This is a genomic window from Shewanella kaireitica (genome assembly GCF_023284045.1).
GTDB lineage: Bacteria > Pseudomonadota > Gammaproteobacteria > Enterobacterales > Shewanellaceae > Shewanella > Shewanella kaireitica.
Genome location: NZ_JAKIKQ010000003.1, coordinates 403701 through 461371, shown reverse-complemented (window position 1 = coordinate 461371; position 57671 = coordinate 403701). Strand labels below are relative to the sequence as shown.

The following is a 57671-nucleotide window of genomic DNA, read 5'->3' as shown; positions in this document are numbered from 1 at the left end:
CTTAGCAAATGAGCAGTACGAGTTGACACTCAACCGCTGTGAAAAACTCGACCAATCTCAGGTAGATTGCAATATTGATGTGGAGTTAGCCCAAGAGGGGATTCGATTTAAAAAAGATGAGAAGTTGACTCGTCTTTGACTCTCTAATCATGACTTCTATTGAAACGATGTTAGTGTCATTTCTGCGATCTATAAGAGGAAATGCGACTTATTTACTTCGCCCTTCATAAAGCCTCACCTATAATTACTCTACCTCTCCTTAGAACCTTGATATTGCGTGCAAAAACATACTTTATTATTTAACATTTGTGGCTTAATGCTTTTTTGGCATGCTGCAGCTGCCAGCGAAACAGAGTTTAAGCCAAGTCACTGGGGGCAGTTTACCTTTGAAAATGATGCTTTCGGCGTAATTGAGCCTACTGATGATGGTTACAGTAATGGTGTGGGGTATGCGTGGGGTGACTCTGCTGTTCAGGGGTTTGACGATATTGATATGCCAGCTTGGATCCGTGCTGCGAGTGGTTGGAGTTATATCAATCAGGGCCGTAACGGGCAGTACAGCATTAGTTATGCCATCTTACAGGGCATGTTTACTCCGTCAGATCTAGATACCTATCAGTTGCTTACTGATGATAGGCCTTATGCTGGAGTGTTGTTGTGGCAAGCTAAATTACGCCAGTATGATGACAATGTCGCTACAAGCCTTGCACTTAATTTAGGGGTCGTTGGTCCAGCCTCATTAGCTCAACAAACTCAAAGTATGATTCACGCGGTTATTGATGCTAGAGATCCTCAAGGTTGGGATAACCAACTTGAGAATGAAGCTGTGTTTCGCATTGAGTCAGAATACTTACATCGCTTTGGTCACTTAGCGCTGACAGATAATGTGGCAACAGATGTGAGTTTTTACAGTCAAGCTGGACTGGGAAATTTACGCACTGATGCTGGCTTCGGTTTAACATTTAGGATCGGCAGTGGCCTTGATGAAACCTACGCCAGTATTAATCCAACCGCATCGCATAGTGCTAATCCCTATGCTTATATGTCTGATAAAGGTTTTAACTGGATGTTGTTTTTTTCAGCTTATGGTGGCTATGTGCTAAATGATATTACGCTTGATGGTAATACTTTCAAAGATAGCCACTCTGTTGAATTGATCAATGAGCAAGGTCAATTGAGTATGGGGTTTGCCATGCGGTGGGGGAGTTGGGGGATCTTATTTTCAACGCTGCGCGGTAGCGACCATTTCGAAGGACAAATATCTGACACCAATTATGGCGCCGCAAGCATAAGTTATCATTATTAAGATCTAGGCATATTACCTATTGGTTGACTGTAACACCCAGGCTAATACAGCGTAAACACTAATGGCAAGTTAATAGGCTATGTAGTCTGGTAGCTAGTCTATTGCATGGGATAATCTGCTATTATGCCCCTCTAAATTTTACTCAAATGTCCTAAAGTATGTCCACTGAACGTGATTTAGCGCCGAAACAACGGCGCAGTTTAGATACTCAGAAAAATCTATTGAAAGCATTGCACATCTGTTTAGCTGATAAATTCTTCGAACATATTAGTATTAAAGATATCGCTGATACCGCTGGAGTTTCAGTGGGTACCTTCTATCGTCGCTTTAAGGATAAAGAATCACTATTGCCATTGTTGTATCAGGATTTTGGTCATGATTTGATGGTGTGGGTTAGCACAATGGAAGCTGAAGAGTACCAAAGCTTACATGATGCTTTGGTGCAAATGGCTAACGCGACTTATGTTTTTTTATTAGAAAAGGAGAGTGTATTTCGCACATTGCATTTAAATTCGAGGCTTCATTCTGAAATATTAGCGTCAGATAAAGTGGTGAATAGAGATGTCGTTTATCAAAAACTATCGGCGATTTTATTGCGTTTTGACAAGGAGATCAGCGCAGTCGATAAATCGCAAGCAAGCGACATCTGTGTCTATATGATGATAAATACCTTGCTGGACAAAGTACTTTACCCTGGGTTAACACCAGCTACTGCTTGCAGTTTAACTGCTGCCGAGTTTACCAAAGAGTTGCCAGAAGTACTATTTGCTTATTTAGCAAAGTCATAATGTTAACGCCATTTAGAATGCAGCGCTCAATCTACGCCAACTGACTTGCAATAAAGGGAGCAGTGTCTTTGTATGGAACCAAGTAAAGCAAAACAAGTTGCACTTATTGCCTTGTGGTTTAACTGCTAGCACGCTGTAGCAATTAACATAGCTTGTACTACTTCATGGTATTTATATCAATGGAAGTGCATCCGCAGTGCTGCTTGCAGTAAAGCCTGAACTAGTCCTTTATTTAATTGTTAATCCTCATCAGTAGAGGTGACATCATTAGCCATTATGGTCACCTTATAATATTGATTACGTCCGTTTTCCTTCGCTTGATAAAGTGCCTTATCAGCCATCTCTGTAATCTGTTTACCTGTCACAAAGCTGCTACCTTGATAAGAGTGGTTGGGCATAGGTAGAACTTGGCACACACCAAAGCTGACGGTGATATAGTCGCTGACTTCTGAGCTTGGGTGAGGTAAAGCTCTATGCTGTAACGACTGTAATATTTCCGACAATTTACGCTCTAACGGGGCAAATGGAATATCACTGTAGAGCATTATGAACTCCTCTCCACCAAAGCGTGCGCACATATCTTCAGCTCGCTTAAAGTGTTGTTCTAACATCTTAGCGACCTCTTTTAATGCTTCATCCCCCGCTAAATGCCCTAAGGTATCATTGTATTTTTTAAAGTAATCGATATCGCCCAAGATGAGCGTAAAACCGATATTTTGTCGCTTTAACAATTGAATTTGTGTTTCTAGGTGTAGTTCAAAAGCACGGCGGTTGGCTATTTGCGTTAACTCATCGACATAAACTTGGTGGCTAAGCAGAGTATTTTGCCGCTGTACTGTGCCCATTAGAGCGTTAAAATGAAACGATATTTTTCTAAGTTCAGTAATGATGTAGTTCTTAGGCAGCTCTTTATATTTTTGTTTTTTGTCCATCGCTTTGATATTTCGGGCAAGACGTTGAACTGGGCGAATAATAAATCCTGCGAGTAAAAGGTAAACAGTAATTAAGAGCACTATCATGGCGAAGACTAAGCTAATCATGCCAACTCCCCAAATCGATGGCGCTTGGCTATTGGTATGATATAGCGTCAATTTCAGTATTGCCTCTCCTTTAGTGTTACGAATGACTCTTTGGGAAAAGGGTAATATTTGAGTCAGTTTTACTTCTGCATCCCAATCTTTAAGGCCTTTAGCTTCTTGTTGACTATTGATGGGCGTCATTACAACTGGTGTTGCTGTAAATTGTGAGATCTCATCAATCAGTTTTTGGTTAATCAAGCGTATGAATACTAGAAAGCCATTAGAGGGTAAACTTTTATCTGATAATAATATTGGGGTTGAGCTATACAGTGCTGGGCCTGACTGAGTTGATACCACTCCTGTTTTAGCTAAAACTTTTTTGCCATTATAAGGAGTATCGACGAGTACTCTATTTTCAGGAAATGTACCAAACTGGTGGAAGTTAAAGGTTAAATCATGTTTGTTTTTGTGGTGGAAGCCTTTTGAATATAATAATTCTGCTTGGCTATTTAAGATAAAAACGCCGTCAATCTCTAAACGGATAAATGTATCATTTAAAAAGTTTTCAACCAGATAACGCAAACTATGCTTAGAGGTCGGTTGTTGTACATATTCAAAGGTTTCATCCCAAACCGCATAGTCATAATTAAGGGTTACCATAGGTTTATTGATCCGCTTAATAGCAAAAATCATGCTGTTAAGCTCTCTTTCTGAAAGCTTTAACATAGTCGCTTCAAGTTGTGGTATTTGAATAAAAAAGCGATAGCTGAAAATCACCGCTGTGAATAATATTACGATGATGGTAAATACTCTAATTTGTAGTTGATTAAAGCTCAAGGTTCTCAATGTCAATTAGGCGCCTTTAAGAACAGCACATTGAGTGCTATAGGATGATGTCAATATGAGTTAATTGTAGCAGTGGCTGGATAATTCGCTTTGTTACAGGCTGGAAAGGCTGGTTGATTGCAATATTGCCAATCTTGGCGCCTGCTTGTTTCGTACAATCCCGCTTTTAGGTAGTGACAAAACCCAAGCGATTCATTTAAACCTGGAAGGATTACAGCAGCACTACAGCTTAGTTTGTTGCAAAATTTAGAGGCTATTGCTACAGCGGCTAAAGTAAAGATAGCAAGTGGCTTCGATAGGTTTTATCGGTACTCAGGTCTTTTCCTTCGATGACTAAGTGCTCTTTCTCGACATATTCTACTTTGGCTAAATTAATTACGCTTGAGCGGTGGAATAGTACAAAGTCTCGGGAGGGCAACATGTAAGAAATTCGGTCAGACCTGAATAGTATAGAGTCGCAATAGGCTACTGCTGAGTTGATTTTGGTCTCTATCACTCGCTGAAAAATGTACTGACAGGTAGTCGTTTTGAGACCGGATGTGGTTGATTTGTGGGCTGTTAATCCTGCGGCGCAATTGACCTTCCTAGACGAAAATATATTTTTGGGGCGTGTCCTGAGTCGTAAGTTGTTGCGTTCTATGGCGCTATATGACTTTATTAATAGCCTTGAGAAAACGCCCTAACATTACAGGCTTTAATAGATACCCTAAGACATCCAAGGCAAATTCCTCGGCTGTATACTGTTCGTGCACAGTGACAAGGAAGGATGCCATAGGATGGGTTAAGATTTTGAGTCAGCTCTACGCCACGTAAGCCCGGCATATCAACATCGACAATAATGAGAACGACCAAATTGTTTTGAATAAAACTGACTGCGAGTAAAAGGGTCGGAGAATGAGGCATTAACTTTAATTTCACTTGTTTGGCTACAGTATTTTTTGAGTAGTTCAAGGGAGTATGTTCATCGTCTATCAGTACAGTTTTTAGTGACCACTACAATGTTACTTGGGATGAGGGATATATTAAGTAATGGAAATCGTATTAGATGACTATATTCCATTGAGCAAAGTATGAAATCTGCTCCGATTAATCAAAACACTGATCATAGTGTTATTTTCTGAGTTGTTTTGTTGCTAAGTCGTCACTTAGTAACAGAGCGATTCTATCAAAGAACCCAGTCTTAAAGTCACTAAGCCTCCATTCACTATCTTAATTGTAGTGCAGCCTACAAACTATCTACATTAATTTTCATCGAGGTAATGTATATGAGTTTAGTGAGTATGCCATTTGTTGAAACGGGGGTAGACACAGGGCTACATATAGCTGCGACTGTCGTTATGGTTGGGGTTATTGCCATGTTAGCCATAGGTTTTTGGAAGGTTCATGAAATTCCCATTGATAAAGCGCACCGTAGTGAACACCAGCAAATTGGTTTGATAACTGTGCTCACCTGGATCGGCTTTGTTTGGCACTGGGTATGGATCTTGGCGGTAATTATAGCATTTGTTGATGGCGAACAAGCCTTGCGTAAAGTCAGGGATATCTGGTTTGAAAATCAAGCCGACAATAGCTAAAGGGGAAGGTTATGATTGAAGGTTTAGCAGTTTGGGCACTACTTATTTATATATTGCGATTGGTAGGAATGCCTTGGAATAAGTTCACAAAGTCATTTTCTTATGCAGGTGGAACCCTATGGTTGCTTTTTGTTTGGGTTGGTTTACTTAACTATACCCCTATGGATATGTCTGGCGGCTCCCTTGTGCAATCACCGCATATACAATTAAGACCTGCATCTACGCAGATTAAAGGGAATATAAAATCATTATTCGTAAAGCCTAATGAAAGGGTTAAAAAAGGGCAATTAATATATGAACTTGATGATAAACCCTATCAAATATCGGTTAATCAAGCACAAATTGATGTGAATACTCAAAAAGTTGAGATTTCAACTTCACAAAGAGAATTATTGGTAACGAATGAAAGATTAGCGTTGGTTAAGCTCGACATGCGAATTATTCAATCTGAATATGTCGCTGCTGTCGATGATCTTGCATGGAAAGAGAAGACATTAGAGCGCTATAAGAAGCAAAACGCTAAAGTGCCGGATACAGTGACAAGAAGCCTGCTAGATGAACAGGTAAATATAATTACAAAGGCTATTTCTCAAGTGGAAAGACTCAATAGTGAGTCACGGAAAAATATGGCCTCTCAGGTTCAGGCTGAACTTGAAATTGATAAGTCCGAGCTGAAAGTTGAGAAGCAGCTTGCGGAATTAGCTCGCGCAAAAGAGGTGCTAGCACAAGCAAAATGGAACCTTGAAAATACTAAGGTTTATGCACCAGCAAATGGCTATGTGACAAACTTTATTTTACGAGAAGGACAGTACGTAGGCGCCGCACCTCGGCTGCATATGTATACCGATGAGAAGTATGTACTAATGAGAGTTAATCATCAGGCAATTAGAAATGTAAAAGTTGGACAAAGTGCTGAGTTTGCTAGTGCCGTTTATCCCGGGAAAGTATTTAATGCTGTTGTAGAAGGCATAATTGAAGCAACGGGGGAAGCTCAGGGCTCGCTTATTGCTAAAGAGGATGGAGTGCGACAGACAACGATTAAGAACATGACAAATAAACATCACTTTGTACGCTTAAAAATTGATGAAATACAGGGGAGAGATCTACCTGTAGGTGCAGCAGGCTTAGCTTGGGTTGCTGCAGAGAAGCCTATTACATTTCTAAACTTTTTAGATGTTATAAGAGGCGTGATAATTCGTATGAAGGCACAGATATTTTTCTTTTATTCAATGTAGTTATACAGACTGTGTAAATAATCTAACACTCAATTTTTGGTGTTGGGTTATTAAATTTTTTATAGCAACAAATAAATGGTCACCTTTCCCTTTGGAGTTATGATGGATGTTCAATTAATTGAGGTGAAAGATTTTGTTTCTTTTACCTTAGCAATAATCGCCCTTTTTATTGGTAAGTTCTACACTACCCGTTTTGAACTGTTGAGAAAGTACTCGATACCAGAGCCTGTTGTTGGGGGATTTTCAGTTGCAGCAATAGTCGGCGTTTTGTATTACCTCTTCGATATTCAAATAATGTTTAATCTTGATGTTAAAGATATTTTATTATTGTACTTCTTTGCTGGTATAGGTTTAAAAGCAGACTTTATTACTTTAATCCGGGGTGGTAAACCGCTGCTTATTTTAGTTAGCTTATCCACTGTGTTTATCTTCTTACAAAACTTCATGGGTGTAAGTATCGCTAGTTTATTTGGACTCGATCCAAAAGCTGGGCTTATGTCGGGTTCTATATCACTGATTGGTGGTGTTGGAACTGCAATGGCCTGGACGCCTACATTTGTTGAGGAGTTAGGAATTTTAAATGCCAGCGAGTTAGGTATAGCTTCAAATACAATCGGATTAATCGCAGCATGTGTGATAGGAGGGCCTATCGCAGCGTATCTAATGAAGCGTCATGCTTTGAAATCTAATGAAGAGCAAGAGTTGGATATTGGGGCTAGCCATGGTGCCGTCGCAGGTCAGCTTCAGCTTAACTACTTTGGAGTATTAAGGGCTTGGCTATGGCTTAATATTTCTCTTGTGCTGGGCTACTTCATCGATATGTCATTAGCTGAAGCTGGAATGAAACTTCCTATGTTTGTCTCGTGCTTATTAGCCGGAATTCTCATAGGTAATAGTGGGAAAGCTATTTTATCAAGAAGGAAAAAGGCAGATCTTAGCTATATGGAAGAAGCAAAAAGTGGCTTGTCACTGATTCAGGATATTTGCTTAGGAATGTTTCTAACTATGGCGTTAATGAGCCTTAAAATATGGGAACTTGAAGGAAGCTTGGCTTATATATCGGTGGTGATGATTCTGCAAGTTGCACTGTCTGTAGTATTTACTCTTTTTGTTGTATTTAGATTAATGGGTAAAGATTATGAGGCGGCTGTTATCTGTTCAGGTTTTGGTGGCGTGACATTGGGTTCAACAGCGACTGCGATTGTTAATATGACCGCAGTAACACAACAGTACGGTGCCGCACATAGAGCATTTATCATAGTGCCTTTAGTGTGTGGTTTTTTTATTGATATCATTAATGCAATGGTTATTAACCTGTTCACCTTCTTTTAATCTATGACAACTATTAAAGAGAGGGGCTAATAGGAATCATGAAATAGTGGATTTATTATGTATTAAATTGTGCAAATATTGATAGAAGCTGTCCATTCAATTTATACAATCGCTAGAGTTATATATATTGTTTGCTTTATTGATATTGGCTAAATAGAAAGGGGGGCACATGATAAGTCCTATTGGTATGGGGGGGATATCCCCCCTGTTGTTTTTTCTTTTTTTTGCAACATCTACCTATGCTGAAAATTTATTTTCAGATATAGAACTGGAGGGGTTGGAGTACCAGTTTGAAATTGATGAAATAACTGAAGGTTCAAATATTATTGTTGGTGGTTATTTTGATCCTCCTACCAATTACTCTAATTGTAATAGTAAATTTAAAGTATGTCATGAATATATAGATAAGGTCATTAGCCTCAGTGAAACTAAAGCAACAAAGTTGATCATTGGGCTTGAGTGGGGCAACTCGTTTAGCGGAGATGTGCTCCTTGCAGGAGTTGGTAGCGAATACATTGCGATAAGGAATGATGATATGATGTTTGATAGCTACACATCTCATTATGCAATGCTACTAGCTGACGGTAATGGCTCATCTGGTGTAATGCTAGCTGGAAGTTATGAATGGTTTAATGAGCAGGCTAGCTATGGTGACATTTATCACATGCAGGCAGCTTCACTGAAGCACAGCTCTTCCCTGACGATCGAGTATGGATATAAACAATTTATTTCATCGAGTTTTAGCCTAAGTTTACGAGGGTATAGCAAGTTTATTATGAGAGAACACTCTATAGTCTCAAATTTAGGTGCTATAAATAGCCATAAAATAAATGAGGTAGGTAATGCAAATTTGCATGGGGTCGGTTTTCAAATGGAGTACTTGCTAACGCCTCATTGGGATATCTTCGTTAGCATTGCAAAAGATTATAATTCAAATTATTCATTTCAGGAGACGACGGCAGCATTTCGTTTTGTTTACTTACACTGATTTTGTTCAACACTAATCAATGCCCTAGTGTTTATTTTATTTTAAATAATCCATCCTCATCAGTTTGAAAGGGGGGAATATTTAAATGCTAAAAATAGTCATTCCGTTAAATTCATTAACATCCTCTAAGTATTGCTTGGGTGTTAAATTATGTGCCTTTTTAAATGCTTTAGTAAAACTCTGTGGATTGTTAAAACCTAATTCAATTCCGACTTGTTCAATTAGAACCCCCTTTACTAGCATTTGGGGGGCAAGGTTATATAGCAGTTGGAATTTTACTAACTCACTGAAGCTATACTGGTGTTTTTGCAAGCGCCTTTGTAGCGCTAAGGGAGACATCATTAGCAGGTCTGCGATGAACTCTAGCTTTGGGTAACCAAATGCTCTTGAATAGTTAATGAGCTCATAAACACAGCGAGAAAAATCATTTTTATCAGGTATGTCAATATAGTTAAGTACGTCAACTTTATCGATTCGAATCTTACCTTTATATGCATTGTTGGCGGTACTGTACTTCTCTAATGCACTTGCCGGAAACCATACTTCTGTTTTTGCTTGGTTCCATAAAATATCACAGCCAAAAATACGCTCTAGTTCGCCAACCTTTCCAATACGAGACCCTGGGAGGTGTATTGTTATAGGCGAGTAATCTTTGCTCATATACTCTCTTAAAAGGTGCACAAATACCCAAGCAGCTACTATACCGTCATTTAACCGCTCTTGTGAGACTGCGAGCTTGGTCTGATAGCTCCATTTAACAATATTTCCGCTACGTACAGTGGTGACTTTCGTGCCGGACTGTAATGATTTAAATAAGGTGTTAAACCTAATTAGTGCAACAAACAGCACTGGTGAGGAGCAGACAACTGAACATAAAGGAGAGAAATTGTTCAGTTGTATTTTTGAGCAACCTTTAGCGATAAATAACTCATCATTAATCTGCTCTTCAATGATACCAAAGTACCGAGTCATTTCAGTTAAAGGCATTAAGCGCATATGGTCGTTTAGTAAACTCTGAGGCAAATTTACTTTATCAATGCAATTTCCATAATAGTCATCCATGGCTTTAAGGAAAAGCCAAAAAACCCCAACCCGTCCAAATGCTACTGATTCTTGGTCATTTTGCATCTTATCTCCTTTCGACATTCACTTAAGCACAGCCACAAATAGATTATTGCATGACATGCGACTTTATTCACTACCTGAGCACTTAGGAAATTAAAGCTTGTGAACTGAAGTTTAAGCATATTAAAAAAATAGCCTGCAAAAAATTCTAATTTAGTCAGTATAAAAGGAGTGATAGCTACTATATGGGAGTGGATATTGATAGCTTCTTTCCAACAAATTGTTAGGCAATTAGTACTGTATATACTTGCTGTTATTCGATGCTAAGAACTGAGATGTACGGTATGGAGGACAGCTTACAATGAAGCACTTATTCATTTTTATTTTATTGGGATTGTGTTCAGCCTGTTCGGCGACTGTGAGTGAAAGTCCCTGTGATGATACTGCGTTAGATTGCCCTACAGTTGAAGCTGATAAATCAGGCAATATCAATCAGCTATACAAAGAGCGCACTTGGCAGCGCATGAGCAAGTTGGAAAGAAAAGTGATTCAGAATGGCATAGATGCCGATATACCTATTCAGGCCGCACAAATAAAAGTATTTGGCCCTTCTGAAGACGATGCCGTTCGATCGTTAGCAACTAAGATTTGGATTATAGAAAATGCTCAACATACTATAGATGCAACATATTACATATTTAAAGATGACCTAGTCGGCTATGCCATGCTAGGTGCGATGTGTAATGCCGTAAAGCGTGGTGTTGATGTCCGCTTAATGGTCGATTCAGTGGGATCGTTTAATAGGACACATAAAGAACTTAAAGGATTAATAGCCTGCTCAGCTGAAGCTGGTTTCATGCAAGATGAACAAGGAAACCTAACCAATAAAAGAGCCCGAGTACAGGTGGTTATTATTAACTCATTATCTAAACTTTTTGTTCGTAAAAATAGACGTTCACATGACAAGTTATTAATAGTTGATGGCCAATTTCCGAATCTAAGTTGGGTGATGACGGGGGGGCGAAATATCTCACTTGATTATTATGGGCTTAATGAAGATGGAACTGCAAACTCTAATACATTTAAAGATTTGGAAGTGTTACTAAAGTCATCTTCCAATGAGGTGACATCTGTTAGTCATCTAGCTGAAAAATATTACAATTTACTGTTTCTTCACGATGGGAATAAACAACTACAGCAATGGTTACCTAGAGATAGTCAAAAACTTAAAGCCCAAGACTCTTTATTGCAGTTAAAAGCCATGAACCTATTTAATCAGCAGTATACTGATATTGAAAATCAGCTTGAGCAAGGATTTTTTGCTGCTGAGGTAAAGCTAGCTCATGAACTTAATAACTTACTTGCTAATGGGGTAGTATATCGTCGTCAAGAGATCCTCAATCAAAATCCTAATTCGATAGTGTCAATGCTAGAAGAGATCACAATTGAAAACCCGGGGGCTAAGCATATCAAGGTTATTTCGCCTTATGCTTTTCTAGCCGAGTTTAACTCATCGAGCAGTGAGGAGTATTTTGATGGGCGACTGGCCATTGATAAATGGTTGAGTGAAGATCCTGAACGGACAATAGAAGTTATCTCAAATTCAGTGCTAACCAGTGATAACTTTTTTGCACAATCAATCATCGATATAGATTCAGTGCCCAGAGCACTTTTACCACCAGAAATGATCGAAGATTGGCAAGGGAGAGAGTTAAGTGATGAGTTTGAACTTGCCGATGTGATACAAAAATACAGCATAAACCCAAGAGTTAGGTTTTATCAACTTGGCAAAATAGACAGCGCGACATTAGGTGGAGACAAGCACTATGGAAAATTGCACGCAAAAGCTGTGATAGTTGATAATGTTGGTTTTGTTGGCACCAGTAATCTAGATTATCGCTCAAGGTTATTTAACAATGAAGTTGGATATTTTTATCAAAGTGAGGAGGTATCGACTGCTTTATTGGACACTTTTAATCAATTAAAAGCTGACTCATACTTATGGGGCAGCCAAGAATGGTTCGATATGAGAAAACTGCTTTCTACTCTTGATACAACAAAAACGAGTACAGCTAAAAAGCAGAGAAAAACTTATCACAGGCTTAATTGGACGGGGTTAAAGTGGCAGATGTAGGCTCCCAAAGCCAAAGCCAAAGCCAAAGCCAAAGCCAAAGTTTAGTTTAGATACTTAAGAATTATGGAGGCTACCTATCTGTAATGACTCTCAAACTGACATGAACTGTCCAATTACTAATATATCTAGCCAGATTCCTTAAACTAAACAAAATCGAGCAGTCGTCATTACGATTGTTTTTGTTTAAACACAAAGCGCTACACCAATCTCATTGGTATATCGACATTACATTATTACTTTAGCAGTTAGTCTGCTTACTCGAACACTAGGTGTTGAAATGAAATCAATTTTATTAACTGCTGCCTTATCCCTTTTTTTAGCTGGTTGCAATACTGTCCCCGACCATAATAGTGCCCCAGAATCACTGGCCTATGAGTTAAAGCCCATGGGAGTCAGTAATATTCGCTCTTGGGGTAACCAAGCTGAATTTAGTTATGACTATTTAGAAACGTTGCAAGATAACTACCTTGCAAGACATGAGAAACCTACCAAATTGCAGGTTTTGGCGCTTTCAGGCGGTGGAGCTAATGGTGCTTTTGGGGCTGGTATATTAACCGCCTGGACGAAGACTGGGACTCGACCAGAATTCGATATGGTAACTGGTGTTAGCACGGGTGCAATTTTAGCAATCTTCGCTTTTATTGGCTCGGACTATGATGAGCATGTTGTTGATTTTTATACTAATTATGGTTATGAAGACCTATTTAAAGCCAAGGGTTTACTTACTTCACTACGTAGCATGGCGATATTAAACATCAGTCCCTATGAAACCTTAGTCAGAGAAACAATTACCCCTCAATTGCTAAGTAAGGTAGCAGAAGGGTTTCATCATAGTCGTTTACTGTTAATTGGCACTACTCACCTTGAAAGCCAACGTTTATCTATCTGGAATATGGGTGCGATAGCGGCTCAGAATACACCGCAGTCTGAAAAGCTGTTTGAAGATATCATTCTTGCTTCTACAGCCATACCTGGCGCAATGCCCGCAGTGCAGATCGATATGGAATATGGGAATGAAACTTATCAGGAGCTTCATGTTGATGGAGGAGTTGCTAGGCAAGTCTTTTTCTTACCTGACACCCTATCAGCGCACTCATTCAAAGAGGGGGTGCTGGCTCAAGAGAGAAGTCTGTATGTGATCCGTAACGGTGAGTTTCTCCCTCAGTGGCAGGAGGTCACTCCTTCCTTAGTCGAAGTGTCATCTCGCTCTTTAAATACTATTATCAAATACCAAGGCCGCAGTGACGTGATGCGAATTTTTGGTCAAGCCAACCAGGCTAATATCGAATTTAATTTTGCGCACATAGGAAATGATTTCACTGACATCAATAAGTCTCAAGAACAGTTCAACCCTGAGCATATGAAAAAGCTATTCAATTATGGCCATTTAAAAATGATCGAAGGTGATCTTTGGCTAAAGCGCCCACCAGAGTTCGACAGTCTCATACTAAAAGTAACTGCAAAGAAAAAGTAACTTCAAATTTATCCAAATCAAACAATTGAGAAACAGATATGCAATACCCCAAAGCTCGCGAAGTTTTTAAAGGTGCGTTACAGATACTATGTAGCGATGGCAGTTTCAGTAGCCGCCTAGAAAGAGTTATCACTGTGATATCCGAAATATCCCCCTACGCGGATCTACCTGATTCGGTACTTGTGGATTTTAGTCAGCTAAAGGCGAGCCTGAATCAAGTGACTAACTTTGGTGTTACTCCAGTTTCAAGGTTTCAGCCCAACCGTATGGAGCAGCTGATAATTATTGAAAAGATAATCAGCATTTATAAACTATTGGTAGAGGCAACACACGATGATGCTTTAAAGGAACTCATCAAGCAGTTGGAAAGCAGATACTTAGTCTTATCAGATGAGAAAATATTGGAGCTAGTCAATGATTAACCTAAATTATGTTGCACTGAAAAAAGTCGAGTAAGGAGCTAACTAGCATATTCAGAATGTAAATATAACAAACAAGGACTATTAATTTTCCACCGGAACGTATAAAACAGCGAATAACCCTGCAATAGGGTTATTAGGCTGCCTTCAATTATTTCCAACACTATTATTAGCTTCTCTAAATGTGGATTTGGCTCAGTCATAAACATACAATCCTTAGCTCACAAGGAAGTTGAAATGAGAGTGTTCATTGTCATCTTTTTATCAATCGTCACTCTACCTGCTTACAGTGAACAGTCAGGGTTTTAAATTTCACTGGGTGATTTCTACCCCTCTACCGATTCGGGCTTTCAAGTTCACTCCACTGAAAATGACTCCACATTCGACTTAGATTTTGAGCGAAATCTTGAATTGAGTGAAAATTCAGTGCTGCCATATATCGAGCTCCAGTAATGGTTTAATCCACGGCATGCTATTTTTTAGACTGGCGAAGCCTACATCGAAATGGCACGAGAGATAAGGTAAGGCAGCCATTTATATTCGATTTTGGTTCTGGTTACCAGTTAGTCAGATTGGGGAGCCGAGTAGAAACTAGCTTGGATATTGATATCTCCCGTATCGGTTACAGCTATAACTTTTAAAGGGGCGATACGTGGCAGTTAGGTGCAACTTTTGGTCTGCACATAACCCAACTTAAATTTAAACTCGATGGGGATGTCAAAGCATGTATCGACAGGACGTGTAAGACAAGCCTTGAACAGCCCATGGTTATCTTATGAACAGTGTGACAGCTCCATTACCTGATCTAGGCTTATCCTTTAAATATAAGCTAGGGAGTGGGTGGAGGTTTAAGACTTTTGCACAGTACTTTTTAATTGAAATCAACGATGCAAGAGGGGGCTTGGTAGATCTAAATGCTGGATTTATTTACAATTTCACCGATAGTTTTTCCACTTATTTAAGTTATAAATACTACAAACTTAAGGTAGACATCGATAATAGTGAAAATGATTGGAATATTCGCTATGCCATTCAAGGGCCTGCGATAGAGTTAACTTACGCTTTTTAGCATAGTGAATACAGCTAACTATCATAAATAGGGGAGGAGTGACTGGCTAAATAACCAAGTAGGTAGAAGGTAAGCTTGATTGGCCCCCTCCCCCTACTATACCTAGAAAAAGTAGGAGGTATGAGCTGTGCTCAAGAGTGGTCGCTTAGCCTTTTAGCCTAAACGCTGATGACTTACTTCACCTAAAAACGTCTGCTAATACCACCTGTAAATTGCTGTCTACCATCATAGGTGCCAGTCCACTCGAAAAATGCTGACCACCTCTGATTGAAGTTTAAATTTGCACCGATGAGTGGCTCCCAAATATCATCACTACGCTGTGAAATCTGATAATCAATTCTATCATCTGTTCCTGGAATGGGTTGGCTACCTGTTATACGTACTTCATTATCCATGTAACTTACCCCAACATATACAGCTAAGCTATTACCCGCAGAGTATGAAAATACTTTGCCTATTCTAGGTGATACAGTGACAACATTGCCATCAATACTGCGATCATCCATTTTCACTTTTGTAAATGACACAGGAACAGATATAAAGTAGCTGTCCCAACCAGCAGCAAGCACAGTTCCCAAGGTGTAGCTCATACCTGACATGTTGACGTTGACATCAAATATCTCGGATTCTACCCCTTGATATCTATTGCAGCGAGAGCGATCAGTACCTCTAGCATTGGAGCAATCGATACCTAATTGATTGAGTAGTTTGTTACCATCAAGGCCGAAGTTTACATTAGCTTCACCTTCAATACGCCCTACGGAAGCAAACACATTCATAAAAGGAAATAGCCAAGCATCTAGTTTTATCTGAGGGGTAATGGACTCATTATTGTTATTTTCAAACTCTACAAACTCAATTGGCACATACTCACCCTCTTTATTGATGACAGAGAGGTCGTATAACTCCATATTTTGCTTAGTACTCGCATAGATAAAACTCAGTCCAATTGGCAATGGAAGGTCGTGCCCAAGCTCAATAACTCTTTGTCCAAAAAATGGAAGCGCTCTATCCCAATGTTTTACTGGGGTCACACTATTTGTCGAGCTTTCTTTCATTGAAACTGAGGTATTGGAAAGCCCTGTATCTGTTAATGTTAGGTTTTTCTCTATATCAACAAAGCTTGCAGTAAGCGACGCTTGTCCGCCTTTTCTATTAAGTGTGTAAGTTGATACAGACTCGCCATTAGCATTAACGTTATAGGAAGAAAGGTCGCCATCGGTAAAATTCCATTGAGTAGAAACTGTGGCGCTATTTATCCCTTTACGAAATACTTCCAGACTTGACTCATCTTCAAAGATCGACACAATTTTGTACTCAGAGTGCCCAAGACCAATGCCGATATCTTCCCGACGTAGGTTTATATATGTAACACTTTCAGCTTCATTATCGTAGATCGCACCTATGCCAGTCGCCTTTCCAAGCAGCGGTATTTTAGTACTGTGTATGTCAGCAACCATATAGCCATAAGCTTCATTTATCTCGGATTCTAGTTCAGGATTTTGCTCTATAAACTGGTTAATAGTAGCTTTAGTCGTAGTATTAATTGATACTCTCAGGTTCTCTTTTTGCTCAGCATCAAGTGCTATTGAGCTACTGCAACCCGCGGTGGTCGCTGCAATGGAGAGTAATGCCATTAAAGGCAGGGCCTTTCGACCCGATAAAGTTGTAATGATAGACATAGTGTGACCTTTAAATAGTCGTTCTTTATAGCGGCACAGCCGAACTATATAATTTTTGGAAGTAGCGTTAATTCAGCTAACAGCACTTCATTTTTGATATGGCTAATTTAGAACGATTTAAAGGACGGGGTGCAGAAACGGAGCAATGGCATAGTTAACACTGCTTTTTAGGATATAAATGTTCCAAAGAAAATAGGTTAGGTTTGTTCAGAACGACGTTGACCACAGCTAAAAGTGAATAGTTAGCTCTATGCTAAAAAGAGAGGGACTCTGCTTACTTTATGGGAGAACGAAGTAGGATTTTTTTCAGGATAATACAAAAAAGTTGGGACGCTATGTTTTATAGGTGTCTTAGGCTTTATGACCTGAAAAAGCCACCTGAACCCATAAATTATAGTGAGTGATGCTTGGTGGTTTTTCTTATGAGCCTGTATATCACTTGGTTTGGAGTCTTGCTGCTAGCTCAGTAAAGTAAGTTGTTTTTAGGCTTGCTAGCTTTGCGTTCGAGGCCATATACGGCATGGTCGTATAGTCTGCCATTCAAGTTATCTGCTTTGGTGATTATCCGCTCAAGCTTGAAGCCCAAGCGTTCGGCAACACTACGACTGGCGATATTCTCTGTTGCGGCCATTATCTCAACGCGTTCTAAGCGTAAATCTGTAAATGCCAATTCAATTAACCTATTGACTGCTTGAGTCACAATCCCTTTTCCTTGCTGGTGACTACTTAACCAATAGCCTATTTCCGCTTTTTTCTGTGAGTGGTTGATTGTATTTAGACTAACATTTCCCACTAGTTCACCATTAAAAATCATGGCACAAACTAATGATTTATTGTCGGCATACTCATGCAGTACTTTGGTAATGAATTGGGTAAAGAACGTCTCACTATTAGCATGAGGGGGCCAAGCGAGCCACCGAGATAAATAATCACGCTCTTCAGTGACGATAGCGTAATATTTTGAACTGAATGAGTGCTCCACTAAAGCCAGTTTTAGCTGTGCTGTTACTTCCAATGTAAACATAGTTCTCTTACTTTTTCTGCTACTTAGCGCTGTAAGTTAGCACTAACCGCAGAGTTAAAATATATAAATACAGGTATGTAAACTAAATTAAGGTTTATATGGAGCTGATGGAGCGTGATTTATGTCTGTTACTAGGCGTAATGCTTGATGAATATGAGATACTGGCAAATGGCTCAAAAGACAAAGCCAACGCTAGTAAGCGTTGGCTTTTGGATTGCTGCTAAGATAAGCTTAAGCCATTCTCTGGCTTGGCTTCCAACGAAGTAGCTGAGTGGGTAACTTCACACCTTGTGAGGTTAAACTATTTACGCGATTAAGGTACGCTGCGCCATACATAAGATGCTTAGCCACATCGACGGCGTTACGCTCTTGATAGTTATCTAAGTAACTGCCTTTCGCCCACTGGTTAAAGGCGCCTAAAGCAGGACCTGCCCAAATTTGGTAATCCATTTCACGGCCTGTTTCCCCGGAGTTTGACCAGCGGCTAGAAAGCCCTAGATACCAGCGGAAAATCAGTGCCATTTTACGCTTAGGGTTATCTGCCGCACGTTCAATTTGCTTAGGATCGCGCTCATTAAAGTGCGCCACGGTTCCAGCCCAAATATCATCAAGGGTCGAACGGAAGACTTGTTTTTCAAGTTTTTCACGCTCATCAGCTGGAATCGCTTCTATTGAGTCATAACGAGTGTAGAGCTCGTACAGTTTGTTGGCGCGCATTGGGAACAAGGTGCCACGTTTAACCACTTGCAGCTTCACGCCCATTTCGAACATATCTGCAGCAGGAGCCATGGTCACATCGGCCATCTCAGTGGTCGATAGTAGTTTACGAGTGTGTTCACTCGCACCCGCTTCAACACAAGCCTGGTTGACAGAACCCGTTACGATATAGGCTGCGCCCATATTAAAGGTTGCTAGCGCCGCATCAGGCGTTCCGACACCGCCACCACAACCAACACGAATAGGTGTTGGGTATTGATATTTAGTTTGGATCTCTTCTTTTAATGCCAAGATGGTTGGCAAAAGTGTCACTAACGGACGATTGTCGGTATGGCCGCCTGAATCTGCTTCTGCAGTGATATCGTCCGCCATAGGAACTAGCTGCGCCAGTTCCATTTGTTCTGGCGTGATAGAGCCTTCATCTACAAGCTTTTGCAGCATCTTTGCTGGCGCTGGCATCATGAATTTTTCAGCGACTTCGGTGCGGCTCACTTTAGCAATAACCTTGTTAGCGACAACGATATTACCTTGAGCATCACGGCTCAAACCTGCGGCACGGTAATAAACAATTTGCGGCGTTAAGCCTAAAAATGCTGATGCTTCTACGGTGCGAACCTTATGCTTCAGAAATAGCTCGACACTGCCGCGCTCTAACGCTGGCTCGCTTGGACTATGGATAAGGTTAAACATGTACGGACCGTTTGGCAGCGCGGCTTGAATACGGTTAATTGCCTTTTCTACGCGGCTTGGGATAAGTCCTGCTGCGCCAAATGAGCACAAAATACCAGCCTGGCCGAGCGCAATCACTAACTCTTCAGAAGAGATACCATTTGCCATAGCGCCTGCGTAGTAAGCGTATTTTACCCCGTGAACGCGGCGGAAATTGCTATCGCCCAGACTTTCGGTACCTAGCGCGGGTGTGAAAGCAGCAACAGGTAGACTATTGCTGTTAGCGGCTTGCTCTGCGACAAGCTCTGCGCTTTGCGCGATGCCAACGCCCTTTTCATTATGGTTTACCACATAGCAGCCACGGCTGAAGTCTTTTAGCTGCTGCTCCATCACGGCAACATCAAAGCTGATGTTGGTGTCGGTGACCAGCCAAGGCCACGGAGATAGCATTTCATTGGTTGTAGTAGGATTCATTATATTTAAGACCCTTAATCATTTGTTTTGAGCCAGCGGCTCTTAGCTATTCTTTTCTTTAAATAAATTATTAAATCGAGTTAGGACGCAGATACTTTTGCTCAATTTCTAGGAAAAAGCGCGCAGCCTATGCTAATAGGTGAGCACTTTTGACACAGAAATTGAGTAAAATAGCCAGTCACTCACTCAGATTTAAACAGATTCTTCGATAGAAATGGCAATATCAAACACTTCGTATATGCGCAGCCCATCTTTACTTAGGCTTGCATTACCAGAGATCACTTTTTTGCCATTTTCATCTTTAACTGAGGTGATACTGACATCCATAGACATCTGCTTGTTCAATGGATTGATCTGGCCACGATACTTCCACTTTATGTTCGAGAGTATTTGACCAAACTTAGGATTTTTAAATCCTGCGCCTAAATCCTTGCTAATCGCATAAGCTTGCATGGTTTCAATAATGGCTTCAACACCTAATGAACCCGGCATTACTGGATCTTGATGGAAATGGAACTGGAAGAACCAATCACTAGGGTCAATAGTTCGCTCAGCGTAAAGGTAACCCAAGCCTTCGGTGCCACCATTATCAACAATTTCAACGTTGTCGATAAAGTTAAGCTGACCACCCGCTAGGCGGTAATGTGGTTTACTCGCTGGGGCATTGAAATGACGGCCGTTCTTGTCGAGCAAGTTGACTTTAGTGTCGGCGGCAATCCCCTTGGCGACGTGCCAAGGCTGAGTCACTTTACCGTTATCAAGTCCTAGCTGGTCTTTAAGCGCGTCACCTTTAAAGTAACCAAACACTGCGCTGCCGCGGTAGAAAGGTTCACCATCGGTGCTGAGCTCGAAGCTAAAGCTCTGAATGATGTTGGTGCCTGCCATCACTGTTGATAGCAAACGTGAATCATTGCGAATTGTCTTACCGCGCAAATCGACTTCACGTAGTAGCTCACCGCTTCCATCTAAATTACGGAAAAACAGCTCAAGACCTGGGAAGCCAAGGGTCGTGCCCATATAGCCCGAGATAAAGCCATTTGGCTGCAGTGAAATTTCCATCAATATTGAGTAGGGCATTACCGCTTGATGGCTGTTCTTATCAAAATACCAAGCATCTGTTGGCACTTCATATTCAGCGATACATGACGATGGCTTTTTAAAGTCGCCACGCTTACCGTTCACTTCGATAACACGGGTGGTCACTTGCAGATCGCCACACGGAGTACGTGGTGGGATCATGCCGCGATAGATAGAGAACTCAGGGCCGAAGCAGTTTTCAATGTTACCGGTAGCGAATTCAAACATATGATACGGCGTAAATGGCACTGTATCGGGTACACGGTTTGGATAGTCCGGTGTAACTGGCGCTTCAACGTGTGAAATTGGGATCACACCTTTATTAGGCGCTTTAGTCAGGTCGGGAATTTGCGCCATCAATGGAGCGTTAACCGATGCGGCTTGGTATTCCTTATGCGCTTCGCGAGTAGCTGTTGACTTTGCGTTAGCAGTGCTTGAGGTCAGAAGAGGGTAGCGAGTACACTCATCTTCCTCTTTGATCATCACGCCTAAGTTTTGGAAATCCACCACGGCTTTGCCGTTAAGTAAGATATCAATATTCGCTTTGGCATAAGGCTGTGGATTAAAGCCAATTTCGGTCACTTCCATGCGGTAAGTCAATACACCAGATTGTGGCAATACTTGACCACGACAACGAACTTGCTGTGAGGCATTTTCTAGTGGCTGGAAACGACCATTTTTAGTTTGGGTGTGCATACCAAGGTGCAACATATAGAATTGCAGTAACTGACCACAACCTTCGGCCATTAATGAGCCAGCCATCACCTGATCACCTTGGAAGTGACAAGGGAAATACCAATGGTTAGCCTCAAGTTGCTTATGACCTTCAATTAAACCTAAGCCCCATGTACCGCCACTGCGCTCAACTTTACTCACCTGCTCAATCATCAAGAACTTCTCTGATGCGAAGCAAAGTGATGGTTGAGCATTGCCTTTATGGCTCACGCCAAAGCAACCTTCGATATCAGCAGTTAGCAGCTTGTGGATTTCTGGGTAGCTAAAGCTGGTTTTAGGGCAATCAAGTAGCGGATTAAAGGTTTTCTTCACTGCTAAGCTGCGGGCTTTAATTTCGTCTTCGGTGCGAATAACCCCTTTACCGTCGGCCAGTTCTTCATCAGTGAAGAAGCCTGCACAACCACCGTCCATTTTAAGGATCATGGTGTCGCCAACAAAACACTCGTAAGAGAAGAAGAACAACAAAGTTTCTCCGTTACGGGCATAGTTGTTGATCTTAATATCGTAACGCAGGGTGTCACCACCGCGAGGCAGATCGCCCAAGAAGGTGAGGGTACAATCTAGTAGACGATAAACTCGTTCACCTTTGTTTTCAAAGTCGATACCTAAGTAGCTGATCAACATCAAGTCACATTGGCCTGATTCTACAGCAACTGCCCACGGGATCTGACCATCAACCAAATATGGCGCATCAACTGGGATGTCGTATTCTGTGGTCATTGAACAAGGCTTAAACTCGTTCATAGTCGCATCAAGTTTCGTAACGCGAGATACCAACAGGTAGTCAGTGGTTGGTAGGCGAACGCGGCGTGAGTAGCTATCGATTATTGCGTAATCGCTGCCAAATACATTAGCAATGTCGCCCTCAGCGTATTCGACTAAATCAGCATAGTTCCAGATGCAAGGCTTCAGTGCTGGCGTTGGCGCGATATAAGGTGGCACGTTGGCGTGATCGGGAGCGATAACATTAACTGGCGCTGCAATAGGTGCGACTTGAGCAACGGCTACTGGAGCAGCTGTAGTGACAGTTTGTGGTGCTACAGTTTGGCCTGTTGCTTGAGCAAGTTGTTGTTTTAGCAGTGCATCGGCAACTTGCATACCTGCAGAGCGGCTCTTAAGAAATGCATGATGTGCTTGCTGGGCGAGCTGCTGATTTTGTTGGAATGCAGCTAAGTCACCTGTAGATACATCAATTGCAGTGCTTACAACTGGGTTTGCTTGTGTCGGTTTAACTTGAGTCGTCATAGATGAAGTGCCTAATGTTTGAGTCGCAACTGCTGCCGTGTCTATTTCGGTAGCATTTACAGCACTCATAGGTAAGGTTGAAAGCTGAGCTGTCTGTTGCGCTCTAACTACCATAGGTTTGTTTGGTTGCTGGGGCAGAGTGGATACTGCACCATTAGCGAGTTTGTGCTTAATTGCAGCCAAGCTCGCTAGCGGAGTGTCGTTGATATGTTGATAGATATCGCGACCGCCTAAAGTAACTTGCTTTACTAGCTGATGTTTTGCGTCAGATTTAAGCCCATTGGCTAGGCGCACAGCTAATGCTTGCTGCTCGCCTTGGCTTTGACTAATCAATAATTGAGAAGCTTGGTTTTCACTTATATTGGTGATCAGCGCATTGTTACTTGCTGCCGAGTTGCGAGATGCACTCAATAATCCATGAAGTAAACTTGCCATTCCTGCAGCGGCAAAACAGTGGCCGATACGATCATCGGCGCTAGTCGCGACCGCATTTACAAAACGACTACTCAGTGAATCGTCCGTGGTTACGCTGCCTGGTGCGATATTGGTTTCAACAACATTGATGCTGCTACTGTTAGTTGCGGTTTGTGTCAGTAGTTTATCGGTCACGTGCGCCAATTGCTGCGCATGGCCAAATGCCAATGCATCAATTTGCCCATATGCTCGACCTGATGTGCTTTCATCTTTGACTAACACGACAGCACCAGCGCCTTCACCAACGTTCCAGTTAGCTTGCGCAGTAGCATTACCCGTTGGGGTCATGGCGACTGGGGCGATGTTGTTCTTTAAGATAACTTGTTCAAAGCTGCCTGATAAATCGACTGCTGCAATCACGACTGCATCAAGGTTGTCTTCGGCAATAAGGTTTTGGGCGACATCAATACAACGACTTACCGATTGCTCTGCCGCTGAAATGGTAAAGGCTGGGCCATTAAAATCCCACAGAGATGACACGCGAGATGCCATAATGTTGCCAATAAAGCTGGTGTATTGATTGAGCTTGGCAGCGTCTAGTACGCTGTCCATGGCGATAGCTTCAAGTGCTTGGTATTCATCATCACTTAGGTTAACGCCTAATGCGGCTAAGCTTTGTTGCAGCTGAGTATGCAAGTTTACTCGGCCGCGGAACTGATGCAGCTCAAGCTCTGTTTCCATCGCCACTAACACAGCCACCTTTTGGCCCGCTTGCAGCTTAGCATCACGAATCGCTTCATCGGTGACACGCATCAACATTAGCTGCTGTGAAATCAAGCGATCGTCTTCGTTTGGTGGCAGTTTAAAGCGTAAGAAATCTAGCTCAAAGTTATCAACGTAAGCCCCTTTCGGCGCAGCGTTAAGACCAAACTGTGCCAGTAACTCAGGGTGTTTCTCTAAACCTTTCCAGCGCTTTTCTGGTAGCTCAATAAATGCATCACTGTTATTAGCAATAGCACTGTCGAGCTGGTTAATGGTGCTCAAAGGTCCAAAATGCGAACTGAGGCCTACTATTTTCAATGGTGCAGGTGTTGCTGCCGTGACCACTGAACTTTGGGCTTGGCTCGGTGCCGATTTTTGCGAATAAGACTCAAGTAGTAGGTGAGCGTTACAGCCACCAAAGCCAAATACAGAAACGCCAGCGTGACGAGTTTTTACACCAAAATGATTATTAGAGGGTTTATCAGGCCAACCTTGCACTAAGTTTGGCATGGTCGCTTGACCAAATAACTGATTTGGTGACGAAATTGCATCGCTGATATTAATACTTGGCGGCAGTAATCCCTCTTTCATGGCAAAGATCATCTTCATGATCCCTGGCATGCCAGCGGCGGTGAGCAGGTGGCCTAAGTTTGATTTGGCTGAGCCGATAAGTGGGGCAGTGCTACCAGCTAACTTATCCTCAAAAAAGGTTTCCATTGAGGTGAGTTCAATTTTGTCACCCAGTGGCGTGCCAGTTGCGTGACACTCAATCACTTCAATATCTTTAGGCTCGATATCACTAGCGGCATAAGCACGCTCAAAAGCTTTGACCTGACCTTTAGGGTTTGGACTTAATACAAATTGGCCTTTGCCATCATTGGATAACCCTACTCCGCTGACAACTGCGTAGATTCTGTCGTTATCGCGCTCAGCATCTTCAAGGCGCTTAAGTACTAATACTCCCGCTCCTTCACCAGCAAATAAGCCTTTACTGTCACCATCAAAAGGAACTGATACACCATGATCTGGGTAAGCATGGAAGATAGAGAATCCCATATTGATAAAAAATGGATCTGCGCCAGACACGGCGCCTGCAAGCATCACATCGGCTTTGCCTGTGCTTAAGTAATCGCAGGCAAGTTTGAGTGAGTAAACTGAGCTTGCACAAGCTGCATCGAGACTTAACTGAGCACTGCCAAGTCCGAGCGCATCGGCAACCACTTTAGAGGTGTTGTGGGCTATGGCGCCATTAGCCGTATCTAGGCTGGACTCGTTAGTCGCCCGCGGGCTCGCTGCATTAGTGGCGCTTAACTTGAAGTTTTGGCTGCCAAGCTTATCTTGCAATGCTTTTTCTACTGCACTGTGATAAATAGGCAAGAACAGGTCGTTGGAGCGCTCAGTGGGAAAAGATAGCGCGCCCATAATAACGCCAGTACGACTAAGCAACTCATCATTATCGAGGGCTATGCCCGCATCAGCTAAGGCTTTACGACTGGTATCGAGCGCCCATAGAAAGCTGTTGTCTAAACTCTCAAGACTATTTGCTGCCAGCTTATAGCCTGATGGATCAAAGCTGAAGTTTTCAATGTAACCGCCTTTATCGCAATAAAAACGGTCAGACTCACCCTGTATCCCCTGATAATCGGCGCTATTGGCTCCGAGTTTTTTATCGGTCAAGGTGCTACGAGAATCTCGTTTATCGAGTAAGTTTTGCCAAAATTGCTGTGGGCTTTTAGCATCTGGGTACAACGTAGCTAAACCGACAATGGCAATCTTGCTCTGTTTAGAGCTAGTATTTCTGTCTGAAGAAGACATTAGACTTCCCCTTGTAATGTTAGGTTTGACTGTTGTTCACTCTCAACCTTTTTCGCGCTAGTGGCTAAATGAGCCAGTGCTATTTCACGATGTAATCCATCGATAAGTGGAGTGACTGACAGTGGAACTCGATGACTAATGAGCTGGCCTAATGCCTTGAGCAGAGTGGTGATATCGTCACCGCCTTTGGCATTTGTTGGCACAGTACAACATGGAAAGTCTGAAGACTTACTGCCACATTGACGGTCTTGCTTGGCAATTTTGTCGATAAGGGTGCAGTTTTGCCTATCTGCACCTAGCTCGACAAATAATGTCGCGCCTTGCTTTTGAGCGTTATGGATAAGCGCAGTAAAGTCTAAGGTGTTGCAGAAGGTGTCGGCAATGGAACGCGCAATAACTTGACTGTCTAGGCCTGCGGTTGCGCTTGATACCGTGCTGTCACCAGAGGCGGCACTGATAAACTTGATATCAGTAGGCAGTGATTCGAGTAGCGGCTGTATGTAAAACTGCTCTACATTGCTATGTTCTTCCATTGCGGGAGCTGTGTGCATTGCAGTGACTCTATTGGCAGCAATGCCGCGTTTCTTCATTCGTGCTAGTAATTCGCGGCACTGGATTTCACAACCTGCAATCACACAGGTATCGCCTTGAACTATGGCAAGGTAAGCGCGTGGAAACTCAGGCAGGAGTGCTTCAATGGTTTTTGCATCTGTGCGGACCACAAAGCTGTTCCAGACGATATCAGGGCTGGTGTTATCAAGCTGCCAAGCTTGACGAACCGCCGTTAGCTTGCCCGAAATCGCACTGGTAAACAGTGGGTCCGTCTTAGTCTTTTCAATTAAGGCGTGTGGATCGCTCCATACACCAAGACTGGCCCACATTGATGCTTCGCCCATGGAGTACCCGAGCGCGAAACGTGGGGTGACATTAAATGCTTTAACCAGCAACTGAGTCAGCAAGTAGCTGCTACCCACACCTGCAATAGCTAGATCGCCAAGGGGCATAGCTGGCGCAACTTTTGAGTCTAAATGGTAGATACTGTCTGCTTGAAACATCGACTTTAAATCACCTTCTCGCTCAAGCTTGGCATAGAGAGAAGGAAAGTACTGGTACAACTGGCTGAACATATCGCTATAGACTGTGCCCACTCCAGGGTAGACAAACGCTAAACCATTTTTCTCGACGCTGCCTAGAGCGTTAGCGGTAAAGTAGCTCCCTGCTGGGGTACGGTACTGACCTTGTTCACTGATTATCTTAGGCAGAGCGTCGACCATGGCTTTAAGCTCTTGTAACATGGCTTCAACTGAGCTTGCCTGCAGGGTAATAGCGTATTTATTGATTACTGCTTTATCACTATGCTGCTTTTCATAAGCGATAAGGTTGTCGCGCATCAGCGTCAGTATTGAGCTAGGTGCCGCAGCCTGCTTACTCTCGAGTTTAGAGCTGAGTCTCGCAAGTTCATTAAGCAATCCTGCTTCACTATTAGCACTGACAATAAACTGCAATCGCTTGTTACCGATAATCGACTTTGCTGCGATAAAGCCTGTACCTTGAGAAACGATGAAGCTGATACAGCTTGCAGTACTTTCTACTGTATTAGTTAGATTTATAGCCATCACTCGTGCTTGATGGTGCTCGGTAAACCAGTAGTGACTCGCAGCTTGTTTAGCGCTAATTGAGCTCGCGTCTCTATGATGTGTCCGAGAGGCGAGATCTTTGATTAGCTCACAGACGGCATCAAACTGTTGCGTGCTATTAAGCTGTGGCAAATCAAAACGTTTACTGACACTGTCAGGCTGACGCTTGGCTTGGAACAATGCATTTTTCATGCATGAGTCTGCAAGCACTGTTGACGCCGACTGAGTGATTGAACTTATCTGCATCGCCGCAAGCTGCGCATGAGGGTGAATTCTATTTTGCGCAGCTTTAAGTGCATGCATCATTAATAGCGAACTGGTCGCTGTGTGGATTTGCACTATTTTGCCATGCTCTATCGCATCGATAGTGGCGGTTAAATTTGCTTCAAAGTCGTCGACTTGAACAGAGACAAGCTCTGATGTTTGCAATAACTTTGAGCTATGTAACTCAGGGAGTAGCACAGAAATAAGCTCTGATGTTTGCTCAACATTTCCGCTTAAGTCTAGCGGTGCAGGCAGCACCAAGAGTGCGATGCGCAGTGGCATCTCACTCTTGATAACCTGATCGCTTGAGCTAGTAGCACTGGCAGTCAAATTGCCCATTATTGCTGCTCTCCAGTGCTCAAGGCTTTCTGTTTGTCACTCACGGCGGCTTCATTTAAGAAAGCACTATTGAGGTTCTTACTGATAGTGACTTTCGCCGCTTTCATCATTGCACTCAATTCACCATTTTCATGGTAAAGCGCAACGTTAGCCTCAAGTGAGCGAGCACTTGTCTTAACCACCTCTAGCGCGAGTACAGCCTTATCACCAAATGCTAGCGGCTTGTTCGAGATAAACTCACCGATAGTTGATGGCAAGCTCGCCGCGCCGTACTTAAGCCTTGCCCATACCAGCATCGCTTGCAGTAGCAAGTCTTCTGCAAATGGTTGACTACCACCAAGATGTTGGCTTGCAACAAATTGACCGCAGTCAGTATCACTTACCTGTGGTAATTGGCACTGAGCGATGAGACCCGCATCATCAAACTTGAACACCTGCTGTATGCCTTGCAAACGAGGCCCGTGGAACAGGGTACCGTCGCTATAGAGTTCTGCCGCTGTTGTCACCGCTTTACCAAGGCTGTTGAACTTCTTTGACGGTGCATTATCTGCATTGTCATTACGAGCTAAAGTCGCCTTGTACTGCGGACGGCCATGACTGCTGATTAATGCAGTCATTTGATCGTTGCCGCTCGGCGTTAATTCAAGCGTCATCTCCTGCGCATCACTGCTGTTAAATATGATCCCTTTGAGTAATTTATAGTCGATAACTTTAACTTGAGCGCCAAGCATTTCACTCGCCGCCTCACGCATCCACTGAATCGCACATACCGTCGGTAGCACTGGATTACCGCTAATACGGTGGTCTTGAATAAAGACCAGCGCATTAGGGTTTAACACTCTAGTTAGAGATGCTGGTGCTAGCGGGCGTGATGCGTTTTGCACCTCACCCGCATTAAGCTTTTTTACAGATGCTGCCTCTTGAGCGTCAGTTCCACCTTGCATTGATGTACCAATAAGCAGTTGTGCGCCCGTTTCGCTTAATAGCTGAGTGGCAAAAAGTTCTGCTCCTGCTTTAAGTGGAATAACGTAGACACCGCGCTCAGTAAACATCTTCTTCAGTGCATCGGTAACCATACCACCATCCCAAGGACCCCAGTTAAAGCTCATGACTTTAGCTTGTGGGTGACGGGCAGTGAACTGCAACGCCGCTTTGTTAAGGATGTCGTTAGACATGGCGTAATCGCTCTGCCCGGTATTACCGTAAAAACCTGCTGCCGAGGAGAACATTGCAAGTAGCTTAACTTTACTCGGCTCAAGTGCGGCAAGTAGCGCTTTCAGTCCATTGACTTTAGTGCCGTAAACCCGGGTAAGCTCTTCAAGTGTTTTGTCTTGAATATGCTTATCAGCCAGCACGCCTGCGCCGTGGATAAGACCGGTTATCTCATTTGAGCGGCCGTTTAACGCTGCTGTAATTGCAGCGGTATTGGTCACATCCATGCTGACATACTCGGCACTTGCGCCCACTTCGCTAAACGCTGCAAGAGCAGTGTTTATCTCGATAGAGCTTTTCACTGTCCAGACTAATGCTTCTATCTGCTTAGGTGTTGGCTTGCTGCCTGTAGAGACAATATGTGCAATAGCAGCGGGCTTAAGCTCGCTGATCTGTTTAGCTGCAGCCCAAGCAGGAATCGCTTGTAATTCACTACGTCCTGCAAGGATGAAATGCGATTGAGTGCGTTTAGCAAGTGCTAGGGCACATTCAAAGGTCACCCCTTTTGCACCGCCGGTCACCAGTATTTTATCTGCGCTATTTAACTGTGCTGTTGCATGCTTAGTACTAGCATTGCCCGCAACCAATGTTGAACGTTCAATGTTACCACTTGCGTCGATAGCAATACCGACCTCTGGCAAATTAGTCACGCTATCGAACAGCTCACCAGTAATGACGTCGGCTAAATGAGTTGCATCTAAACTCGGTGCAATATCTAACGCGCGGCAAAAAACCGTTGGCCATTCATGGCTCAGTGTTTTAGTTAATCCAGCTAGTGCAGCTTGGTTTAGCTCAGCATCTTGCAGCTGTTTAGTGTCTAAGTAACCAAAACCACCATCGATACGGCTGACAGAGATAAAGCTGCGACGCTTTTCATTGGTAACGTTAAGCTTTGGCTGTAACAGCTTAGCCCAAAGGAATGCTTGGCTAACGTGAGTGAAGCTTTCGCTGCTCAAGTTAATCGCATCATTAACGTTATTGCTGTCAGCTTCTGGTTGTAGGTGAATAAATCCACTAATCTCGCCTAGTTGCTGCTCAATTTGAGCGATAACAGCATTGATCCCTGCTTCATCAAGACTTTCTGCTTGGAAGCTGGCAACGTCACTGCTTAGTGGTGATTGCGCTGCACCTTTTGGCAGGCGAATAACCGCGACTTTAAGGGCTTGCTTAGACAGTTTCTCTGCTAATACGCCTGCGTTATGACCATCATCGGTAATGACAATAGCTGCGTCTGCGGCGAAGCAATCAACAATTTGATCCGCCGCATTAAGCTTTTTTAGCGCTACCTCGCTGTGAGGTGGAAGCTCAAGAGAAGATGTTACCGTCTCTGCGACTGATTTAACTGCATCTGCGATGACCGCCGTTGCTGCACTGCTAACATTAGTCAGCTTAGAGTTCATGTAGGCAACGATTTCGCCCAATGTACGACACTCGGCAAGATCTTCTGGATTTAGCTCAGGTAATCCCGGTAACTCATCTTGTACTGTTCCTAAAATTTCCACTCGTTTGATAGAGTCGATACCAAGATCGGCTTCCATGTCCATGCTCAGTTCAAGCATCTCTGTTGGGTAACCGGTCTTCTCAGCAACCACTGACATCATGGTGCCTTGTACTTGCTCCGCGCTAAGACCATTAGCCACTTGTGCTGCAGCTGGTTCGGCAGCTTCAATTGTCGCAAGCTTAGAGTTCATGTAGCTAACGATTTCACCCAAAGTGCGGCACTCTGCCAAATCTTCAGGGTTTAATTCCGGTAGGCCTGGAAGCTCATCTTGCACAGTACCCAAGATCTCAACACGCTTGATAGAGTCGATACCTAAATCAGCTTCCATGTCCATGCTTAGCTCAAGCATCTCTGTTGGGTAGCCAGTCTTTTCTGCGACCACTGACATCATGGTAGCTTGTACTTTTTGTGCGCTCAGGGCTGTCTTTGCCGTTGCAACTTGAGGAGCTGAGTCTGCAGATGAAGCGCCAGCGGCGTCATTTGTAGAGAGTTTAGAGCCATCAGCCAGTTTAGAGTTCATGTAGCTAACGATTTCGCCTAGTGTACGACACTCAGCTAAGTCTTCAGGATTAAGCTCAGGCAGCCCTGGAAGCTCATCTTGCACAGTACCAAGTATTTCGACACGCTTGATAGAATCGATACCTAAATCGGCTTCCATGTCCATGCTTAGTTCTAGCATTTCTGTTGGGTAACCGGTTTTGTCAGCGACTACTGACATCATAGTGGCTTGTACTTTTTGCGCGCTCAGGGCTGTCTCGGCAGTAGCAACTTGAGGCGCTGCACCTGCAGATGAAACGCCAGCAGCGCCTGCGGCGGCAGTTGTAGAGAGCTTGCTGTTCATGTAGCTAACGATCTCGCCCAATGTGCGACACTCAGCTAGATCTTCAGGATTAAGTTCAGGTAGACCTGGAAGCTCATCTTGAACAGTACCAAGTATTTCTACACGCTTGATAGAATCGATGCCTAAATCGGCTTCCATATCCATTTCAAGCTCTAACATCTCTGTTGGGTAGCCAGTCTTTTCTGCAACCACTGACATCATGGTTGCTTGGACTTTTTGCGCGCTCAGGGCTGTCTTTGCAGTTGCAACTTGAGGAGCTGGGCTTTCAGATGGAGCGCCTGCGGCGGCAGTTGTAGAGAGCTTGCTATTCATGTAGCTAACGATTTCACCCAGAGTACGACACTCAGCCAAATCTTCAGGGCTCAGCTCAGGTAGACCTGGAAGCTCATCTTGAACAGTACCAAGAATTTCTACACGCTTGATAGAATCGATGCCTAAATCGGCTTCCATGTCCATCTCAAGCTCTAGCATCTCTGTTGGGTAGCCGGTCTTTTCTGCGACCACTGACATCATGGTCGCTTGGACTTTTTGTGCAGAGAGTGAGCCTTCAGCGGTAACTGTATTTGCAGCGCCTGCGGCAGTATTTGTAGAGAGTTTAGAGCCCTCAGCGTCTTTCAAAGAGAGCTTAGAGTTCATGTAGCTAACGATTTCACCCAGTGTTCGACACTCGGCTAAATCTTCAGGACTGAGTTCTGGTAGAGTTGGAAGTTCGTCTTGAACTGTACCTAGAATTTCTACTCGTTTGATAGAGTCAATGCCTAAATCGGCTTCCATGTCCATTTCAAGTTCTAGCATCTCTGTAGGGTAGCCAGTTTTCTCAGCGACCACTTCAAGCATGGTTGCTTGAACCTTTTCGGCGCTAAGAACAGCTGCTGCGGCGCTATTACTCACGGGCACAACTGGTGCAGATGACGGCGCAGCGACTACTGGTGCAGCTTCAGCCGCTTTAGCAACGGCTTCAATGTGTGTTGCAGCGGCATGTTGAACTGGCGCCGGAGCACTGCTAACAACTGGAGCTGCAGCAGGAGTCGTTACTGCAGGCGCTGACACTGCTGGTGCAGAAACTGCGACCTGTTGAACGACTTGCTGAGGTCTCTGCACTGCTGCTGGCAATGGCTGTGCGGTGATCACTGTCGCAGTACCATTGAGCATGTTTAGCGCGGCATTGTTATTGCCAGCTTGCATCTCTAAAAACTGAGTATGGCTTTGAACAGTTTGCGCTTGAAGCTGGTGGAACTGCTCCATTGAGCGTTGCAGGCTTTCAGGCAATGCGACACCAGAACCCGCAAGTTTTGTCTGCTCTGCCATTAAGGTAGTGAAAGTTTCACCATATTGCTGTGGGATGCTGAGGAACTGCTGATGTAACTCCGCCGCTTGTTGTTGCGCAGCAAAGAACTGACTTAGGGCATCAGTGCTAACGCTTACACTTGGAGCGCTTGCATTTGAAGCAACGGTATTATTTTGAACTGGGGCAGTAGACACTACATGCTCATTAGACATTGGTACGGCAATCTCCACGATCTTTTCAACTTCTTTTTCAATGATGGTTGGCACTTCAACAATTTTTTCTACTTCAACCACTTTCTCAACAACCTTCTCAACGATTTTCTCTTCGATGATAGTCGCGCTCTTCACTGTGCCAGTTGCTAATGACTTAGCCATTTTAGCGCGGGTTGCAGGGCTAATATGGTTGGCAGCATTTAGCGTTAAGCTCATTGGTGAACGTTTTGCTGGCGCGGCAATATCGGCTTGGTATGGGTCGATATTATCAAGCTGCACACCGGCTACTGCTAGCTGCAGAGCCGCTTGCTTAAGTTGTAAGTCGCTGTCGCCTTTAGGGCTTGGGTTGATAGAGATAACGCTTAGCTCATTAAGTTTGCTTGCCAAGGTACCTTGCACTAGTTTTTGCAAAATATTTTTTGGACCAAATTCAACAAATACGCGAGCGCCAGCGTCAAACATCGCTTCTAGCTGAGCGGTGAAACGAACTGATTGAAGCATATGTTTCTTGAACGAGGCCTTAACCTTAGCGCCAGTGCTTTCATATAGCGCGCCGCTAGCGTTGGAATAGAGTGCACGGCTAGGTTTAGTAAACTTCGCACCGTCAATCGCTTTGGCGAATGGTGCTTGAGCGTGGCCAACTAGCTCAGTGTGGAATGCGCCAGACACTGGTAGATTGATCGCTTTATAACCTAGGTCGCTTAATGCTTTAGCTGCATCTGTGGTGCTAGCCGTTGGACCTGCAATGACCGACTGAGTCGGCGCGTTGTAGTTAGCCACTTTAACACCGTCAAATTTAGCGATAGTGCTTTCAAGTGTGCTCAAATCCTCTGCTTTATGGATAACGGCAAACATAGCGCCACAATCAGCATCTTGACCGTCTTTATTTTTCGCTTTGGTAGCCATGGCATCGCCACGAGCAAAGGCGAGTTTGTAGTAGTCATCTGTTGAAATAACATCTGCAGCGCATAACGCACTTAACTCACCAAAGCTGTGACCTGCAACCATATCGGCGTTAAAGCCAGCAGCTGTGAATAGCGCATATTGACCCATAGAGATGGCACCGATAGCACTCTGTGCATTAGCGGTGTTAGTCAGCACTGCTTCTTGTGCTTTGACATCATCTTTATTGAACACAGGTTTTGGATATAGCGTTTGCGATAAAGGTGTTTTGTCATTGGCGGCAAATACTTTATCTGCTGTGACTAGTTGCTGACGCATCTCTGGGTAGTAACAGGCAAGATCTCGTCCCATATTGAGATATTGCGAACCTTGGCCAGCGAATAATGCCGCCACTTTGCCTTCAATCGCTATAGCGCGGTAGCTAATGCCACCTGGCAGTTGCCATTGAGTGTCGTCGCTTGCGGTTAACTTCGATAGCGCTTGTTTGATAAAGCTTGCCAGTTCTGCTGCGCTATTGGCAACGAGACCAATACGCGGTGCATCAGTGGCTAATTCACGTACTGCGTAATTTGCAGCGGCATCTTTAAGGTTAAACTCAGCGGCAGAACTTGCCGTTGCTAAGGTATTTAATTCTTTAATAAGTGCATCTTTGTTTGCAGCGCTAACAAGGAAGCTTTGTGCAACTTGACGCTGACGATACTTAGCTTTCTCGCTATCTTCGCGGCTATGCTCTGCGTTGTACTCTTCCAGTACAAAGTGAAAGTTAGTGCCACCAAAACCAAATGAGCTGATACCGGCGCGGCGCGGTGTGCCGTCGACGCGAGGTAACCAAGGACGGGTTTCGGTATTGAGATAGAACGGTGAGTTCTCAATATCAAGCTTGGGACTCGGTTGGCTGACGTTAATCGTTGCTGGCAATACTTTATGGTGTAGCGCTAAAGCTGCTTTAATCAGTCCAGCAGTACCTGCGGTAGATTTAGTGTGGCCAATTTGTGATTTAACTGAACCTAGCGCAATGTGCTGTTTGGTGTCGTTACCATCGCTAAACACTGAGCAAAGACCGGCAAATTCTGCAGCGTCACCTGCGGCAGTACCGGTACCATGGGCTTCAATCAGACCTAGAGTGTGCGGCGCAAAACCTGCATCGTCATAGGCGCGATTTAGCGCTTTGGCTTGGCCTTCAGGGCGAGGCGCATAGATTGATTTAAACTTACCATCTGATGAAGAACCAATACCTTTAATGACCGAGTAAATTCTGTCGCCATCACGCTCGGCATCTTCAAGACGCTTCAATGCGATCATGCCGATACCTTCACCAATCATCATTCCCTTTGAGTCGATATCAAATGGCTGGATGGTTTCATTGGTGGTGAATGCGGGCGTCTTAGAGAAGCTCATGTACATAGATGGCGAGTTGTCAGTACAAACACCGCCAGTGATCATCATCTCTGAACGACCTTCAACCAGCTCACTGAGTGCCATGCGCATTGCAGCTAAAGAACCTGCACAAGCCGCATCAACCACACAGTTCATGCCGCCGAAATCAAAACGGTTGGCGATACGACCGGCAATAACGTTACCCAATGAACCAGGGAAAGAGTTCTCTTCCCAATGTACATATTGGTCTTGGAATTTTTTGATCAGCATTTCGCTGTCTTCGTCGCTAATACCGCTATTGGCAAAAACCTTCTTTAGCACAGGGTACTGTAGACGCGCGGTTAAGCTATGGCTGATCTTCTGGCCGCCGCCGACACCTAATGTAATACCAATTTTGTCGCGGTCATACCCTTCAGGTAGGTTAGCGTCAGCCAATACTTCTTTTGCAACGATCAAAGAGAGCAACTGCGATGAGTCAGTCAGCTCTAAGATATTTGGCGGCAGACCAAACTCCATTGGGTTGAAGTCAACATCTGGTAAAAAGCCGCCGCGCTTACAGTAACTTTTATCTGGCGTGCTCTTGTTGGCATCAAAGTAATCTTCTTTCTGCCAGTGAGTGGCTGGTAGTTCTGTGATGGCATCTATTTTTTCGCTAATAAGATCCCAAAACTTGTTGAGGTAACGCGAGTTGGCAAAGATGCTTGCCATGCCGACAATGGCAACAGGCATATCTTTTAAACGTTTATTTAAGCGAGTATCAGCTTGCGAGTCTTGTGCTTGCTCTGATGCTGATGATTGTTGAGGTTTAGAGGTCTGGCTCATTATGAGTCTCCAGTGGATGCCTGGCATTCAGGCGTCTTGTTGTTTGTTTTTGGCTTGTCTGTAGAGGTGCGGCGATTTTGCGTCGCACCAGGAAAGCGCTCTATAAAACTGTGATAGTTACTGACGAGTAACTTTCGTAAGTGAAACGGCCCATGTTTTAGTACATAGGCCATGTATCTGTTGGTTGCTTGGGTATTACCGTCTTGATAGATATCGAGATATATCCAGTCACTATGGGGGTCAATACCAAGCAAGATTGAACTGGGTTGCTCATCGGTCAACTGTGGTGGGATAGTCAATGAAACCACCTGAACTACATTTTCAGCATCCGTGCTTGGCAACGCTAAGGTTTGTGCCAGTGTTTCATAGTGCAAGGTATAGGTTTGTACATCACTACCTTGGGTTATCGGCAGTTGGTTAAAATAACGCATCGGTACATCAGGGCTTTCTATATCGCTAACTCGCGAAACACCATAACGTTTTAAACATCTTGCTAAGCCTGAACGTGACACATTGGGGTTAATAAATCTCTGCGTTGCCGTCAGTAATCTATCGAGTGGCATTTTCAGCTGGTACCTCAAACCGACGACGACATACTCTTGCAGTGGCGTTAGCGTGGTATTGAGGTGGTGCGGTGTATTTGGCGTGTTTTCAATCGAATCGCGCTTGCGCCATTTGCGTACAGTGGCTTCGCTGATGTTCAGCACTTTGGAAAGTTGACTCACACTGAGGTCTGATTCTTGAATGAATCGACGCATCTCGGGAGTCGTAGTGGCATTGCTGTGCCGAGCTTCTGTAGCGCTTTGCGTACACTTATTCGGCTTACTCGCTGCCGAATTTAAGCTTGTGTTAACTTGCTCTGCCATCTATTTAGCGGGTTTCCGTTAATAATCTACTGGGACTTAATTACGTTTTTATGACTAATGAACTGCACGGGAGTTCAATGTTTCTGGTAATTAACCTAGTATATTTTGACCAATGGATGTGCAGACTACATGAGGTTTTAGGGCAATACAATCACCTGGGACTTATTAATCGCTGATATGACCAGATTGAGTGAACAGGTGTAAGCTAAAGTGTTATTTTGTGTGGTAACTAACGTTGGCAAAGTAAAGCGTGATCTAGGTCAAATATTGCGCTTTATCACAAGTCTATACTCGTTGTTAACAGCTCCATAAAAATTGTCTTATTGATATACGTAAGTTTAATAATGTGACAAAGGAGGCCGTTATGGCTGAGTTCAATACTGAGCAGATCCGCAATTTGGCTGTGCTCGGGCATACAGGATCAGGAAAATCCTCTTTATTAGAGGCGCTATTGTTTCGCGCAAAAGCAATCAATTTAAAAGGCAGGGTGGACAAGGGCACAAATCATGCTGATTTCACTGCCCAAGAAAAATCTCACCGACACAGCTTAGAACCCTCGTTTTTAAATCTAGATTTTGCAAATCACCATATCAATCTAATCGACACTCCAGGTCTACCTGACTTTTTTGGACGTGCATTGCTGCCATTGCCTGGCGTAGAGTCAGTGCTACTGGTTATTCATGCCGGAGTGGGTATTGAATCCGTTACTAAACGAGCGTTTGCTGCAGCGCGCAGCCAAGGTAAGGCGGTACTGATAGCGATAAACCATATTGATGGCAACGAAGCTGGACTTGCGCAGCTACTGGAAAACATACAGCAACAGTTTGGTCATCGTTGTTTACCGGTTAATTTACCAAACAGCGCGGTGGATGATGTGGTTGACTGTTATCTTCACTGCGATGAGCAAACTGGCACAGCCTTTATTGGCGTTGCACAGGCGCGTGACGAGTTAGTTGATACGGTGTTGGAAGAAGACGAACAACTGATGGAGCTGTATTTAGAGCAGGGTGAGTCCCTAAGCTCTGAACAATTACATGCACCGCTGGAAGCTGCGCTACGAATGGGGCATCTAGTACCAGTTTGTTTTACTAGTGCAGAGAATGATATTGGTATTGCTGCTTTATTAGAGTTATTAGTGAAGTTGATGCCGAGTCCACTGGAAGCCAATCCACCACAATTCATCAAAGGTTTTGCTCAGAATGCGTTGCCAATAGATGTTAGTCAAAGTCCAACTGACCACGTACTCGCTCATGTATTTAGAGTCTCAATCGACCCATTTTTTGGGCGAATGGGCGTATTTAGACTGTATCAAGGCACCCTTAATATTGGCATGAAGCTATTCATTGGCCGTGAGCGTAAGGCGTTTAAAGTGGCTCATTTGGCTAAATTGCAAGGGGATAAACTCATTGATGTTAGCCAGGCTATTCCTGGCGACATCTGCGTTATTGCCAAGATTGATGAACTTGAAGTGGGCGCTGTACTGCACGATAGCCATGATGAAGATGAGTTTCATCTGCCAGAAATTAACTTGCCACAACCTATTTTTGGACTTGCTGTATCACCAAAACGCCGCGGAGATGAGCAGAAAATTTCTGAAGTGTTACATAAGCTCGTTGCCGAAGATCCGAGTTTGCAGATCAACCGCAGTGAGGCGAAAGGGCAAACTATTTTAAAGGGGCTGGGGGATCTACACCTGCAGATAGCACTGGAGAAAGCACAAACTTTATTTAATGTTGATATGGATACAGAGACGCCAGCAGTGGCTTATCGAGAGACCATACAAGCAGAGGCAAGTGCACGTTTTCGCCATAAAAAGCAATCCGGTGGTTCGGGGCAGTTTGGTGAAGTTGAGCTTAAAGTCGAACCACTACCGCGAGGTCAAGGGTTTGAGTTTGTCAGTAAGGTTGTTGGCGGTGCAGTACCGAGCCAGTATATTCCGGCGGTTGAGAAAGGTGTACGTGACGCAATGTTAGCTGGCGCATTGGGTGGTTTCCCAATGCAGGATATCAAAGTCACTGTGCTTGATGGAAAGCATCATAGCGTGGATTCAAAAGAGATCGCATTTGTTATGGCAGGTAAAAAAGCGTTTCAGGACGCAGTAGCATTGGCTGAGCCTGTGGTGTTAGAGCCTATTGTTGATATGCAGATCTCGGTTGAACAAAGCCAAGTGGGAGAGATTACTGGAGACATTAGTGCGTCGCGTGGGATCATCTGTGGTACTCAGGCAAAAGCGACAGGTAGAGTTGAAGTTAACGTGGAAGCACCATTGGCCAATGTAGGCGATTACTCAACTCGGCTTAAATCCATGACAGGTGGAGATGGAGTTTTTTCAATGAGCCTCAGTCGTTATGATGTCATTCCAGACAAAGCGTTTAAGGAGTTACAGCTAACTGACTAACAGAGGGAAAATGAATCGGTATATATTGGCGTTAGCGGGGCGAGCTTAGATTATTTGAGCTTGCCCCTCTGTTGTTTTGGGGGAAAAGAGGCCACAATAAGTGAATAAGCCACTGTTTCGAGTTCGCCTTGTCATCGCCAACCCCTTCATCATCGAGTATCAAACTTTATTTCTGCCCGCTATTGCCATCGTTTCTCGACGATAACGCTGCGATAATTATTCGTTCGTGGTTACCACAAGATGAGATTGATAAAGTGGATCGTTATATTCAACAATCGGCTCAAGTGCAAGGTTTAATGGTGCGCGGCTATCTGCGGGCTATATTATCGCAGCATGGCAAACTTAAACCTAATGAGTGGCAGTTTGAATATGGTGAAAAAGGCAAACCGCGTTTAACTGCTGCTCAGTTTGCACACAGTGGCATCACTTTTAATTTAAGCCATAGTGGCGATTGGTTATTGCTGGCTATTGTTCAGCAGCCGCGGGAAATGCTGCCGTTGGAGTTGGGTGTTGATATTGAGCGTTGCCGCAGTGGTACCAATATTCATTCCATACTAAATCATTACTTTTCTGAGCCAGAAACGGCGGCTCTGCTTGCGCTGCCCTGCGAGCAACAGCGTGACCGATTTTTTGATCTGTGGGCGCTGAAAGAGTCTTATATTAAAGCTAAGGGCTTGGGTTTAGCTTTGTCGTTAAAATCATTTGGGTTTGATCTCTCGTCGATAAAGCAAAGCACTTTAGTATTGCAGTCGAGCGAAAATATGCCGCCAGAGCTACACCGAGCTGGCTTTACTGAGCAGATGCTGTTTAAACAACAAGTTGGTTTGCAGCTTTTTGCAGAGCAAGGTTTAGAGACTGATAATAAGGCGCTTACAGATAAACCAACGGGAGTCAAACATTCTAACCTTATGTCAGTGAGTGCAGCTGATAATTGGCACTGCGCTTTAGGTCATTTGAATCGCGAGTACCGTTTTGCGGTGAGCATGGATGGACAGGCTATGGCCGCAGCTTCTATTGATTATCAAGCGCAAGTCGTCAGTATTAACACATTGGTTTTAGCATATTAGTAATAAAAGACAATAGAAAAGGGACGCATAGAGCGTCCCTTTATTCGTGCTAGCTTATGGCTAAGCGTTTATGATTTTGGTGTTGGCACGATTTCAAATGCCGGGTCAAACTCCACCATACTGCCTGCTATTTTGCTAAAGGCTGTTTTGTCGCCAGTGATTTTAGCCTTACCTGATGCGAGCAAAGCTTTTAGCGTGGTCTTACCCAGTAAAATTTGAGTAACGTCAGCCTTGTTAATAATAAGGTTAGCGTCTGCAGTTTGCTCACTGTCAACCAGATTGTTGCTCAGGTTGCCGTTACTGAGCTCAATGTAGAGCACTTGTTTGGTATCTGGCGTGATGATGTTCATTTTAACTAAGCCGTGCTTAGCGGCTTGCTGACTATCGATTTTGACGGCCAAGAAGTCGAACAAGGTTGGCATATCCATTTCACTAATCACATCCGCCGAAGCGGTTTTAGGCGCGCCTTTTTGAATACCAACGCGTAATTCTTGTGCGCCAGTTAGGTAGATATTTCTCCAGCCTGCACCTTCTGATTGATAGCCTAATTGCTCATAGGTATCCGCCAATAGTTGCCGCGCGGTATCGTTACTCGGATCTGCCATTACGACTTTGTTTAGCGCTGTAGCGACAAAGCGATATTCACCTTGAGCAAAGTCATCCATTGCGCGTTTTACGGCTGCATCGGCACCACCCATGTACTCGACAAATTTAGCTGATTCTAGCTTTGTCGGTAGTGGATTTAAGTTAGCTGGGTTCATGTCGAAATAGCCCAAGTATTTGTTATAAACTGCCTTGGCATTATGACTATAAGTGCCGTGATAGCCATTGGTATGCCAAGCCTTGTACACCGTCTCTGGAATGGTGTCTTGAATTGCATCACCAATGTCTTGGATCCCGACGCCACTATTAGCCAACCTTAGGGTTTGGTTGTGAACCAAACCATAGTTGTCACGTTGCAGACGCAAAAACTGGTTAATATCTTTATTACCCCAAACTGGCGCCGAATGAGAGGCAAACAGTACTTCGGCATCGCCGCCAAAAGCACTGATCATCTCGTTGATATCCTTTGACCACTTTAACGCGTCACGTACTTTTGCGCCACGTAGGGTGTAGATATTGTGCATCCCTTGATAAGTCAGCTCACCCGTCCAAAGCGCCTTTTTAGACGGAATATAGGTGATCATTTCGGACTCTGCTTCAGTCCCAGAGGCATCCATAAACACCATCTCTAGACCATCTATTTCAATGGTTTCCCATTTTCCTTTACCGTTTAAGGTGTAATCTGGAGCCACATAAGTGATCTCACCTTTTGATAAACCTTTACCGAGCGCGGCATCAACAATTCCGTGGTCGTGTTTACCTAAAGTTGCACCATATTGATACGCTGCACGGCGGCTCATTGCATTACCTGCAAGTACGTTTTCATCAACGATCTCTTTAGTGATGTTGTGTGAACCGTAAACTTCGACATTGGGGAACATCTCCTGAATACCACGGGCACCACCAAAATGATCGGCGTGGCTATGAGAGTAGATCATCGCCACAACAGGGAGATCGCTGCCTTCAGGGAGGTTTTTAAGTGCAAAGCTAAGTGATGCTTTAGAGGCTTCCTTTGTGAGCAATACATCGTAGGCGATCCAACCCGTTTTACCTTTTATTAAGGTTAAATTAGATAAGTCTGTGCCACGTACTTGATAGATCCCGTCAGACACCTTGTATAAGCCATTTGGTACCATATTGAGCTGCGCTTGGCGATAAAGTGATGGGTTAACAGAGTCAGGTGTTTGCTCACTAATAAAAGCAAATTCAGCTCTCAGTATATCGGCAGTTGCTTTATCAAACTTTGCAATAAGGTTCTTTGATGACTGTTCAAAAGCCTTGGTGTCAGTAAAGTTGAGAGTTTCAGCAATAGCTTGGTTATGCTGCGCAGTATGCTGGGTCGCAGCCTTGCCTTCATAATGAACGGTAATGTGGTCGTGTTCATGCTGGGCTGCGATAGTCGTTGATGAAAAACCGAGTGTGACAGTGCTTATTATGGCAAGAGTAAGGGCTGAGAGTTTCATGGTGTTTCCTCAAAAAGGGTTCTAAACATGATTTGAGCTAGAACCGAGTCAATACAAATTGAATTGAGGCTAGTGTAGAGTGCTTGTGTTATTTAGTAATTATCGCTAGATTGTAATTTAATATTCATGCTGTAAATAATATTGATCCCAATGCCGCAAACTAACCAATTTGATCTGAACCTATTTCCGGTATTTCTTGCTGTGTATCGCTGTGGTTCATTTAGCCGAGCAGCCGAACAACTCGACTTAACGCAATCTTCGGTGAGTAACGCGATAAACCGTTTAAAAAAACAGCTAGGCGATGAACTCTTTATTCGGGTAGGCCGCGGAGTGGAGGCGACTTCTGCTGGGCATAACTTGTATCATCAGCTGGATAGTCACTTTAATGCTATTGATGATGTGGTCACTGCGATGGATCAATTTGATCCTAAACTGCATTCACGACAGTTTCAGGTGTATGCCAATGAAGTCATTATGCAGTTATTACAATCGCCAATTGATAAATTAACCGCTGGGCTTGCTGTCGATATTGTTTTTAAGGAGCCGCCGTCGAACGAGGAGTTACTTCAGTCAGATCTGCAATTTGAACGAGTGGATCTCGCGATAGATGTTATGAGCCAAATACCGTCGTCGTTAAATGCTAGTTTGTTAATGTGTGATAAATTGGTATGTGTGGCGAGAAAAGATCACCCGAGAATACAAGGGCAATTGAGCTCAGATGCATATTTCTCAGAAAAGCACGTAGTGTTTAAGATGCGCCGTTCAAATCTTGCTATCACCGAGCTGTATAGTGAAACGGTTTTACCGCAACGTAAAACCTATAGTGAGCAATCTTCGTTATTAAGTATGTTGGCGACGACATCTAAAACCGATGCCATCTCAGTGGCATCTTCTCGTTACCTTAAAGAATATGCGCAGCTATTTGATTTGGTGCAATATCCGCTACCTTTTGAAACAAGGGCGATAGAATATCATTTGATTTGGAGTAAAAAACTGCAGCAAAACAAGGCTAATGCTTGGTTAAGAGAGCAGATCAATGAACTCGTCCAAACATTAGCGCTATAAAACCGAGCTCTTGATTAAGCCCGGTTTTTTGCCTCAGACCGCTTACTGTCTGGCTAGGCGATGGTTGTCGGCAGGAGTTTCAAAGTCACTGCGATAGGGGTTGATATCTAAGCCGCCTCGGCGAGTATATCGTGCGTAAACCGTTAGCTTTGCACATTGACAGAAACGTTTTAGATCAACAAAAATGCGCTCGACGCACTGCTCATGAAACTCATTGTGCTGCCTAAATGAGATCAAGTAGCGTAGCAGTTTCTCACGGTCAATTTTTGGTCCTTGATAACGGATCATTACCGTGCCCCAGTCGGGTTGAGAGGTGATTAAACAGTTTGACTTAAGCAGGTTAGAGGTTAATGTCTCTGCGACCATCACTTTGTCATCAACACTGTCGACTAAATAGTCAGGATTAAAACTATAATCATCGACTTCTATATCGAGAGCATCAATACAAGTTCCTGGTAACTCGACAATACGTTGATGGCTAAATTGCTTAGGTTCGATGACTTTAACACTAACGTCGCCCTGCGCGCATTCGCATAGGTCATTTCTTAAGGTCGTTTGCACCGCTTGTACATCATCAAATCTAGTTTGGTTGAAGCTGTTCAAATACAATTTAAATGACTTTGATTCAATTAAGTTAGCACTTTGGTAATCCAAACTGAATTCTGCAATAGCGACCATTGGCTTGCCTTTGGCATTTAACCAAGAAAGTTCATAGCCAGTCCAAATATCATAGCCATGAAAGGGTAATTCATCAGTAAGGCCGATTGCATCGCGGTTTAATTTACGCGGTACACCCTGTAGTAAAGAAGCATCATACTGCTCTTGATAGCCAGTCGACTTTCCTAGTGTGAGTTCTGAAAGTTCGGCTGCGTCACTATAGGGATCATGATGTTTTGTCATCAATACGGTTTCCATGTCAAAATAGACCCTTATTATAACTGATTTTGGAATGGCTTAAGTGTCTTCTTTACCTGCTCTGGATATTTTTTTAAACGACTATCAACAAGCTTACCTCGATACATTAGGTGAGCACCCTCGTTACTATGCGCAGCAACAAGCGTCAGAGTGTATTGTCGGTGATGTTGACGTTGAAACAGAAGAGGCGCTGCAGTGGAAGAGCGTTGTTCGAGTTGATACGGGACGATTTGATAATATTGAGCATGCGCTAGAGCTGTCTTTACATGACGATATTAATGCCTTTTATGGCTCTCATTTTGCCGCGTCACTAATGTTTGACTCACAGTGGGGTACAGGAGAGCTGTTGCAAGCTTGGAGTCAAAGCGATTTTGAGCATCTACAGCAAAATATGATTGGCCACCTGATGATGAAAAAGAAGCTTAAACAGGAGCCTACTTGGTTTATCGGTGTGTTCGATGATGAAGACAAGATGATCACGGTAAACAATGCTGATGGCAGTGTATGGATTGAAATCGCTGGGCAAGCCCAAAGTGTTAAGTTAGCGGACTCTTTAAATAGCTTTATCAGTGAGATTAGCCCCCGTGTCACCCCACCTGTTAAGCTGGTGGAGGAAGTGATACCAGCCTATGATCATCCAGGGATCTGGCAACGAATGAAGATAATGTGGCGAAATTTACTGGGTAAGTAAGCCCCTTGCTTCAATAAAAAGCCTGAATAACGTGTTTATTCAGGCTTTCTTATTGAATTTTATTACAAATGATCCCAAGAGATATTCGATACGATACGGCATGTGTCGCAGCGAAAATGGAACATATCCAGTAATGGCTCATCAAGCAGCCATTCGTTACTGCCACATTTTGGGCAACAGCGTTTTTTCTCATTGGCGAGACTTTCACCGCCAACACGATAGAGATAATAGTATGTAGGGATCTTGGTCAGATATTCAACTCTGCCGCGCAGATCCCAGCCTCGTCTAAACAGATCGCTCTGATGGCTTGTTAACTCTTCCAGTGCTGCGAATTCTGCTTTTGTCGCAGCCGCCATCTGTAGTTCATCACATGCTTGCCATTCGGTCTGCCAACGGATCATGCGTTTATGATCGCCATTGGCAGTAGCTGGTATTTGATAAAGTGGTATAGGCTGCAGCGTATCGCCATTTCTCAGTGGTGAACACATATGCACATAGCTGGTATAGAGTAGTTGCCAGGTTGGCGTTTCTTGGCTTGAAACCTCTGAGTTAATATCCTGGCCAATATATTTTTCTCGTGGGGCAAGTAGTTTAGCGTCAGTCAGTTCGGATAGTGCCTTTTCAACCCATGGGCTGTTAAAACGCTTTGCAAGACTGCTTTTTTCTGGGGTTAATAAGCGAGCTTTAAATTCACCATCATTAAAGGCTACAGCAAATTCTCGGCCAAGTATTTGACCATTTGCACGGTAAGCCTCTAATAGCCCATTAATCGCTTTTTCAGCAGCTGTGATGGTGGTGTTGTCAAAACACTCAAACCTTAATTCAACGACGTGCATTATCTCTATTTCTCACTGGTTTTATTGGCTGCCGATTCAAGTATGGTCAATCTTTGCATTACTGCTTTTAGCTCTTTTTTAAGTAGCACAAGCTCTTGCTCCAATTTGGCAACTCTATGTTGTTCGTCAGCAGACTGTTGTTGCAGCTCTTCTTGTGCGGCAGCATTGACTTGCGCTGTTGTTTTGATACTGGCTTTGTCAGTATCACTCATCGATTTGTACTGTTGTAGACCTTGGATCAGGGTTGGCATCGCCACGCTGATCCCTAGTTTGGTTTTTATTAACGCTAGAGTAGGGTTTTTACCTTCATCGCTAAGCTGTTTTGCGGCGCAGAGTACTTGGTCTAGTGGGCTCATCGTTGGTTAAATTCCTTACTCTGTAATAGTCTATTTAGTTAAAACGGCTAACATGGATTATTTAAACCACATTAAAACAATCACTTAACTGTTGGCACACTGTTTGCTTTATTGAAGTTTATAAAATCAAAATAAATACAGGAAGTTAAAGTGAAAAAAAATCTACTAAGTTTAGCGTTTTTTGGGATTGCAAGCATAGGGCTAACTGGCTGCGTGATCAATGTTGGCGATGGTGAATCAGATTGGGACAACAATGGTTCTTGGCAAAAAACACAAGAAATTAATCGCGGCAATCTAGCTAAGATTTCATTAGGTATGTCTAAAGACCAAGTGACGACGCTTATGGGGACAGCCGATTTTAATGAAGCTTATATACAGCAAGATAAAGAAGTACATGTACTATTTTACCGAACTCAACGTTTAAAAGGAGACGGTAAAACCACTAAAGACGAATGTACTCCTGTTGTCATTAGCAATAATATCTTAGTGGGTTGGGGCGAGATGGCTTACAGCAAAATATAAGCGTTACTCCCGCCAAGTTACTTTCTTAATAAGGTGTCCAGATGGTCAATAACATCAGACCACTGGGCATCTTCAGCCAATGCTTCTGCTAAAAAATGTCGTTGCGATTCGCTCCAAAAGTCAGCTTGCTGAATAAGGAGCCCCTCTGGTAATTGGTGCGTTTTAACAAATCCCTCAATGGAATTACTATCACTTTGCAAACCTAATTGCTGAAATAGATGTTCAAGATCTCCCTGGGTGGTATCCATGCCGTTATCTCCGTTGAAAAGTGTTTGGCTATAGTATGGCTCAAACCTCTTACATCTGCTTTTTCAAACGGGTTCAATGCCTTCTATCGCTGCGTTACGAGCTTTTCAGTTAGCGAGCTATGCATTATAACTCAAATCTTGCCGCAAACCATTGAATTATAGTTGAAAACAAGTTCGATAACTCAACGGGTGTTAGTCTCTGGTTTACCATGAAAAGCTAAAGCATAATCGTTAAATAGCGGCCGCTATTGTTTGCTTTGATTAATAATTGCACTTTTTGTAAAGCTTGATACATTGGTATTGTGTGATCTCGTTCAAGGAAAATAATAATGGAAAATCAAGCCACGGAAGAGTGCCGAGCAGTATATCTAACAGCTGAAGATTTAAGAGTCGCCGCTTCAATTCTTTATAACGCATATCATGATGACCCTTTCTTTATGGACGCTCTATATCGTAATGATACTGCTCAGTATGAGCAAAAGTTGCGCGGTGCAATTCGTGAGGAGTTAAATGAGTTGTGGCAACAAGAGCAGGGATTGATAGGTATATTTTCAGATGAGCGACTTATTGGAGTCGCCTGCATTGCGACTCAGCAAGTTCCGCTTGGAGAAGCGCGTTACTGGCATTGGCGTTTAAAAATGCTGATTAGTGCTGGCTGGCAATCAACTCAAGCTTGGATCAAAAAAGAGCATCAGATAGTAGAAAGCTTACCGAATGCTAACTGTGGAATTATCCAATTTATTGCTGTTTCAACTAACGAACAGGGTAAAGGGTACGGCAGCCAGCTTGTTAAAACAGTACTAAGTTGGTGTGATGAACAACCGCATCTCGATGGCGTTGGTGTATTTGTCAGTGAGCCTGCCCATAATAAGTTATTTGCAAGCCATGGCTTTGAAAAACTTGAACAATTAGCGATAGGTAACGTGGCTGGAGAGCTGATGTTTTATCGAGGCCAAAACAATGAGTAAGCGGTTTAATAGTTTTGCGGAGTTCTATCCGTTCTACCTTTCGCAGCATCAAAATAGTATTTGCCGAACTCTGCATTATATCGGTAGTTCTCTGGTTATTTTGATGCTGGTGATGACACTCTACTTAGGCCAATGGCTGCTACTTTTGTCGCTTCCTGTTATAGGGTACGGATTTGCGTGGCTAGGGCATTTTCTATTTGAGAAAAATAGGCCTGCGACATTTGAGTATCCTTTCTACAGCTTACTGGCTGATTGGGTTATGTATTTTGCTGCTATCCGTAGGAAAATTAAACTGTGATCTCCGTTTAGTTTCACATTGTTGTAAGAGATCTCTTACTTTACTGTGGGATATCAAATTAATTTGTTGTTGGTACTACCCTTTATTTATAATTTAGTCCTTTAAAATCATATGATTATGATTAAACCCAATTGCTGCAATAATGTTACAACTTTGAGGGCTGGTAGTATTCGCACTTTTTACGCGTAATGAGCAGATATACTTACCTTAAGAAATCGCGAGAGATACCGCTGTGGCTTTACTCAATATTAGCTGCCGTATTTGTGTCGATTGTTAGATTTGGTTATATCAGTCAATAAGTATGTTAAGCCACTAACTTAAGGATAAGTTAGTTTAATATTGGTAATACTTGATTAGTTATCGGCATTGTAGAGCTTAATTATTAACCACATACTTATTAACGAGTTAGGAATTTGCAGGATGCAACCAGGACAACCTCAGGAAGAGGAATTTAGCTTAGGATAAGCTGATAAATGGAGTTTGTACCATGTGTACAAGGAGCTAAAGGGATTTACAAGGAAGATGCAGGATGCACGTTAACCAAGGATGATGCAGGGAGCACATATATAGCGGGAAAGCTAAAAGAAGCTAGATCTGGGCGCACCGAAAGGTGCGCCCTTTCTTTTAGTTAAATATATCGTTTGATGATTTGCTCGGTTCCATGTGAGAGATCTCTTACAGCTTCGTGCGAAATAAGGGCTTTAAGTTGCTGCTATATAGTATTCTTTAGATAAATACACCTATAAATCAGTATCTTGTGGTTTATTACTGATGTGTGACTAATGTGAGCTAATGTTAAATTATCGATCTTTAGCTAACATTTGTTCGATTTTGACTTATTATTTGATTGTGCAAGGACGCATGTGGAAAGGATTCACAGATTAGGAAGAGCTAAAAAGTGACGAAGGATTCGCACTTAATATGGATAACTATCATGGACGGGGCTTTCAAGGATTGATTGCCATAACGACCAAGGAGCGGTTAAACAATCCAGGATGGAAGGTTTACTACCTCGGAAGGTAGGATGCTACGGATAGTTAATGAATGGACTCTCAAGGATGATGTAGGACACGCTCAGGATGAGCAAGCTTAGTAAATGGATTACTAAGAAACAGGGATGAGTACCGTAAGGTACAAGGAAAAATGGATACATGGATGGGCAGGGAGCCAAGTTACGCATGGATGGTGCAAGGAGCATGAAAATAGCAGGATGAGCTTACAAAGTAATAGCGAAGGCGCGTCTCCTCTGGGGCCGCGCTTTTTCTTTGGCTATATTTCAATAATCGACGCTGGATTTACCCTTTACTCATCAATCGAGTGCTATTCAGCTGCATTGAGCTTTTTCAAGTCGCCGTGAATATATCCCTATAAGCGCTGCTAAATCATCCATGATTTAGAAGCTTGTACAGGCCAACTCAGATAAATACCTAGCAAACACATTTTAATGATTAAGTCGTTATTGGACAAAAGTTTGTTGGTGCTTAAAGCACTTCTGCATCTAAAAGCCAAACCAATCAAACTTCGTTTGATGTAAGGTCGTGGCGCTTCGCCCACACCCGAGCCAAGGGGGAAAGCGCTTGTCCCCCTTAACAAACCCTCAGCGCCCCAGACGAAGTTGTCTCCCTTGTACCTATTCGAAATAACCTAACGCTTCCGATGGGACATCCTGTCCCGCGAAAGCTATGCCCACTTCCGTGTGGGCATTACGGCTATTTCTTCAACGCACTTCGGCAACTCCGATGGGGAGTGGGTGTATTGGGTGAGTCTGTAATGGTTGTTAGTCACTAAATATCTGCCCAACGGGCAAGCTCATTATTGGACAGAAATGCGTTAGAGATGAAGGACAGCTGTGCCAATTACGGATATTTAGTGTTTGGGGGCAGATGTTATTAAACGTCGGATAAGCCACCATTGCTGCCACTGGACTTTTATCTCTAAGCACTAGCCTTTGCCACATTGCTGACGGTTTGATTTTGAGCTAGCAGAGATCAACCAACGCATAAAACTGAATGCTAAGATCTGACGCATTAAAATGCACACGCCGGAAAGCAGACGTTTGCAACTCTTAGATTGCGGCTTTTCAGTTATTCGATTGAGTTCTAAAGAGGAAGGTAAGATATCAGGCTCGATCCGTCGGCAAAGTGCCAGCAACGGCCGTTTAACAGTAACTTAGTATATTAAATCTAGTTGCAATAGCGGACATTCACCTAGCTCGGTTTTGTACATTTCTGAATCAGTGGTATTGCTAATTTAGCAATCAATGAATTAGTTTAGATATGGACAATCAACTGATTATGTGTGTTGCTTCGCATACCAAATTCCGAAACCAATGACCAATACTAGCTCAACAGCAACCCACATCCAATGCCTTGGTACGGAACCATCAAGGAAAATACCCATTACGCGCGAAATTAGTGCCCCTAATGTTAATGTCATGCCTAGTGCAGCAACAGTAAACAAATATGGGGTAATTTGATGATGAAGGATGAGCAGCATGCCCGCCCCCATTAGAAAGCCCCACCGGACTCTTCTTTCAACAGCTTGGAAGGCATCCTCAGGGATGGGTTTATTACTAACTAGCTCAGGGTTATAGCTGAGTATCCCCCCTAGCAATACAATGATAAAACCCACCACCTGTAAAACTATTTTACTGTCCATAAACATACTTAGCGCAATGTTCCTGTATCATCGTTTAATAGTTTATTCCTGTTAATTCTTCAGATAGCATCCAAAGCCTTCGTGCGGCTACGACATCGTGTGACTGCTTGCTTGATTCTACCTTAATGGGTGCGCCATGTAGTTCAAAGAAATCCTGTGGGCCGAAGAAATCACCCGAAGATGCACTTTCGTCTGTTGCAGCTCGTAGTGTTGGTAGTGCCCCTATTTCTTTACTCTGGCCGAAAAAGATATTTAAAAATTTCACCACGCCACGCTGAAGTTCCGATGTCGTCCATCCCGGATGAGCTGCTGTAACCATAGGGTTGTTACCTTCTGATTCAAGCCGTCTTTTCAGCTCATAGGCAAAGTAGAGGTTCGCCAGTTTGCTATCTGCGTACGCCGTAAAATTACTGTATTTTCGCTTTTCCCAGTTCAAATCATCCAAATCGATCTTCGAGGCCTTATGTGCGCCAGCAGAAACTATCACCACACGGGAGTTCGGTGTCTTCTTGAGAGTCTCAAGTAAATGGCCGACCAATGCAAAGTGACCTAGGTGATTCGTCCCCATCAGAATTTCAAATCCGTCATCAGTCTTGGCATACGGGCACGCTACTCCTGCGTTGTTGATCAGTAAATCAAGACTGTCGAAAGTTGCTAAAAACTGTGAACTAAACGCTTGAATTGAGTGAAGACTGGAAAGGTCCAACTGCATAACCGAAATGTCGGTGTCTGGGTAGTCTGCTCGAATTTCCGCAGCTACCTTCTCTCCTTTTGATACATTTCTAACCGCAAGTACTACCGTCGATTGTTTTTTTGCTAGCACCCTAGCAGTTTCCTTTCCTATCCCGCTGGTTGATCCAGTCACAACTGAAATCCTGCCTTCTTGAGTAGGTATGTCGTCAGCACTCCAAGGTTTATTGGCCATGAACTTTATTCCTCATTTTTTTAGATGGTTGGGCTACTTCGAAACAAAGCCTTGAGCAAAATGCAGTTAAATTCGAAGGGTTTCATAATCGATAGAGTAATATTAAGAGACATGACCAAAAGTAGCAGTGCACAAATCTGCAAGAGTTGTATACAAAATAACGAGTCGAACCGTTTCGAATTTTTGTATACACTTAAAGTTAATTTGTGCGCTGAACTTTCTATTCAACTAGACCACAATATGTATCAGAGCTAGGTAGCTGCCGCTAAAGGTTGTACGATAAGGTTAAACCATGAAACACTTCCATTTTGATACCATTAAACAACTCAATGCTGTTCTCGGTATACGCCCACCCGAGCAACCTTTAGTTGATGTAATGAAACTCAATCCAAATAGTGACGACAATCAATTACTGAGCGGTGAAAGCATTTCACTCACTACCAGTTTCTATGCTATATCGTTTAAACACATCACGTCAGGCGAAGTCATGTACGGTCGTACCCAATACGATTGTTCAAATGGTACAATGCTGTTTATTGCTCCCGGTCAAGAGCTGACTGCCAGCGGTATAATCATTGACTCCGTTGCTCGCACCATCTGCTTTCACCCTGATTATATCCGTGGTCACAAGCTGCAAGACGAACTTAAGCAATATCATTTTTTCAATTATTCTGTTAACGAGGCTCTACACCTTTCACCAAAAGAAGAGCAACATATGATCGCAATGTTTGATGCGCTTGAGGCAGAAAACAACATGACACTAGATGCCTTTAGTAAAGAGCTTATTTTATCGCAAATCAGTACCTTATTGGCGTACGCCAACCGCTATTACCACCGTCAATTTATGATGCGTAAAGAGGCCAATACCTCAATATACGATCGGTTTTCAAAGCTTTTAGATGCTCGCTTAGACGCTATCATTCAAGAATCTGCCGCAATTCCTGAAGTAGAAGAGCTGGCGCAAAGCATGAATATGACCAGTCGATACCTAAGCGATGCCTTGAAAGCTGAAACAAGTAAAACAACGAAGGATTGGATTCATTATGCTCTGATTGATAAGTCAAAAGATCGCTTACTCTCTAGTAAGGACTCCGTGGCGACCATTGCCTACAGTTTAGGCTTTGAGTACCCACAATATTTTTCCAGATTATTCAAAAACAAAGTTGGGGTGACCCCTTCAGAGTATCGATTACAAAACATCCGCCACTAACAGCCTAGACTTATAACAAAAAGCATTAAGAATACTAATGGTTAGGAAAGTTCTATCTGGCTCACCTTGGGGCATTTCCGCGTTAGCGTCTGAAAGGCCTAGCCCTAGTATCAAATGAAAATACAGATAAAAAATGAGCCAGTATCGCTACTGGCTCATATATAAGGATATGCGATTAACCAAATGGTCAAGCATTAAAAGGCTGATAAAACCTTGGTCACTATGGTTACTTACATCCGCCTGAACTGCAGTTACTTTTACCGCGTCCACCACCACAACCACCGCCAACAGAACCGCGGGACTCTGGCGCATCGTGCCACTCTGGCTCAGGGAAGATAGGCCACTGCACTTTTTGAATCTTTTTGCCGTGCATCCATAAGCTGCCACGGTACTGGTTAATACCGTCAGTACTGAATTCAAATAGGTACTTTACCTTCCAAGTGAGCCCGGTACTGCCACCAAGACTTGGCTTTGCGGTTTCTTGAGCGATAGCAAGCAGTTGTACTTTCTGCTTTTGGCACTCTTTAGTGGCAAACATACGGCTCATTTCAGCCATCTGTCTTAACTGCCAAAAAAATGCAGCGATAACCACTACCGCTACGATTAATAAGAAATCTGTCATCATGCTTTCATTACCTTAAATAGGCCGCCAATAGCTGCAGAAAGTTCTGCACTTCGGTTAGGGTTTCGCAGTTGAGTAAGCAATTGCGTGCGAATTAATGGTATAGCCACAATATCAGCAAAAATCTGGTTAAAGAAGTGTTGTTCTTGTTTCGCAAGTGCTTCTAAGTAGATCTTGAGAGTTTGCTCATCTTTTAGCGCAGACCAGTTACGTGCTGCAATGGTGATCAGCATGTCGGCAGATAAGCCTTCGACAGAGTCTAGATGTGCAATCGCTTTTTGGCTTTGCTCTGTATGTGAAGCTAGCGCTCTTAACAGATAGGCTTGCTGCTCGATTGGCGCCGCTACAAACTTATCAAACACTATTGTTGCGAGTGTGTCGTCGATATTAAGATGCTCTAAACACTGACACATAGCAATTTGCACTTCAGCTGCAGCGCTGTCAAAACTGGTGTTGATATGTTGCTGATGGTCAAGCTCACTGGCTCGTACACAAACGTCAGCAATTCCCTGCATACCGATGTTTTGCCATTGGTCTGTAGGATGTTGTCCTGACATATATTGGTAAGCAAACTCATATTGTGCTGACGCTTTTTCGCCTAGTTGCTTGCGCACTAATGCGTTAAATACTGCTAATTTTTCTTGAGTCGGCTTAAAGTTAAATGGGTGGTTTGCCAGTTGCTCTTGCTGTTGTTCTGTTAAAGGTTGAGTTGGATCTCTGCCTAAGGCTTCAATGATCATCTTGATGAACTGTAATCTTGGAGCCGGTGAAAGCAAACCGCGTTCATCCAATGCTAACTTAATGAACCAAATGTAATGCTGTTGGCTGGCATCCCAAAAAACGATAGCAAACTGCGCATGGCCTTGAATGGGAGAGGGGTACGGCGTGAGCAGCTCCTCTATCTGGTGAAAAGCCATCATATCGATATGTTGTACTCTACGGCCCAAATCATAAACTTGGAACTGAGTGTTAGCGGTCTTTAAGAATTGGCTGAGGGTCGTTATTTCTGTCATATCGTTATCGAGTGTCGGTGAATTAGGGCGTATTATAGGGATAAGTCGAGCTAGATGGTATCATCGCGAGCTAAATTTCCTATGCTAGGCATAGCCCGGTGCGCATTTCTGTGGAGCCTTATTTGTGATAGCCGTTAAAACACGAGAGTTGTTAGTCGCATTAGAGGCGGAATTAGCAGCGCAAAACTTGTTGAGCATTGAGTCTCCAACAAAAGAAGCTTTAGCGAGCAGCGCTCCTTTTGCTTGTGATGTGATGCCATTTGAGCAGTGGTTACAGTTTATTTTTTTACCCAAGATGCACACTATACTCGACAGTAACTTGGCGTTGCCAAATGCAATATCAATCGCACCAATGGCGCTGCATGTTTGGGAGAATGAAGAGAAACACCAAACTTTAATTGGTTTAATCCAGGCTATAGACTCCTTGCTAAGCGGTAATGGTGTGACAAAAGAGATTATTAAATGACTGATGAAACAAAACAAACAGTAGATAGCGAAAATGCTGAAGAGCAATTGCTAACGGAAGAGGTTGCTCCTCATATCGAAATTTTGTTTGAAGATGATGATGTTGTTGCTATTCATAAGCCAGCAGGCCTGTTGGTTCATAGAAGCTACTTGGCGAGGAGAGAGCGCTTTTTCGCGATGCAATTAACCCGAGATAAAGTCGGTTGTCATGTGTTTCCTGTGCACCGTCTAGACAGACCGACTTCTGGTATTTTGTTATTTGCTAAAAGCAGTGAAATGGCAAATGCTCTGTGTGAGCAGTTTGCCTCTCACTCGATTGGTAAAGAGTACCTTGCGATAGTGCGTGGCAATATGCATGAAGCCGCGACACTAGATTATGCGCTCAAAGAGGAGCTGGATGATGTAGCGGATAAAGATGTCGACCCAAATAAGGCGGCTCAGGATGCTGTGACTTCCTATAAACCGCTGCTTAACAGCGAAATCCCTTATGCATCGGGGCGCTATGCAACCAGTCGCTACGCACTAGTGCATCTATCACCACATACTGGCCGTAAGCATCAGCTTCGCCGTCACATGGCACACCTGCGTCATCCAATCCTTGGCGACACAACCCATGGTGATGGCAAGCAAAATAAATTCTTTAGAGAACACTTCGGTATAAACAGACTGTGGCTAATTGCTAAAAAGCTCAGCTTTAATCACCCTAGAACAGGTGAAAGAGTCGCGGTTGAAACCGAACTTGAGCAAGAGTGGTTTACGCTATTTGATGAGCTAGGCTGGAGCGAGGATACGTTGTCGGGATCCAACAATAGCTATCAAATAGCTGTTAATTAAGACGTTGCTTTTGTGGTGCCAGTCAATTTGCTGGCATTCACTGGTAAGCTATCATTAGCGGGTACTGAAGATCTTAAGCATTGTACCGTGTGGAAATAGCACATTCTTCTGATATGGGCTGATCGATTAAGATGCTTTCGGTGCTTTTGTCTGCAAGAGTGTTTCATTAAGGCTTATCCTCGTACATTCGCTTTTAATTGCGGCAGGGCTTGCAGCAATGTTCATCGATACAGTATGTTAAGGATATAACTAAATGACTTTTAGGCGAAGTAAAACATGAAAAAAGTGAATCTAGTTTTTGGAACAGTTTACGGTGGCGCGCAATACGTTGCAGAGACTCTGCAACAAGCTTTAACTGAGCTAGGGCGAGAAGCCGTTTTATATCAAAGTGATGAGTTAGTAGGCTTTGTACCACCTCAAGATGAGCTGCTGTTAATGGTGTGCTCTACCACGGGGCAGGGCGATCTACCTGATGATATTCAATCATGGTTTTATGATATGCAGTCAAAAGCACCTTATCTGCCGGAGCTTAAATTCGGTATTATTGGTCTTGGTGATTCAAGCTATGAAACCTTTTGTGGCGCTGCAGAGCAGTTAGCGAGCTTATTTGAAGAGTTGGGCGCTAAACGCTTAGGCGATTTTTTAAAAATTGATGCTGGTGAGACGATGGAACCGGAAGTTGAAGCATTAGCATGGCTACCAAGTTGGAATGCGCTTGATAACGAATTGGCAGCCTAAGTTTGTTTATTTGAGGCTGAGTAGAGCGATATTCAGCCTTGTTACAATCATGACTGCTGGTTTTTGATTTACAGTTATTAAAATTCAATTTTCACTTTAGATTTATGCGCTCGATGTCATTAACGCTAGATACAAAGCGTTAAGCATGCACTATCACTGCTAAATTACACTTCTATCATTCTGCTTTAATGGCAACACACTTCTATATAAATATTCTCCCTTAATTTCCTTTATTTAGATTATTAAACCAAAGTTAATGTGAAATCATCATTTAAGTAGAACTTGTGTTGATGAATCTTTAGTTTGTTAGCGGTTTATAGTGATAACGGCTTAATCTAGGTTGTCTCGACTGTTTAAGCCTCTTAATGTTGAGCATGGTTCATGTCATTCGTGGCATGATTTTTCTAGTAATCCCAATGGCAGCGAGAAAGTATATGGAACGAAAGGTGTTGATTATTGACTGCGCTGATGCGCCGGGGCTGATTACGAAAATCACCGCAGCGTGTTTTGAGCATGGTCTTAATATCATTAAAAATAGTGAGTTTGTAGATAATTGCCAAGGCCGTTTCTTTATGCGAACGGAACTTGAAGGTCACTTTGATTCGCCACGTTTACTTGAAGCATTACGAGCGGTATTACCACAGCAAAATC

41 protein-coding genes (2 of these 41 cut by a window edge) are annotated in these 57671 nt (G+C 43.3%); 23 read left to right on the top strand and 18 right to left on the bottom strand.

Features of this window, described 5'->3' with window-relative positions; all coding sequences use genetic code 11:
- From L2730_RS06860 to L2730_RS06850, 3 genes are all read left to right on the top strand, one after another.
- Positions 1 to 139, top strand: the 3' end of a protein-coding gene (locus L2730_RS06860; protein WP_248973907.1) for a hypothetical protein. It extends 362 nt beyond the left edge of the window; 139 of the gene's 501 nt are visible here — the last part of the coding sequence; the start codon falls outside the window, past its left edge; it ends in the stop codon at positions 137 to 139.
- A gap of 177 nt (positions 140 to 316) precedes the next feature.
- Positions 317 to 1306, top strand: a complete 990-nt coding sequence (locus tag L2730_RS06855; protein ID WP_248973906.1) for a lipid A deacylase LpxR family protein — start codon at positions 317 to 319, stop codon at positions 1304 to 1306.
- A gap of 158 nt (positions 1307 to 1464) precedes the next feature.
- Positions 1465 to 2094, top strand: a complete 630-nt coding sequence (locus tag L2730_RS06850) for a TetR/AcrR family transcriptional regulator (protein ID WP_248973905.1) — start codon at positions 1465 to 1467, stop codon at positions 2092 to 2094.
- A 239-nt stretch (positions 2095 to 2333) separates the two neighbouring features.
- Here L2730_RS06850 and L2730_RS06845 read toward each other — a convergent pair whose 3' ends face one another.
- Complete coding sequence (locus L2730_RS06845; RefSeq protein WP_248973904.1) at positions 2334 to 3965, bottom strand: sensor domain-containing diguanylate cyclase; 1632 nt, start codon at positions 3963 to 3965, stop codon at positions 2334 to 2336.
- Positions 3966 to 5224: 1259 nt separating this feature from the next.
- Here L2730_RS06845 and L2730_RS06840 point away from each other — a divergent pair.
- The 4 genes from L2730_RS06840 to L2730_RS06825 all read left to right on the top strand — a co-directional run bounded on the left by L2730_RS06840 (position 5225) and on the right by L2730_RS06825 (position 9088).
- A complete protein-coding gene (locus tag L2730_RS06840; RefSeq protein ID WP_248973903.1) occupies positions 5225 to 5533 on the top strand; it encodes an MFS transporter in 309 nt (102 codons plus the stop codon).
- A gap of 11 nt (positions 5534 to 5544) precedes the next feature.
- On the top strand, positions 5545 to 6768 hold the full coding sequence (locus L2730_RS06835; protein WP_248973902.1) for an HlyD family secretion protein: 1224 nt from the start codon (positions 5545 to 5547) through the stop codon (positions 6766 to 6768).
- A gap of 99 nt (positions 6769 to 6867) precedes the next feature.
- Positions 6868 to 8100: a sodium/glutamate symporter gene (gene gltS, locus L2730_RS06830; RefSeq protein WP_428848438.1), complete on the top strand. Its 1233-nt coding sequence runs from the start codon at positions 6868 to 6870 to the stop codon at positions 8098 to 8100.
- Between the two features lie 169 nt (positions 8101 to 8269).
- Positions 8270 to 9088: a hypothetical protein gene (locus tag L2730_RS06825; protein ID WP_248973901.1), complete on the top strand. Its 819-nt coding sequence runs from the start codon at positions 8270 to 8272 to the stop codon at positions 9086 to 9088.
- Positions 9089 to 9169: 81 nt separating this feature from the next.
- On the opposite strand, the gene L2730_RS06820 is transcribed toward L2730_RS06825, so the two are convergent.
- A complete protein-coding gene (locus L2730_RS06820; protein WP_248973900.1) occupies positions 9170 to 10216 on the bottom strand; it encodes an AraC family transcriptional regulator in 1047 nt (348 codons plus the stop codon).
- Between the two features lie 298 nt (positions 10217 to 10514).
- Here L2730_RS06820 and L2730_RS06815 point away from each other — a divergent pair, with 298 nt between their 5' ends.
- The 4 genes from L2730_RS06815 to L2730_RS06800 all read left to right on the top strand — a co-directional run bounded on the left by L2730_RS06815 (position 10515) and on the right by L2730_RS06800 (position 15249).
- Positions 10515 to 12287 carry a phospholipase D-like domain-containing protein gene (locus tag L2730_RS06815; RefSeq protein ID WP_248973899.1) on the top strand — a complete coding sequence of 591 codons (1773 nt, stop codon included), beginning with the start codon at positions 10515 to 10517 and terminating at the stop codon, positions 12285 to 12287.
- Positions 12288 to 12564: 277 nt separating this feature from the next.
- Positions 12565 to 13761, top strand: coding sequence for a patatin-like phospholipase family protein (locus L2730_RS06810; RefSeq protein ID WP_248973898.1), 1197 nt, complete (start codon positions 12565 to 12567; stop codon positions 13759 to 13761).
- A 38-nt stretch (positions 13762 to 13799) separates the two neighbouring features.
- Positions 13800 to 14183, top strand: coding sequence for a hypothetical protein (locus L2730_RS06805; protein WP_248973897.1), 384 nt, complete (start codon positions 13800 to 13802; stop codon positions 14181 to 14183).
- A 772-nt stretch (positions 14184 to 14955) separates the two neighbouring features.
- Positions 14956 to 15249: a hypothetical protein gene (locus L2730_RS06800; RefSeq protein ID WP_248973896.1), complete on the top strand. Its 294-nt coding sequence runs from the start codon at positions 14956 to 14958 to the stop codon at positions 15247 to 15249.
- 182 nt (positions 15250 to 15431) lie between these two features.
- Here the strand turns inward: L2730_RS06800 and L2730_RS06795 are convergent, their stop codons facing one another.
- The 7 genes from L2730_RS06795 to L2730_RS06765 form a co-directional block, all read right to left on the bottom strand.
- Positions 15432 to 16931, bottom strand: a complete 1500-nt coding sequence (locus tag L2730_RS06795; RefSeq protein WP_248973895.1) for a lipid-binding SYLF domain-containing protein — start codon at positions 16929 to 16931, stop codon at positions 15432 to 15434.
- Positions 16932 to 17394: 463 nt separating this feature from the next.
- Positions 17395 to 17955 carry a GNAT family N-acetyltransferase gene (locus L2730_RS06790; protein ID WP_248973894.1) on the bottom strand — a complete coding sequence of 187 codons (561 nt, stop codon included), beginning with the start codon at positions 17953 to 17955 and terminating at the stop codon, positions 17395 to 17397.
- A gap of 231 nt (positions 17956 to 18186) precedes the next feature.
- Positions 18187 to 19815, bottom strand: a complete 1629-nt coding sequence (gene pfaD, locus L2730_RS06785) for an eicosapentaenoate synthase subunit PfaD (RefSeq protein WP_248973893.1) — start codon at positions 19813 to 19815, stop codon at positions 18187 to 18189.
- 192 nt (positions 19816 to 20007) lie between these two features.
- Positions 20008 to 25863: an eicosapentaenoate synthase subunit PfaC gene (gene pfaC / locus L2730_RS06780; protein WP_248973892.1), complete on the bottom strand. Its 5856-nt coding sequence runs from the start codon at positions 25861 to 25863 to the stop codon at positions 20008 to 20010.
- Positions 25863 to 28103: a PfaB family protein gene (locus L2730_RS06775; RefSeq protein ID WP_248973891.1), complete on the bottom strand. Its 2241-nt coding sequence runs from the start codon at positions 28101 to 28103 to the stop codon at positions 25863 to 25865. The genes pfaC and L2730_RS06775 overlap by 1 nt, the downstream gene beginning before the upstream one ends.
- Positions 28103 to 36259 (bottom strand): type I polyketide synthase, encoded by an 8157-nt coding sequence (locus L2730_RS06770; RefSeq protein ID WP_248973890.1) that lies wholly within the window; start codon positions 36257 to 36259, stop codon positions 28103 to 28105. Before L2730_RS06770 ends, L2730_RS06775 begins: the two co-directional genes overlap by 1 nt.
- A complete protein-coding gene (locus L2730_RS06765) occupies positions 36259 to 37125 on the bottom strand; it encodes a transcriptional regulator (RefSeq protein WP_248973889.1) in 867 nt (288 codons plus the stop codon). The genes L2730_RS06770 and L2730_RS06765 overlap by 1 nt, the downstream gene beginning before the upstream one ends.
- A 364-nt stretch (positions 37126 to 37489) precedes the next feature.
- Here L2730_RS06765 and fusA point away from each other — a divergent pair, with 364 nt between their 5' ends.
- Together fusA and L2730_RS06755 are read left to right on the top strand one after the other, a co-directional pair.
- Positions 37490 to 39523, top strand: coding sequence for an elongation factor G (gene fusA / locus L2730_RS06760; RefSeq protein WP_248973888.1), 2034 nt, complete (start codon positions 37490 to 37492; stop codon positions 39521 to 39523).
- Positions 39524 to 39651: 128 nt separating this feature from the next.
- Entirely contained in the window at positions 39652 to 40590 is a 939-nt protein-coding gene (locus L2730_RS06755; RefSeq protein ID WP_428848437.1) for a 4'-phosphopantetheinyl transferase family protein, read from the top strand.
- A 68-nt stretch (positions 40591 to 40658) separates the two neighbouring features.
- Here the strand turns inward: L2730_RS06755 and L2730_RS06750 are convergent, their stop codons facing one another.
- Entirely contained in the window at positions 40659 to 42656 is a 1998-nt protein-coding gene (locus L2730_RS06750) for an alkyl/aryl-sulfatase (RefSeq protein ID WP_248973887.1), read from the bottom strand.
- Positions 42657 to 42806: 150 nt separating this feature from the next.
- On the opposite strand from L2730_RS06750, the gene L2730_RS06745 reads away from it, so the two are divergent.
- The gene (locus L2730_RS06745) at positions 42807 to 43721 is read left to right on the top strand and encodes a LysR family transcriptional regulator (protein WP_248973886.1); all 915 of its coding nucleotides are present in this window, start codon (positions 42807 to 42809) and stop codon (positions 43719 to 43721) included.
- A 42-nt stretch (positions 43722 to 43763) separates the two neighbouring features.
- On the opposite strand, the gene queF is transcribed toward L2730_RS06745, so the two are convergent.
- A complete protein-coding gene (gene queF / locus L2730_RS06740) occupies positions 43764 to 44621 on the bottom strand; it encodes an NADPH-dependent 7-cyano-7-deazaguanine reductase QueF (RefSeq protein ID WP_248973885.1) in 858 nt (285 codons plus the stop codon).
- A gap of 58 nt (positions 44622 to 44679) precedes the next feature.
- Here queF and syd point away from each other — a divergent pair, with 58 nt between their 5' ends.
- Complete coding sequence (gene syd, locus L2730_RS06735) at positions 44680 to 45327, top strand: SecY-interacting protein (protein WP_248973884.1); 648 nt, start codon at positions 44680 to 44682, stop codon at positions 45325 to 45327.
- Positions 45328 to 45389: 62 nt separating this feature from the next.
- On the opposite strand, the gene L2730_RS06730 is transcribed toward syd, so the two are convergent.
- Together L2730_RS06730 and L2730_RS06725 are read right to left on the bottom strand one after the other, a co-directional pair.
- On the bottom strand, positions 45390 to 46163 hold the full coding sequence (locus L2730_RS06730) for a Zn-ribbon-containing protein (RefSeq protein ID WP_248973883.1): 774 nt from the start codon (positions 46161 to 46163) through the stop codon (positions 45390 to 45392).
- Positions 46164 to 46168: 5 nt separating this feature from the next.
- Positions 46169 to 46519 carry a hypothetical protein gene (locus L2730_RS06725; RefSeq protein WP_248973882.1) on the bottom strand — a complete coding sequence of 117 codons (351 nt, stop codon included), beginning with the start codon at positions 46517 to 46519 and terminating at the stop codon, positions 46169 to 46171.
- A 150-nt stretch (positions 46520 to 46669) separates the two neighbouring features.
- Between L2730_RS06725 and L2730_RS06720 the strand changes: the two genes are divergently transcribed.
- Positions 46670 to 47041: a DUF3192 domain-containing protein gene (locus tag L2730_RS06720; protein WP_020913578.1), complete on the top strand. Its 372-nt coding sequence runs from the start codon at positions 46670 to 46672 to the stop codon at positions 47039 to 47041.
- Between the two features lie 17 nt (positions 47042 to 47058).
- On the opposite strand, the gene L2730_RS06715 is transcribed toward L2730_RS06720, so the two are convergent.
- Positions 47059 to 47289, bottom strand: coding sequence for a DUF2789 domain-containing protein (locus tag L2730_RS06715; RefSeq protein ID WP_248973881.1), 231 nt, complete (start codon positions 47287 to 47289; stop codon positions 47059 to 47061).
- A gap of 329 nt (positions 47290 to 47618) precedes the next feature.
- On the opposite strand from L2730_RS06715, the gene L2730_RS06710 reads away from it, so the two are divergent.
- Together L2730_RS06710 and L2730_RS06705 are read left to right on the top strand one after the other, a co-directional pair.
- Complete coding sequence (locus L2730_RS06710) at positions 47619 to 48257, top strand: GNAT family N-acetyltransferase (protein WP_248973880.1); 639 nt, start codon at positions 47619 to 47621, stop codon at positions 48255 to 48257.
- Positions 48250 to 48555, top strand: a complete 306-nt coding sequence (locus L2730_RS06705) for an Mpo1-like protein (protein WP_248973879.1) — start codon at positions 48250 to 48252, stop codon at positions 48553 to 48555. The genes L2730_RS06710 and L2730_RS06705 overlap by 8 nt, the downstream gene beginning before the upstream one ends.
- Positions 48556 to 50847: 2292 nt before the next feature.
- On the opposite strand, the gene L2730_RS06700 is transcribed toward L2730_RS06705, so the two are convergent.
- Both L2730_RS06700 and L2730_RS06695 read right to left on the bottom strand, forming a co-directional pair.
- A complete protein-coding gene (locus L2730_RS06700; protein WP_248973878.1) occupies positions 50848 to 51213 on the bottom strand; it encodes a hypothetical protein in 366 nt (121 codons plus the stop codon).
- Positions 51214 to 51247: 34 nt separating this feature from the next.
- Entirely contained in the window at positions 51248 to 52138 is an 891-nt protein-coding gene (locus tag L2730_RS06695) for an oxidoreductase (RefSeq protein WP_248973877.1), read from the bottom strand.
- 292 nt (positions 52139 to 52430) lie between these two features.
- Between L2730_RS06695 and L2730_RS06690 the strand changes: the two genes are divergently transcribed.
- Positions 52431 to 53348 carry a helix-turn-helix domain-containing protein gene (locus L2730_RS06690; protein ID WP_248973876.1) on the top strand — a complete coding sequence of 306 codons (918 nt, stop codon included), beginning with the start codon at positions 52431 to 52433 and terminating at the stop codon, positions 53346 to 53348.
- A gap of 226 nt (positions 53349 to 53574) precedes the next feature.
- Here the strand turns inward: L2730_RS06690 and L2730_RS06685 are convergent, their stop codons facing one another.
- Positions 53575 to 53973 carry a DUF3301 domain-containing protein gene (locus L2730_RS06685; protein ID WP_248973875.1) on the bottom strand — a complete coding sequence of 133 codons (399 nt, stop codon included), beginning with the start codon at positions 53971 to 53973 and terminating at the stop codon, positions 53575 to 53577.
- Entirely contained in the window at positions 53970 to 54983 is a 1014-nt protein-coding gene (locus L2730_RS06680) for a DUF3549 family protein (RefSeq protein WP_248973874.1), read from the bottom strand. The genes L2730_RS06685 and L2730_RS06680 overlap by 4 nt, the downstream gene beginning before the upstream one ends.
- Before the next feature lie 124 nt (positions 54984 to 55107).
- Here L2730_RS06680 and L2730_RS06675 point away from each other — a divergent pair, with 124 nt between their 5' ends.
- The 4 genes from L2730_RS06675 to purU form a co-directional block, all read left to right on the top strand.
- Positions 55108 to 55449: a YqcC family protein gene (locus L2730_RS06675; protein WP_248973873.1), complete on the top strand. Its 342-nt coding sequence runs from the start codon at positions 55108 to 55110 to the stop codon at positions 55447 to 55449.
- Entirely contained in the window at positions 55446 to 56282 is an 837-nt protein-coding gene (truC, locus tag L2730_RS06670; RefSeq protein ID WP_248973872.1) for a tRNA pseudouridine(65) synthase TruC, read from the top strand. Before L2730_RS06675 ends, truC begins: the two co-directional genes overlap by 4 nt.
- A 276-nt stretch (positions 56283 to 56558) precedes the next feature.
- Positions 56559 to 57020, top strand: coding sequence for a flavodoxin (locus L2730_RS06665; protein WP_248973871.1), 462 nt, complete (start codon positions 56559 to 56561; stop codon positions 57018 to 57020).
- Positions 57021 to 57454: 434 nt separating this feature from the next.
- Positions 57455 to 57671, top strand: partial view of a formyltetrahydrofolate deformylase gene (purU, locus tag L2730_RS06660; protein ID WP_248973976.1) — the beginning only. 617 nt of this gene lie beyond the right edge of the window; 217 of the gene's 834 nt are visible here — the first part of the coding sequence; its start codon is at positions 57455 to 57457; its stop codon lies beyond the right edge, outside the window.

What these genes read in the sequence shown, in the direction of transcription:
- L2730_RS06765 (WP_248973889.1), bottom strand. Translation starts at nt 37,125, where the DNA reads ATGGCAGAGCAAGTTAACACAAGCTTAAATTCGGCAGCGAGTAAGCCG.
- L2730_RS06790 (WP_248973894.1), bottom strand. Translation starts at nt 17,955, where the DNA reads ATGTTTACATTGGAAGTAACAGCACAGCTAAAACTGGCTTTAGTGGAG.
- L2730_RS06750 (WP_248973887.1), bottom strand. Translation starts at nt 42,656, where the DNA reads ATGAAACTCTCAGCCCTTACTCTTGCCATAATAAGCACTGTCACACTC.
- L2730_RS06835 (WP_248973902.1), top strand. Translation starts at nt 5,545, where the DNA reads ATGATTGAAGGTTTAGCAGTTTGGGCACTACTTATTTATATATTGCGA.
- L2730_RS06715 (WP_248973881.1), bottom strand. Translation starts at nt 47,289, where the DNA reads ATGGATACCACCCAGGGAGATCTTGAACATCTATTTCAGCAATTAGGT.
- L2730_RS06695 (WP_248973877.1), bottom strand. Translation starts at nt 52,138, where the DNA reads ATGGCCAATAAACCTTGGAGTGCTGACGACATACCTACTCAAGAAGGC.
- L2730_RS06730 (WP_248973883.1), bottom strand. Translation starts at nt 46,163, where the DNA reads ATGCACGTCGTTGAATTAAGGTTTGAGTGTTTTGACAACACCACCATC.
- L2730_RS06680 (WP_248973874.1), bottom strand. Translation starts at nt 54,983, where the DNA reads ATGACAGAAATAACGACCCTCAGCCAATTCTTAAAGACCGCTAACACT.
- pfaD (WP_248973893.1), bottom strand. Translation starts at nt 19,815, where the DNA reads ATGAATCCTACTACAACCAATGAAATGCTATCTCCGTGGCCTTGGCTG.
- L2730_RS06850 (WP_248973905.1), top strand. Translation starts at nt 1,465, where the DNA reads ATGTCCACTGAACGTGATTTAGCGCCGAAACAACGGCGCAGTTTAGAT.
- pfaC (WP_248973892.1), bottom strand. Translation starts at nt 25,863, where the DNA reads ATGTCTTCTTCAGACAGAAATACTAGCTCTAAACAGAGCAAGATTGCC.
- queF (WP_248973885.1), bottom strand. Translation starts at nt 44,621, where the DNA reads ATGACAAAACATCATGATCCCTATAGTGACGCAGCCGAACTTTCAGAA.
- L2730_RS06700 (WP_248973878.1), bottom strand. Translation starts at nt 51,213, where the DNA reads ATGGACAGTAAAATAGTTTTACAGGTGGTGGGTTTTATCATTGTATTG.
- L2730_RS06775 (WP_248973891.1), bottom strand. Translation starts at nt 28,103, where the DNA reads ATGGGCAATTTGACTGCCAGTGCTACTAGCTCAAGCGATCAGGTTATC.
- L2730_RS06795 (WP_248973895.1), bottom strand. Translation starts at nt 16,931, where the DNA reads ATGTCTATCATTACAACTTTATCGGGTCGAAAGGCCCTGCCTTTAATG.
- L2730_RS06805 (WP_248973897.1), top strand. Translation starts at nt 13,800, where the DNA reads ATGCAATACCCCAAAGCTCGCGAAGTTTTTAAAGGTGCGTTACAGATA.
- L2730_RS06810 (WP_248973898.1), top strand. Translation starts at nt 12,565, where the DNA reads ATGAAATCAATTTTATTAACTGCTGCCTTATCCCTTTTTTTAGCTGGT.
- L2730_RS06820 (WP_248973900.1), bottom strand. Translation starts at nt 10,216, where the DNA reads ATGCAAAATGACCAAGAATCAGTAGCATTTGGACGGGTTGGGGTTTTT.
- L2730_RS06665 (WP_248973871.1), top strand. Translation starts at nt 56,559, where the DNA reads ATGAAAAAAGTGAATCTAGTTTTTGGAACAGTTTACGGTGGCGCGCAA.
- L2730_RS06705 (WP_248973879.1), top strand. Translation starts at nt 48,250, where the DNA reads ATGAGTAAGCGGTTTAATAGTTTTGCGGAGTTCTATCCGTTCTACCTT.
- L2730_RS06725 (WP_248973882.1), bottom strand. Translation starts at nt 46,519, where the DNA reads ATGAGCCCACTAGACCAAGTACTCTGCGCCGCAAAACAGCTTAGCGAT.
- L2730_RS06815 (WP_248973899.1), top strand. Translation starts at nt 10,515, where the DNA reads ATGAAGCACTTATTCATTTTTATTTTATTGGGATTGTGTTCAGCCTGT.
- fusA (WP_248973888.1), top strand. Translation starts at nt 37,490, where the DNA reads ATGGCTGAGTTCAATACTGAGCAGATCCGCAATTTGGCTGTGCTCGGG.
- truC (WP_248973872.1), top strand. Translation starts at nt 55,446, where the DNA reads ATGACTGATGAAACAAAACAAACAGTAGATAGCGAAAATGCTGAAGAG.
- L2730_RS06745 (WP_248973886.1), top strand. Translation starts at nt 42,807, where the DNA reads ATGCCGCAAACTAACCAATTTGATCTGAACCTATTTCCGGTATTTCTT.
- L2730_RS06710 (WP_248973880.1), top strand. Translation starts at nt 47,619, where the DNA reads ATGGAAAATCAAGCCACGGAAGAGTGCCGAGCAGTATATCTAACAGCT.
- gltS (WP_428848438.1), top strand. Translation starts at nt 6,868, where the DNA reads ATGATGGATGTTCAATTAATTGAGGTGAAAGATTTTGTTTCTTTTACC.
- L2730_RS06800 (WP_248973896.1), top strand. Translation starts at nt 14,956, where the DNA reads ATGAACAGTGTGACAGCTCCATTACCTGATCTAGGCTTATCCTTTAAA.
- L2730_RS06770 (WP_248973890.1), bottom strand. Translation starts at nt 36,259, where the DNA reads ATGAGCCAGACCTCTAAACCTCAACAATCATCAGCATCAGAGCAAGCA.
- L2730_RS06685 (WP_248973875.1), bottom strand. Translation starts at nt 53,973, where the DNA reads ATGATGACAGATTTCTTATTAATCGTAGCGGTAGTGGTTATCGCTGCA.
- L2730_RS06825 (WP_248973901.1), top strand. Translation starts at nt 8,270, where the DNA reads ATGATAAGTCCTATTGGTATGGGGGGGATATCCCCCCTGTTGTTTTTT.
- L2730_RS06840 (WP_248973903.1), top strand. Translation starts at nt 5,225, where the DNA reads ATGAGTTTAGTGAGTATGCCATTTGTTGAAACGGGGGTAGACACAGGG.
- L2730_RS06855 (WP_248973906.1), top strand. Translation starts at nt 317, where the DNA reads ATGCTTTTTTGGCATGCTGCAGCTGCCAGCGAAACAGAGTTTAAGCCA.
- L2730_RS06690 (WP_248973876.1), top strand. Translation starts at nt 52,431, where the DNA reads ATGAAACACTTCCATTTTGATACCATTAAACAACTCAATGCTGTTCTC.